Below are 43,306 nucleotides of genomic sequence, written 5' to 3' on the forward strand. Positions count from 1 at the left end.
GTGCGCGTGCTGTCTTTGTGGTACGGGTCGCCTGCCGGCAGGAAGACGACGAGGTCCAAACCGATTTCGTCGGCAAAGGCGCGGGCGATGTGGAGGTGGCCGTTGTGGATGGGGTCAAACGTGCCGCCGAATAATCCGATGTTTTTCATTTCGTGGTTGTGTCTGCGTTAGATGTTTTGGCCGTCTGAAGCGGGCAGGCTGCCGTCAACAATCAGGTTGAGCTTGCCTGTGGTCGGGTGGATGACCAGGCCGTGGATGGCGATGTTGTCGGGCATCAGCGGATGTTTGCGAATCAGCTCGACGGTATGGCGCACGCTGTCTTCGACGTTGTCAAAACCGGTCAGCCAGCCGTCCAAATCGATACCGGCATTGCGCAGGGTTTCGATGCGGTCGTCGGGGATATTGCTGTCGTGTACGCGTTGGAGGAACTCTTCGGCGTGTAATCCGCGCATACCGCAGTCATGGTGGGCAATGACCATAATTTCTTTGACTTTGAGTTCAAATACGGCCACCAACAAACTGCGCATTACCGAACCCCAAGGATGGGTTACCAGCGCGCCGGCGTTTTTGATGAGCTTGGCATCGCCGTTTTTCAAACCCAACGCATTGGGCAACAATTCGATAATGCGCGCGTCCATACAGGAGAGGATGGCCAGCTCGCGGCCGGGGTATTTGTTGGTGAAATATTTTTCGTACTCTCCCGATTCAACGAAACGTTGGTTGTAGGAAAGGATATCGGTCAATTCACTCATGATGATGTGCTCGTTTCGGATGATTTACTCTATTATAGCGGTTTTCGGGTAGTGCGGTTGTTTTGCAAATTCGCCGTAAACGGCTAAAATCGACGTATCTTTAGTTCTTTTGGAGGATGCGCCATGTCTCAGTCTTTCCGTTTTGAACAAGTATTCACACCCGATATCCACGACGCATTGTGGGATTGGGCGCAAACAAGCTATGGCGCATCCGACGATTGGTGCATTCTGTATCTCAACGGCCTGCCTTTAGGCCGTCTGAACCCGTTATGGCGCGAACGCCTCGGGCGCGATTGGACAGGCAGGCAGTCGACCCTTTCAGACGGCCTGAATTTGGAAACCGACAGCTGGGCGGAAATGGGCGACAGTTTGCAAACGCTGGCGCAACAATGGCGCGAGTGCGGTTGGCTCAAGGGTTGGCGCGGTGAAAAGTTCGACATCTGCGACCAGTCGGGCAAGCCTTTATGTGCACTCGAACGCGCCGCCTTCCGCCCGTTCGGCCTGATGAGTCAGGCAGTGCATTTGAACGGATTGGTCGAAACAGAAGACGGTTTGCGCTTTTGGATAGGCCGCCGCAGTCCGCACAAAGCCGTTGATCCGAACAAACTCGACAACCTGACCGGCGGCGGTATCAGCAGCGGCGAGAGGCCGTCTGAAGCCGTCTGCCGCGAGGGCGAAGAAGAAGCTGGTATTCCCGCTTCTCTGACACCCCATATCCGACCGACTGCCCAAATATATAGTTTGCGCCCCGTTAATCGCGGTGTCCACAACGAAATCCTGTATATTTTCGACATCGTCCTGCCCGAAGACTTCCAACCCGCCAACCAAGACGGCGAAGTTGCCGGTTTTGAACTGATGGACATCCCCACCCTGCTCGATGCCATGTTGTGCGGACACATGATGCACGATGCCCAGCTGGTCACGATCGAAGCCTGCCGTCGATACGGCCTGATCGACCCCAAACATCCGCTGTCCGCATGGCTCGACAGCATCCGTTGCCGACCCCATTTTTAAAGGCCGTCTGAAACCATGTTGCAACTCAAAAACATCAACAAACGCTTCGGCAGCAAAACCGTTGCCCAAGACATTAATCTAAACGTCGAAGCAGGCAAAATCCTCGCCGTACTCGGCCGATCCGGCTGCGGCAAATCCACCCTGCTCAAAACCATCGTCGGCCTGGTGCGTCCCGACAGCGGCGAAGTCTGGCTCAACGGCGACAACATCACTGACATGCCGTCTGAAAAGCGCAATATCTCGCTGATGTTTCAAGACTACGCCCTTTTGCCGCATTTAACCGCCCTCGACAACGTCGGCTTCGGCCTCAAAATGCGCCGCCTGCCCAAAGCCGAAATCGAAGAACAATCCATGCAAGCCTTGCGCGACATCGGTTTGGAACACGAAGCGCAACGCAAACCCGAAAGCCTCTCCGGCGGCGAACAGCAACGCCTCGCCCTCGCACGCGCCCTCATCACGCGCCCGTCACTGTTGCTCTTGGACGAAGCCTTCTCCAGCCTCGACACCCACCTGCGCCACCACCTGCGCACCCTGACCGCCGAACGCATCCGCAGTCAAAACATCCCCGCCATCCTCGTGACCCACTCCGCCGAGGAAGCCTGCACCATGGCCGACACCATCGCCATCATGCACGAAGGCCGCATCCTCCAACACGGCACGCCGGAAACCCTTATCCGCCGCCCCGTCAACGCCCAAGCCGCCCTGCTGCTCGGTTTGGCCAACACCGACGACACACGCTACATCCCCCAACACGCCATCCGATTCAACCCGAACGGCACAGCCGTCCGCATCAGCGAAGCCGTCCCCCTCGCCGAAGGCATACGCCTCACCCTCACCCATCCGCAATACGGCGATTTAATTTGGTATCCCCACGCCGACCACGATACGGACAAACCGCAAACCGGACAGGAAATCCGCATCAGCGTGGATGAAAGTCAGATTGTTTGGTTTAATTGAATCTAATGGATTGAGAAAAAGAAAAAGGCCGTCTGAAATTTAAGTTTCAGACGGCCTTTGTTATCTCAGCCATCAATCAGACAAACCCATCTGATCTACAAGCGCTTTTTACTTCACTTTCGTACATACATCACGGGCAGTCCCGTCTTCAGACACCAATTTGCCTGTTTTATCCAGTTGATACACATCATCTTTTCCGGGTTTGTCCATCTCCGCGACCAATCCGGTGTACATCATGCTTTCCAAGAGTCGTCCATCCTCCGACTTTTCCAACCACGCCAGCGTTTCGGGGCTGTGCTGTCGTGAAACTTCGCTATATTTGATTTGGCTTTCCGTCAAGGCATTGTTTTCAAAACGCCATTTCCCTGAGCCGACAACACGGTATGCCAAGACATTGCCGTCATCATCGATTTTGAGTATAGCATCGCCACGGAAACTGCCGTCCTGAAGATATTCGACTTTTGCATCACTGCGAATGTTTTCATCAGAACCCACGCAATGCCATGTACCGACAATCGGAGAAGCCAGAGCAGTTGTTGCGGATAAAAGCACCGGCAAAATAAAGAGTTTCATCTATTTCCTTTCTTAAAATAGGCCGTCTGAAAAAAACATTTTTCAGACGGCCTTGTCTATTCAATCAAAATCAGTCTTTCAACTTCGCCAACTGGGTTTGAACTTTTGCCATTTTGTCTTCCAATTCCGCCAAATCGGCTTTGTCTTTTTCCACCAAATGCGCCGGGGCTTTTTCGGTGTAGCCGGGTTTGGAGAGTTTGGCGTTGAGTTTGTCCAAGGCTTTTTGCAGCTTCTCGGCTTCTTTGCTCAAACGGGCGGTTTCGGCGGCTTTGTCGATTTCGACTTTCAGCATCAGGCGCGCGCCGTTGCAGACGGCGACAGGTGCGTCTTCCGCTTCGGGCAAGCTGTCCACCAGCTTGGCTTCGGTCAGTCGGGTCAGCGACGGCAGGTATTTGAGCAGGCCTTCGAGTTCTGCGTTGCCTTCGACAAAGAGCGGCGCTTTGACGTTTGGCGCGATACCCATTTCGCCGCGTAGTTTGCGCACTTCTTCCACCAAGTCTTTCAATGCGGCCATTTTATCGAAGGCCGTCTGAACGATTTTCTCTTTATCGGCTTGCGGATAGGCGGCCAACATGATGCTGTCGGCGGTTTTGGCATTCGCCAGAGGCGCAACGACCTGCCACAGCTCTTCGGTAATGAAAGGCATGATTGGGTGCAGCAGGCGCAGGATGGTTTCGAGTACGCGCACGAGGGTGCGGCGTGTGGTGCGCTGGGTTGTCGGGCAGCCGGTTTGGATTTGCACTTTTGCCAGCTCGATGTACCAGTCGCAATATTCGTTCCACACAAATTCGTACAGCGTTTGCGCGGCAAGGTCGAAGCGGTAGGTTTCAAAGGCTTCGGCAACGGCGGCTTCGGCCTGTTGCAGTTTGCCGATAATCCATTGGTCGGCAAAGGTAAACGCCAACGGCTGCATTTCGTCTTGACCGCAGTCTTTGTCTTCGGTGTTCATCAACACGAAGTTGGTGGCGTTCCACAATTTATTGCAGAAGTTGCGGTAGCCTTCGGCGCGTTTGAAGTCGAAGTTGACGCTGCGGCCGAGGCTGGCGTAGCTCGCCATGGTGAAGCGCAATGCGTCCGCGCCCATGCTCGGAATGCCTTCAGGGAAGAGTTTTTTGGTTGCTTCTTCCACTTTCGGCGCGGTTTCGGGTTTGCGCAGGCCGGTGGTACGTTTCACCAGCAGTTTTTCCAAGTCGATACCGTCGATCAAATCCACAGGGTCGATGACGTTGCCTTCGGATTTGGACATTTTTTTGCCTTCGTGGTCGCGCACGATGCCGTGGATATACACGTCTTTAAACGGCACTTTGCCGGTGAAGTGGGTGGTCATCATAATCATGCGCGCCACCCAGAAGAAGATGATTTCGTAGCCTGTAACCAAGACATTGGACGGTAGGAAGGCTTTAAGTTCGTCAGTTTCAGACGGCCAGCCCAATGTGGAGAATGGCACGAGCGCGGAGGAGAACCATGTATCCAATACATCTTCTTCGCGGGTCAAGCCTGTTTTGCCGGCTTGTTTTTCGGCTTCTTCCTGATTGCGGGCGACGTAAACATTGCCTTCGTTGTCGTACCATGCAGGGATTTGATGACCCCACCACAGTTGGCGTGAAATACACCAGTCTTGGATGTTGTTCATCCATTGGTTGTAGGTATTGACCCAGTTTTCAGGGATAAAGCGCACTGCGCCGCTATCAACGGCTTTTTTGGCTTTGTCGGCGAGGCTTAAGCCTTTGAATTCGCTGTCAGGCTCGCCGCCGTTTGGGGTGGCGGACATGGCGACAAACCATTGGCTGGTCAGCATCGGTTCAATCACTGAGCCGGTACGGTCGCCTTTCGGCGTCATCAGCGTGTGCGGTTTGATTTCGACCAAGAAACCTTGTTCCTGCAAATCGGCAACCATTTGTTTGCGCGCGGCAAAACGGTCTAAGCCTGCATATTTTTCAGGCAGGGCAAAGCCTTGTTGCGCTTCGCCTTTGAAGTTGAACACTTCGGCGTTTGCCAACACTTTGGCTTCCAAGTCGAACACATTAATCAGGCGCGTGTCGTGGCGTTTGCCGACTTCGTAGTCGTTGAAGTCGTGCGCAGGCGTGATTTTCACGCAGCCGGTACCAAAGTCTTTTTCAACGTATTCGTCGGCAATCACTGGAATGGTGCGGCCGGTCAGCGGCAGGATTAATTCCTTGCCAATCAAATGGGTATAACGTTCATCTTCAGGATTGACGGCAACGGCAACGTCGCCCAGCAGCGTTTCGGGACGGGTGGTCGCCACGATCACGGCTTCGGCGGGATTGTCGGCCAGCGGATAGCGGATGTGCCACATAGAGCCTTGTTCTTCCACGCTTTCCACTTCCAAATCAGACACTGCCGTACCCAATACCGGATCCCAGTTCACCAAGCGTTTGCCGCGGTAAATCAAGCCCTGTTCAAACAGGCGCACAAACACTTCGGTAACAGTTTCGGCACGCACGTCGTCCATCGTGAAATACTCACGCGTCCAGTCGGCAGAGCAACCCACGCGGCGCATTTGTTGGGTAATCGTACCGCCGGAAACTTCTTTCCATTCCCACACTTTTTCCAAGAATTTCTCGCGGCCCAAGTCATGACGGGACACGTTTTGCGCGGCAAGCTGACGCTCGACCACGATTTGCGTGGCGATGCCGGCGTGGTCGGTGCCGGGAATCCAGGCGGTGTTGCAGCCTTTCATGCGGTAGTAGCGGGTCAGGCCGTCCATAATGGTTTGGTTGAAGGCATGGCCCATGTGCAGCGTGCCGGTTACATTGGGCGGCGGCAGTTGGATGGAGAAAGACGGTTTCGTCAAATCCATATCAGGCTGGAAATAGCCCTGCTCTTCCCAGTTTTGATAATGTTTGGATTCGATTTCGGCTGGATTGTATTTGTCTAACATGATGGAACTTTGTGAAATTAAGGTTATTTTTGATGTGCGGATTATAACGCAAAAAGGCCGTCTGAATCATTTCAGACGGCCTTCGGCATACGGGTTTTAAAAATGGAACAATACCAGGCTGACGGCAATCACCGCCATGCCCGTTGTCAGGCCGTAAACGGTTTCGTGGCCGTCTGAATAGCGTTTGGCGGCCGGCAGCAGCTCGTCCAATGCCAAAAACACCATCACACCGGCTATCACGCCGAATACCGAACCGAACACGGCAGGCGACAAAAACGGCTGTAAAACCAAATAGCCCAAAGCCGCCCCCAAAGGCTCGGCCAAGCCGGATAACAGACACGCCCATACCGTTTTCTTACGGCTTCGGGTCGCAAAATAAACCGGCGCGGCAATGGAAATGCCCTCCGGAATATTATGGATGGCAATCGCCAAGGCCAAAGGCATCCCGACCGCCGGATTTTCCAAGGTGGCAAAAAATGTCGCCAAACCTTCGGGGAAATTGTGCGCCGTAATCGCAAACGCCGCCATCATGCCGACTCGCGCGATATGGCGGCGTTTGCTTTCTTGAAACGACGGGTCTTGCGCATCCAAGGTTTCATGCGGGTTCGGCACCAGGCGGTCAATCAGCGCAATGCCGCCCATCCCGGCCAAAAATGCCATGGTCGCCGCCGCAAACGCGTGGTCTTTATCATAAATTTCAGCGAACGCCTCACTGGATTTACTGAAAATCTCCGTCAGGGAGACATACACCATCGCACCGCCGGCAAATGCCAAACCAAACGACAACACGCGCGGATTAGGCGTTTTGGAAAACATCACCAAGCCGCTGCCTAATACGGTAAACAAACCGGCTGCCAACGTGATGGAAAAGGCAACGGCCAAATTGGACATCGAAAAATCGGGCATGAGAAAACCTGCGCTAAAAGCTGGGACAGGTTCAGACTAACACTTTTTAATGCGTATGATAATAGTTATTATTTATTTTACTAATTGGATACACGGATTTTGAAACAAAGGGCCGTCTGAAAAATGGTTTTCAGACGGCCTTTAAATTTGAAACGTCGCGAAACCTTATCGCTTTCCAGCTTAAGCCTGATAGCGCGACAGGCTCAAGTCGTCGCTGCGGATTTCGGTGTCTTTGCCGCTCACGATATCGGCAGTTAATTTTGCCGAACCCAGCGACATGGTCCAGCCCAAAGTGCCGTGGCCTGTATTCAGGAACAGGTTTTCAAAGCGGGTGCGCCCGATTAACGGTGTGCTGTCGGGCGTCATCGGTCTGAGTCCGCTCCAGAACAATGCTTGGCTCAAATCGCCACCTTCTGGGAACAAATCGTTGACGACCAAAGCCAAGGTTTCGCGGCGTTTTTCGGGCAGTTTGATTTCGTAGCCGGACAATTCCGCCATGCCGCCGACACGGATTCTGTTGTCAAAGCGCGTGATGGCGACTTTGTAGCTCTCATCTAAAACGGTGGACACCGGTGCGCCGTCTGAATTGGTGACCGGCAGGGTCAAGGAATAGCCTTTGACGGGATAAATGGGCAGATTGAGATCCAACTGCGCCAACACAGTCCTGCTGAAGCAGCCGAGCGCGCAGACGAAGGCATCTGCTTCAAACCGCCCTGTTTCGGTTTCAACGGCTTTGATGCGCAGCCCGTTGTGGTCGATGCGGCTGATGGTTTGGTTGAAATGAAACTGTACGCCCTTTTCCTGACACAATTTGTATAGGTTTTCAGTGAAGAGGTGGCAGTCGCCGGTTGCGTCCGCAGGCAGGTGCAGGCCGCCGGCAATTTTGGCGGTAACGCGTGCCAGCGCAGGCTCAAATTCTGCGCATTCTTCGGGTTTCAGACGGCGGTACGGCACGCCGTAGCGTTCCAAAACGGCAATGTCTTGTTCTGCCGCTTCGACTTCTTTGGTTTGGCGGAAAATCTGCAGCGTCCCTTTTTTGCGCCCTTCAAAATTCATGCCGGTTTGCGCTTCAAAACGGCGGAACATTTCACGGCTGTATTCGGAAATCCTGACCATGCGCTCTTTATTGATTTGATAGCGCGCTGCCGTGCAGTTTTGCAGCATTTGCCACAGCCATTCGATTTGATACAGGCTGCCGTCAGGGCGAAACAGCAAAGGCGGATGGCTTTTAAACAGCCATTTCAGCGCTTTGGTCGGGATACCGGGTGCCGCCCAAGGCGTGGTATAGCCGTAGGAAAGCTGGCCTGCGTTGGCAAAACTGGTTTCCATCGCCACGCCCTCGGCGCGGTCGATGACCGTTACTTCATATCCTGCTTCTGCCAGATACCACGCGGAAGATACGCCGGCAACACCAGCACCTAAAACAAGCACTTTCATTTTTCTCCTCCTCTGACTTTTTTCAAAACAAACTTAATATACATCGGGCCATCTGAATATTCAGATTCAGACGGCCTTGGGTATTAATGCGGCAATTCGCCGTTTTTGATTTTTTGTTTGAAGTCGCGCGTTTCATTGACGATGACTTTCGCCATCAACAAAAGCGCAATCAGGTTGGGCAATGCCATCAGGCCGTTGAATGTGTCCGAAGCCAGCCACACCAAATCAAGGCTCAACACGGTACCCAGCATGACAGAAGAGACGTAACCCACGCGGTACAAACCGGCAAACTTCTCGCCGAAGACATAAACCGCGCATTTCTCGCCGTAATAACACCAGCCGAGAATGGTTGAGTAGGCAAAGAAAATCAGGCCGATGGTGACAATCCAGCCGCCGATACCGGGCAGCATTTTTTGGAAAGTGACGGTTGTCAGCGCCGCGCCGCTCAATTCAGGTTTCACAAACTCGCCGCCTGCGCCGAGCAGACCCATGACCAACACGATACCGGTAATCGAGCAAACAACAATGGTGTCCAAAAACGTACCGGTCATGGAAACCAAAGCCTGACGGACGGGGTGGTCGGTTTTCGCGGCTGCGGCGGCAATCGGCGCAGAACCCATACCCGCCTCGTTGGAGAATACGCCGCGCGCCACGCCGTAGCGGATGACTGTACCGATAGCGCCGCCGGCCACGGCCTGTGCGCTAAACGCATCGGAAAAAATCAGTTTGACGGCGGGCATCAATACATCGGAATTAATCACGATAATGGCAATACCGCCTACTACATAAAACACTGCCATGGCAGGCACGATAAAGGATGCGGCTTTGGCAATGCCCTTAATGCCGCCCAAAAGCACGATGGCCGTTAATACGGTCAAGGCCACGCCGGTGTAGGCAGGTTCGACACCGAAGCTGGTTTGCACTGCCTGCGCAACCGAGTTGGACTGCACCGAGCTGCCGATACCGAATGAAGCGAATGTGCCGAACAGCGCAAACGCGACGGCCATCCATTTCCAGTTTTTGCCCAAGCCTTTTTCGATGTAATACATCGGGCCGCCGGACATTTCGCCTTTGGAATTGGTCACGCGGTATTTCACCGCCAACACACCTTCGCCGTATTTGGTGGCCATACCGAAAATGGCGGTCATCCACATCCAAAATACCGCGCCCGGGCCGCCGGTTACCACCGCAGTTGCCACACCGGCGATGTTACCCGTACCGATGGTAGCGGACAACGCGGTCATCAACGCCGCAAAATGGGAAATATCGCCTTCGTGCTCTTCGCCGTCTTCATGCTTCTTTGACGGCACAAACGCCTGTTTCAGCGCATAACCCAACATAGTGAACTGCAAGCCTTTCAGCAAAACGGTCAGCAAAATGCCCGTACCGACCAGCAGCATCAACATAATAGGTCCCCAGACCCAGCCGCTGATGGTTTCGAAAAAGGCTTTGAGATTGTCTAAAAACAATTGCATGGCTTTCTCCTTTGTCTGTTTTATTTTTTTATGCACTACTTTTTGTAGTGTCATGTAATTTCAGCACAGAATATTCAATAAGACAATATCTTTCTTTTTAAAAAGATTTTTGAGGTTTTACCCTAAAAAGATATCTATTTAGACCGGTCAGATTGTTTACAATCCGCTAAAAATAAAGGCTGCGGCCGAGATAAAATGCCAAATGAAAGTTAATCAACCATTAATTAAGACTGCATCAATTAAAATGACACAATCGACAAATGGCACATTATTGAAAAATACAAACACGCAAATCTTGTTTTAAAAAGCTTCAGGCCGTCTGAAAGATGGTTTTCAGACGGCCTGAGGCTTGTTAACTATATTGATTCAGGTTGATGAATGTTGCCCAAGTAACTGCGCCAACAGTCGGGCAAAGCGTTCTGTCGCGCCTTCGCTGGTGTGCAAATACAGGGCTGGCTCGATGAGTTCCAATTCATTGAGCAGGAAGGTATCGCCGACCAATGTACCGTCCACTCGGGCGTAAACCGGCATTTGCGGCAAAGCGGCCAGTACGTCTTGTGCGGCACTGATGGCAAACTCGGGTGGCTCAATACCGAACACCGACACACCATAGGCCGAGTTGGCGCGCCATTCGCCTTGCGGCGGCTGACGGCGCACGGCATGGCTGAATGCGCCGTTGAAAAACACCAGCGATGTTTCGCCTGCTGTTTCGATTTCGCGGATATAAGGTTGAACAATCATACCTTGCGGATAATCCGCCATGTTCACGTCCAATGCCTCCGCACAAACTTTAACCACGCCTTTGCCGCTCTGCCCGAATGCCGGCTTGATGACCGCTTCCGTCCAGCCCTGTTGGTTCAGGATGTCGGCCAATTCGGTTTTTTGCAGCGGAACGAACACGCTGGGAATCACTTGCGCGCCGCGCGCCGCCAAATCGCACAAATAAGTCTTTTCCATATTCCAAGCCATCAACTCGGGCGGATTGATAAAACACTGCCCCGCCTGCCCGGCATGCTCCAGCCATTGGCGGAAGGCTTCGGGTTCGGCGGCATAATCCCATGCGCACAAAGGCAGTAAAAACGGCACGGACGGATGGTTTTGCCACGCATCAAATACGGTTTTCACGCCCATGCTTTCCAAGCATGCCGCCAATGTTTTCAGGTTGTCTGATGGTTCGGGATAAGTTTGGCAGGTAATGAGTGCCAAAACGGTTTGCTCGGTCATGGTTGCCGCCTCATTGCTAAAACCAAAATTATATAGCGAAATCAAACCAAAAGATTTTTCAGACGGCCTGATACATGAGGCCGATTCTGATAAAATGGTTTCCCCTTTTTCGTCGGAACATGCTCATGAAATCTGCTCACGTCCTTGTCTGGTTCCGCCGCAACCTCCGCCTGCACGACAATGCCGCGCTTAATGCCGCCGTTGCAAGCGGTTTGCCCATCACCTGCGTCTGGGTCAGCCAAAGACCGTCTGAAAACCACAATCCGCGTCAAAGCCTGTTCCATTATCAAGCCGCACAAGAGCTGCATACCCGTCTGGCGGCGCACTATATTCCTTTATATGTCGTCGCTTCCGACGAAGACCTCCTCCCCTTGGCCGCTTCGCTCAATGCCCATACCGTCATCACAGACGAAGCCTACACCGAAGCCGAAATCCGCCAAGACAACCACCTCTGGCACAATCTCGACCGCACAGGCATTCCCCTGCAACACGCCACCGACCGCGGCATTTTGGCCAAATCCCCCCTCATGGATGCCAACGGCCTGCCCTACACCGATTTTGCCGCCTATAAACAAGCATGGTTGCAGGCTTATTCAGGACAAAGGCCGTCTGACACCGAATTGCCTGTTCAAACCGGACAAAACGTTCCACTGTTTCCAGCCCATACCGGAGCAATATTGCCTGCCTATCAGCAGGGCGGCGAAACCGCAGCCTTAACGCAATGGCACGCGTTCAAACAGAATTTGGTTCACTACCCGATTACCCAAAATTTTCCGGCACGAAAAAACACCAGCCTCCTCAATGCCTACCTGTCCGCAGGCTGCATTTCACCGCGTCTGCTGGCCGCCGAATGCTTGGCAAACCGACATTTCGAGTGGCTGGACAAGCTCATTTTCCGCGACTACTGCTACCAGCTCGCCTACCACCGCCGCCTGCCCGAAACAACCGATGCTGCTCCGGTACGCGAATACTGGCGACACGGCCAAACCGGCGTGCCCATCATCGACGCCGCCATCCGCGGCCTCGAAGCCACCGGCCACTTACACCCCGTTCTCCAGCAGCTGTGCGCCCACTATTTCTGCCATGCGCTCAACTTCGACCCCAACCAAGGCATCGCATGGACAGCTTCCGTCCAAACCGGCACCGACCCCGCGCTCAACCAAGCCAACTGGCACCTCACCGCACAAGACACGGCCACCGTCCGCTATGCCCACCGTTCGCACCAAATCGATCCCGACGGCAGCTACATCCGCAGTTACCTCCCCGAATTGGCGCACCTGCCATCCACCCTCATCCACACGCCGTGGGCCGCCGCCGATGACATCGACACACACGGCTACCCCTTCCCCAAGGCCGTCTGAAACCTACGTTCACACCAAAAAACCACACTAAATACAGCTGAAAAACGTTCAAACAAAATATTTTGGTTTCAGACGGCCAAACAGATTGAATAGCCAAGATTTACACGGTAAACTTACGTCATTAAAAAATTTTATTATTTCATTACAATGAAACCCGCATTCGACATAAAAACGTCACGTTTGGACGTCTTATCCATCCATCTGCACACCGCAGATCTAACCGAATTGGAAGAATTCCTGCGCCAACTGGCAGGCCAATCCCAAGACGAATTCGTTCCCTTCATTTTAGACGTACAAGATTTCGACCATCCCGAATCCATCGATTTGGGCGGCATGATTTCCCTGTTTGCCCGTTACGGTATGCAAATTTTAGGGCTGCACCACACCAGCGACACATGGGCGGCAGCGGCAGCGCGTTACCACTTGGTCTTCAAACAAGGCAACTCCAACCAGGCAGCCGACACACAGGCAGCACCTACTCCTCGCCAAGCACCGCAGCCGCAAGACGTACAAGCGACCGTTATCAACAATCCGACCGTATTGGTCAGCACGCCCGTGCGTACCGGCCAGCAGGTTTACGCTGAAAACGGCGACCTCATCGTTACCGGCATCGTCAGCCAAGGTGCGGAACTTATCGCCGACGGCAACATCCATATTTACGCCCCCATGCGCGGCAGAGCGTTGGCCGGTGCAAAAGGCAATACCAACGCACGCATCTTTATCCATTCCATGCAGGCCGAATTAGTCTCCGTTGCCGGCATCTACCGCAACTTCGAGCAAGACCTGCCCGAGCATCTGCACAAAAAACCCGTACAAGTATCATTGCAAGACAACCGACTGGTTATCAGCGCAATCGACGCCGAATAAACATCAGTACTTAAAAAGGAAATATCGTGTCCAAAATCATCGTAGTAACTTCAGGTAAAGGCGGCGTAGGCAAGACCACTACCAGCGCCAGCATCGCAACCGGCCTGGCCCTGCGCGGCCACAAAACTGCCGTGATCGACTTCGACGTCGGTTTGCGCAACCTTGACCTGATTATGGGTTGCGAACGCCGCGTCGTATACGACCTCATCAACGTCATCCACGGCGAAGCGACTCTCAACCAAGCCCTGATTAAAGACAAAAACTGCGAAAACCTCTACATCCTGCCTGCATCGCAAACCCGCGATAAAGACGCACTGACCCGCGAAGGCGTGGACAACGTGATGAAAGAGCTGGCCAGCAAAAAAATGGGCTTCGAATTCATCATCTGCGACTCCCCTGCCGGTATCGAACAAGGTGCACTGATGGCGCTCTACTTTGCCGACGAAGCCATCATTACCACTAACCCGGAAGTATCCAGCGTCCGCGACTCCGACCGTATCTTGGGCATTTTGCAAAGCAAATCACGCAAAGCCGAACAAGGCGGCACTGTTAAAGAGCACCTGCTGATTACCCGCTACTCCCCTGAGCGCGTGGCTAAAGGCGAAATGCTGTCTGTACAAGATATCTGCGACATCTTGCGTATTCCGTTGATCGGTGTGATTCCTGAATCACAAAACGTTCTGCAAGCTTCCAATGCCGGCGAACCTGTCATCCACCAAGACAATGCCGCAGCAGCAGAAGCCTACAAAGACGTTATCGCCCGCCTCTTGGGTGAAAACCGCGAAATGCGTTTCCTCGAAGCTGAGAAGAAAAGCTTCTTAAAACGACTGTTCGGAGGTTAATACATGTCACTGCTCGATATGCTGTTCGGCAGAAAGCCGAAAACCGCCACAGTCGCGCGCGACCGCCTGCAAATCATCATCGCGCAAGAACGCGCACAAGAAGGCCAAGCTCCGGACTATCTGCCGACCCTGCGTAAAGAGTTGTTGGAAGTCCTGTCCAAATACGTCAACGTATCATTGGACGACATCCGCATCTCCCAAGAGAAACAAGACGGCTTGGACGTTCTTGAGCTGAACATCACCCTGCCGGAACAAAAAAAGGCTTAACACATGACCTTGACCGAATTGCGTTACATCGTAGCCGTCGCACAAGAACGTCACTTCGGACGTGCCGCACGACGCTGCTTTGTCAGCCAGCCCACCCTCTCCATCGCCATCAAAAAGCTGGAGGAAGAGCTGTCGGTATCCCTGTTCGACCGTAGCAGCAACGACATCATCACGACCGAAGCGGGCGAGCGCATTGTCGCCCAAGCCCGCCGGGTTCTGGAAGAAGCGGAACTCATCAAGCACCTTGCTAATGAAGAGCAAAACGAATTGGAAGGCGCGTTCAAACTTGGCCTGATTTTCACCGTTGCCCCCTACCTTCTGCCCAAGCTCATTACCGCGCTGCGTGAAACCGCACCGAAAATGCCGCTGATGCTGGAAGAGAACTATACCCACATCCTGACCGAGTCGCTCAAACGTGGCGATGTCGATGCAATCGTCGTTGCCGAACCATTCCAAGAGCCGGGCATCGTGACCGAGCCTCTGTATGACGAACCTTTCTTCGTCATTGTTCCCAAAGGACATCACTTTGAAGAACTCGATGCCGTTACGCCTCAGCTTTTGGGCGAAGAACAAGTGTTGCTGCTGTCCGAAGGCAACTGTATGCGCGACCAAGTGTTGGCGAGCTGTTCCGAATTGGCTTCCAAACAGAAAATCCAAGGTTTGACCAATACCCTGCAAGGCAGCTCCATCAACACCATCCGCCACATGGTTGCCAGCGGTTTGGCCATCAGCGTCATGCCTGCTACCGCATTGACCGAAAACGACCATATGCTTTTCAGCATTATCCCGTTTGAAGGCACTGCACCGCACCGCCGTGTCGTTTTGGCCTATCGCCGCAACTTTGTCCGTCCCAAAGCACTGACTGCTTTGCGCACGGCTATTTTGCAATCGCAACTGACCGGTGTAACGTTCGTCAACGAATAAACCGTAAAACAAAAGGCCGTCTGAATATTCAGACGGCCTTTTTTATTTTTAACCGAATAAAGGATTAGTAGCGGGTATGAACCTGGCTGCCGATAACGCCACCCAAAGCCGCGCCACCCAAGGTAGAGCCGGTATCGCCACCAATCAAGTTACCTGCCACGCCACCCAATACCGCACCAGCAGCAGTGTTGCGTTGGGTTTGAGTCATATTGGCACATGCACCCAAAGAAGCGGCCAGCATGATCAAGGTCACAGTTTTTGCAAAAGTTTTCTTCATGGTTTGATTCTCCATCAGGGGGTTAAGCTGTATATGGAGCAGTATGGCACAACCTTTCATTAATATATTTTCTGATAAGTAAAGACAGATTAAACTAAGATAACGCCCTTGATGAACGGTTAACTTCAAAAACAAACGGAAATTCCAATAGAATATTTATAAAATTTAATATATTTGGCATAAAATTGCGCATACATCAACCGCATTCGGTAGTGATACAATGACGACTTGTCTGAATTACCGGAAACACTCGTCATGAGTATCTACGCACTGGCACACATCATCCACGTTTATTGCGCGATTGCCTTTGTCGGCGGCGTATTTTTCGAAATGCTGGTTCTCTCCGTTTTGCACACCGGCCGCGTTTCGCGCGAATCGCGCCGCGAAGTCGAACGTGCCATGTCCTATCGTGCCGTCCGCGTAATGCCGCCTGTCGTCATTACCTTGTTCATCAGCGGCATCGTGATGGTGTACAACCGCTACCTGCCGATACTGCACCACCCATTCGACAGCTCCTTCGGCATCATGCTGAGCATCAAAATCCTGTTGGCAATAAGCGTTTTGGTACATTTTGCCATCGCCGTCGTCAAAATGGCCCGACACACCCTCACCGTCGGCTGGTCGAAATACATACACGCCGTCGTATTCAGCCATATGCTGTTTATCGTCTTTTTTGCCAAGGCGATGTTCTACCTGTCTTGGTAAACCTTACCTATACCCCACACACAAGGATTGTTTATGACCCAATACCCGTCCGTCGGCTCGCCGATGTTTTACGGCATCTTCTTTATTGCCGTCTTAATCATGATCGCCATCGATATGGTATCGCTGAAAAAAAACGGCGCCCACAAAGTCAGCATCAAAGAAGCCCTCGCCTGGAGCGGCATTTGGGTGGCCGTATCCTGCACGTTTGCAGGCTGGCTCTATTTTGAACTGGCGGGCAACCCAACTTACGGGGCCATTGTCGCCAAAGAAAAAGTCCTCGAATTCTTCACCGGCTATGTGCTCGAAAAATCCCTCGCCGTCGATAACATCTTCGTTTTCCTGATGATTTTCGGCTACTTCAAAGTCGAACCCAAATTCCAACACCGCGTCTTGCTCTATGGCGTATTCGGCGCCATCGTCCTGCGCGCCATCATGATCTTCATCGGCGCAGCCTTGGTACAACAATTTGAATGGATTTTGTACCTCTTCGGCGCATTCCTCTTATACACCGGCATTCACATGATGAAGCCGGAAGCCGAAGCTGAAGAAGATCTTTCCCAAAACAAGATCCTGACCCTGCTCAAAAAAGTTATCCCGACCAGCCAACAGTTTGACGGTGAAAAATTCTTTACTATTGAAAACGGCAAACGCATCGCTACGCCGCTTTTGCTGGTATTGATTATGATCGAATTGAGCGACGTCATCTTCGCCGTAGACAGCATCCCCGCTATTTTTGCCGTAACCACCGACCCTTTCATCGTCCTCACCTCCAACATTTTTGCCATCTTGGGCCTGCGTGCCATGTACTTTTTACTGGCAGACTTTGCCGAACGCTTTATTTTCCTCAAATACGGCTTGGCTTTCGTGTTGAGCTTTATCGGTATCAAGATGCTGATTATGCACTGGGTACATATCCCGATTTCCATTTCCCTGTCTGTCGTCTTCGGCGCACTGGGTGCGTCCATCCTGACTTCTTTGGTATATACGCGTCAGCAAGAGAAAAAATAATCTGCCGATATAAAAAGGCCGTCTGAACATTTCAGACGGCCTTTTCAAATATCAAACACCAGCTTATTTAGCAGCGTCTTTCAATTTGTCGGCAGCTTCTTGAGTCGCATCGGCTGCTTTACCCATAGCGTCTTTAGCTGCATCTTTGGCAGCATCCTTAGCATCAGAAACAGCTTCTTTAGCTTCTTCAACCGCTTTACCGGCAGCATCTTTAGCGTCAGAAACTGCTTTATCCGCAGTTGCTTTAGCATCTGCAGCAGCGTCTTTAACATCAGAAACAGCTTGCTCAGCCGCACCTTTGGCTTCAGAAGCAGCAGCATCAACAGCAGAAGCTGCATTTTCAGCAGCAGCGTTTACATCGGAAGCAACAGCAGAAGCCGCCTCTTGGGTTTCTTTTTTCGCTTCTTGTGTACACGCAGCCAGACCGGCTACCATCATTGCAGCAATCAATAATTTTTTCATATTGTATATCCTTTGGTCTAAAAAATATCTGTCAAAACTGACAGACCCAAAAATCATAACATAATAAATGCTCAAAAAAGGAAGAATTAACGCCAAATAACAGCCAATTTACGTTTTTTGAAAAAAATTTCAAAAAAATAGTTGACGAAAAGAAACAAGTTCCCTATAATGCACAGCTTATCGGGTCGTTAGCTCAGTCGGTAGAGCAGCGGACTTTTAATCCGTTGGTCGAGCGTTCGAATCGCTCACGACCCACCAAATATGAAAACCTGCTTTGAAAAAAGCAGGTTTTTTTATATTCTCCATCAAGCCTTTCTTCACTTGATACCTTTCTCATCATCAAAATCAAGCAATATCCGAGCTTTGTCACAATGCTGTTATGGACTCAACTCAAGGCATCACACCAGCACCGACCTCTTATCCAACTCCCTCACCCATCATCTTTTTCTAAAAACTTCCAAATACCTACCATCAACCCACGCTAAATCCTCTTGTATGCCAGACAATTTAGGCATAGACTAAAACTACATCCAACTACAACAACAGGAGAAGGTTTGATGAAACAACTGTCTATGTATATCAACGGCCGCTTTGAAACCGACTTTAACGGCACATGGCGTGATGTATTGAATCCGGCAACCGAAGAAGTCATCGCGCGTGAGCCTAAAGGCGGAAAAGCCGATGTTGATCGTGCCGTTGCCGCGGCCAGAGATGCGCAAACTGCATGGGAGCGTTTGCCTGCCGTTGAGCGCGGCGCATACCTGCGCAAAATTGCCCAAGGCATCCGCGAACGCGCCGACGAGCTAACCGACACCATTGTCGCCGAAGGCGGCAAAACCAAAGATTTGGCACGCATAGAAGTTATGTTCACTGCCGATTATCTCGACTACCAAGCCGAATGGGCGCGCCGTTATGAAGGTGAAATCATCCAGAGCGACCGCCCGCGCGAAAATATTTTATTGTTCAAACGTCCTTTAGGCGTGATCGCCGGCATTTTGCCGTGGAACTTCCCATTCTTCCTGATCGCCCGCAAAATGGGCCCAGCTTTGGTAACAGGCAATACCATCGTCGTCAAACCCAGCAGCGTGACCCCGATCAACTGCCACATCTTTGCTGAAATCGTTCATGCTTCAGGCTTACCGGCCGGCGTATTCAACGTCGTCAACGGCCCTGGCGCAGAAATAGGCAATGCCTTGGCATCGCATCCGCAAGTCGATATGGTCAGCCTGACCGGTTCTGTCGATGCAGGCCGCCAAGTAATGGAAGCCGCCGCCACCAACATTACCAAAGTCTCACTGGAACTGGGCGGCAAAGCCCCTGCCATCGTTTTGAAAGACGCGGATTTGGACTTGGCAGTGAAATCCATCTTGGCTTCACGCGTGGGCAATACCGGCCAAATCTGCAACTGCGCCGAACGCGTGTATGTCCACAGCAGCCTGAAAGACGCATTTATTGAAAAAATGACCGCCGCCATGAAAGGCGTGCGCTACGGCAACCCGGCCGAAGCCGAACCCGGCGCACTGGAAATGGGCCCATTGATTGAAGAACGCGCCGTAAAATCCGTTGCCGAAAAAGTCGAACGCGCAGTTAGACAAGGCGCAACCTTGGTTTGCGGCGGCAAACGTGCCGACGGCAAAGGCTACTTCTTCGAACCTACCCTGCTGACCGATACCGACAACAGCATGGACATCATGAAAGAAGAAACCTTCGGCCCAGTCCTGCCGGTTGCCACTTTCGACACGCTTGACCAAGTCATCGCTTTGGCAAACGACAGCGAGTTCGGCCTGACCAGCTCCGTCTATACCACCAATCTGAATGAAGCGTTTTATGTAACCCGCCGCCTGCGTTTCGGCGAAACCTACATCAACCGCGAAAACTTTGAAGCTATGCAGGGCTTCCATGCCGGTTGGAAAAAATCAGGTATCGGCGGCGCCGACGGTAAACACGGTTTGGAAGAATATCTGCAGACCCAAGTTGTTTATTTAGAAACCGATATCTAACCGCCGATACTGCCCTTCATGAAACAAAAGGCCGTCTGAAACCGATTTTTCAGGTTTCAGACGGCCTTTCTGCCTTTATAGAAAAAAACACCGACATCGCGTAAAATAGAGCCAATTTTTCACTTTATTCAGGCCGTCTGAAAACTCTGGCAGCCTGACTCATTTTTCCGGAAAACACCATGAGCGAACAAAACAATCCGCAAATCGAGCCGCAGTTGGACGAAAACCAAATCATCGCCCTGCGCCGCGAGAAACTGCACAACATCCGCAAAGAACGCAACGCCTACCCTAACGATTTCAAACGCGACAGCTTTGCCGCCGACCTGCACACCCAATACGGTGAAATCAGCAAAGAAGAACTCGACCCGCAAGGCATTCCCGTCAAAGTGGCCGGCCGCATGATGCTCAAACGTCAAATGGGCAAAGCCAGCTTCGCCACCATTCAAGACGTTACCGGCCAAATCCAGCTTTATTTGAACAACAAAGGCGTGAGCCAAGAAGTTTTGGACGACTTCAACCACTGGGACTTGGGCGACATCGTCGGCGCGGAAGGTACTTTGTTCAAAACCAACCACGGCGAATTGACCGTGCGCGTGTCCAACATCCGTCTACTGTCCAAATCCCTGCGTCCGCTGCCGGACAAACACAAAGGCTTGAGCGATCAGGAAACCAAATACCGTCAACGCTACGTCGATTTGATTGCCAACGAAGAATCGCGCAATACCTTCATCAAACGCAGCCAAATCATCCAATCCGTGCGCAATTTCATGGTCAACGAGCATTATTTGGAAGTTGAAACCCCAATGATGCACCCGATTCCAGGCGGCGCAACAGCGAAACCTTTCGTTACCCACCACAACGCTTTGGATATTTCGCTCTACCTGCGCATTGCTCCCGAGCTGTATCTGAAACGCTTGGTTGTCGGCGGTTTGGAACGTGTGTTTGAAATCAACCGCAGCTTCCGTAACGAGGGCATGTCCGTGCGCCACAACCCTGAATTCACCATGATCGAATTCTACGAAGCCTTCTCCGACTACGAACGTATGATGCAAATGGCGGAAGACGTCATCCGCAACGCTTCCCGCGCGGTAAACGGTACGGCAAAAATCAGCTACAACGGCAAAGAAGTCGATTTGGAAAGTCCGTTTGAACGCCTGACCATTCTCGGTGCCATCAAGAAATACAATCCGCACTACACCGATGAGCAGTTGAACGATGAAGAATGGCTGAAAAAAGAAATCGTCAAACACGGCGAAAGCCTGCCTCCGTCTCCGGGTATCGGCAGCCTGCAACTTGCCCTGTTTGAAGGTTGCGCCGAGGGCAAACTGTGGAACCCGACTTTCATCATCGACTACCCTGTCGAAGTGTCGCCATTGGCACGCGCATCCGACAGCAAACCGGGTTTGACCGAGCGCTTCGAGCTTTTCGTTGTCGGCCGCGAACTGGCAAACGGTTACTCTGAGTTGAACGATCCGGAAGACCAAGCCGAACGCTTCAAAGCGCAAGTGGCGCAAAAAGACGCCGGCGACGATGAAGCCATGCACTATGATGCCGACTACATCCGCGCCATGGAATTCGGCCTGCCACCGACAGGCGGCTGCGGCATCGGTATCGACCGCTTGGTAATGTTGCTGACCGATTCGCAAACCATCCGCGACGTGATTCTGTTCCCACAAATGCGTCCCGAATAACGCATTGAAATAAAATCAAGGCCGTCTGAAAACAAGACTCTGTTTTCAGGCGGTCTTTTTGTTCAAATATGTAAAACGGAAGAGTTTAAATCGATAAATCCTTTACACCATAATAATAAAATTACATGATAATCAAAAAGATAATATAAAAAAGAATATGTAAACGTTTTTCAGTTTGTTGACAGTCTGCTAGAATACATCCAGTTACAGACAGCCTCCACACACAGGCCGTCTGAAAATGCAGAAACTCTGAAAGGTTTGTATGGATCAATTTTTCGAACAGCTTCACGGCTTGATAAACGCCATCAACGACCAAATGTGGTCGGGGTTGGTATATATGCTTTTAGGCGCAGGCCTCTTTTTCACCGTTACCACCGGTTTTGTACAATTCCGCCTCTTCGGCCGCAGTATTAAAGAAATGTTGGGCGGCCGCAAACAAGGTGATGATCCGCACGGAATCACACCGTTCCAAGCATTCGTTACCGGCTTGGCCAGCCGCGTAGGCGTGGGCAACATCGCCGGCGTGGCGATTGCCATCAAACTCGGCGGACCGGGCGCGGTGTTCTGGATGTGGGTAACCGCCTTAATCGGCATGAGTTCGGCGTTTGTCGAATCTTCACTGGCCCAACTCTTTAAAGTTCGGGACTACGACAACCACCACTTCCGCGGCGGCCCTGCCTACTACATCACTCAAGGCCTGGGACAAAAATGGCTGGGCGTTTTGTTCGCCCTGAGCCTGATTTTCTGTTTCGGCTTTGTATTTGAAGCTGTACAGACCAATACCATCGCCGATACCACCAAAGCGGCATGGGGCTGGGATCAACACTATGTCGGTGTCGCCCTGGTCATTCTGACTGCCCCTATTATCTTCGGCGGTATCCGTCGCGTATCTAAAGCCGCGGAAATCATCGTTCCGCTGATGGCGGTTTTATATCTCGTCATAGCACTCTTCATCATTGCTACCAATATTTCCCTGATTCCTGACGTGTTCGGTCAGATTTTCTCCAACGCGTTCAACTTCGATTCGGCTGCAGGCGGTTTCCTCGGCGGTCTGATTTCGACCACCATGATGCAGGGTATCAAACGCGGCCTGTATTCCAATGAGGCGGGTATGGGTTCCGCGCCGAATGCCGCCGCCGCTGCCGAAGTGAAACACCCCGTCTCCCAAGGCATGATTCAAATGCTGGGCGTTTTCGTCGATACCATCATCGTCTGCTCATGTACCGCCTTTATCGTCTTGACCTATCAGCAGCCTTACGGCGACCTGAGCGGTGCGGCGTTGACGCAGGCAGCGATTGTCAGCCAAGTGGGTCAATGGGGCGCGGGCTTCCTTGCCGTCATCCTGTTTATGTTTGCCTTTTCAACCGTTATCGGTAACTATGCCTATGCCGAGTCCAACGTCCAATTCATCAAGAGCCATTGGCTGGTTACCGCCGTTTTCCGTATGCTGGTTTTGGCATGGGTCTACTTCGGCGCAGTTGCCAACGTACCCTTGGTATGGGATATGGCAGACATGGCCATGGGCATCATGGCATGGATCAACCTCGTCGCCATCCTGCTCCTGTCCCCGCTTGCCTTCCTGCTGTTGAAAGACTACACAGCCAAGCTGAAAATGGGCAAAGACCCAGAGTTCAAACTCTCTGAACACCCGGGCTTGAAACGCAAAATCAAATCCGATATCTGGTAAAACCAAAGGCCGTCTGAAATTTCAGACGGCCTTTTTAATCCCTGCCATCTAGATAAAACGATGCCCCTTAAAGCAGAAGCCTTAAGGGGCAGAGCGTTGCGGCACATCTTTTCAGACGGCCTTATTGTAGCAACGTTTCTCATTTCGCAGTGCAACAATATGTTCAAATTCTAATTCCAAATCGGCACCCAGTCAAGCATTTCATTTGCATGGAAATACTTACTTAGGATATATTTATATTTACCAAACATCACATTACGGAGAAACTGATGGCTGCATTCAAACCCAACCCAATCAACTACATCCTCGGTCTCGATATCGGCATCGCATCCGTCGGCTGGGCGATGGTAGAAATTGACGAAAAAGAAAACCCCATCCGCCTGATTGATTTGGGCTTGCGCGTATTTGAGCGGGCCGAAGTACCAAAAACAGGCGACTCTCTCGCAGCGGCAAGACGCTTGGCACGCAGTGTTCGCCGCCTGACCCGCCGTCGCGCCCACCGCCTACTTCGAGCCCGTCGCCTATTGAAACGCGAGGGCGTATTACAAGCCGCCGATTTTGATGAAAACGGCTTGATTAAATCCTTACCGAATACACCATGGCAACTTCGCGCAGCCGCATTAGACCGCAAACTGACGCCTTTGGAGTGGTCGGCAGTCTTGTTGCATTTAATCAAACATCGCGGCTATTTGTCGCAAAGAAAAAACGAGGGCGAAACTGCCGATAAGGAGCTTGGGGCTTTGCGTGCAGGTATGAAGAGTAACACTCAAGCCTTAAAGACAGGCAATTTCCGCACTCCGGCCGAATTGGCTTTAAATAAATTTGAAAAAGAAAGCGGCCATATCCGCAACCAGCGCGGCGATTATTCGCATACGTTCAGCCGCGAAGATTTACAGGCGGAGCTGGTTTTGCTGTTTGAAAAACAAAAAGAATTCGGCAATCCGCATGTTTCAGACGGCCTTAAAGAAGGTATTGAAACCCTGCTGATGGCGCAACGCCCTGCTCTGTCCGGCGATGCCATTCAAAAAATGTTGGGGCATTGCACCTTCGAACCGACAGAGCCGAAAGCCGCTAAAAACACCTACACAGCCGAACGTTTCATCTGGCTGACCAAGCTGAACAACCTGCGTATTTTAGAGCAAGGCAGCGAGCGGCCATTGACCGATACCGAACGCACCATACTTATAAATCAGCCGTATAAAAAGAAACTGACTTACGCACAAGCCCGTAAGCTACTGGGTTTAGAAGATACCGCCTTTTTCAAAGGATTACACTATGGTAAAGACAATGCCGAAACCTCAACATTGATGGAAATGAAGGCCTACCATGCCATCAGCCGTGCGCTGGAAAAAGAAGGATTGAAAGACAAAAAGTCCCCATTAAACCTTTCTCCCGAATTACAAGACGAAATCGGCACGGTATTCTCCCTGTTCAAAACCGATGAAGATATTACAGGCCATCTGAAAGACCGTGTACAGCCCGAAATCTTAGAAGCGCTGTTGAAACACATCAGCTTCGATAAGTTCGTCCAAATTTCCTTGAAAGCGTTGCGCCGAATTGTGCCTCTAATGGAGCAAGGCAAACGTTACGATGAAGCCTGCGCTGAAATCTACGGAGACCATTACGGCAAGAAGAATACGGAAGAAAAGATTTATCTGCCGCCCATCCCTGCCGACGAAATCCGCAATCCAGTCGTCTTGCGCGCCTTATCTCAGGCTAGAAAAGTCATTAACGGCGTAGTTCGGCGTTACGGCTCCCCTGCACGTATCCATATTGAAACGGCAAGGGAAGTAGGAAAATCGTTTAAAGACCGCAAAGAAATCGAAAAACGCCAAGAAGAAAACCGTAAAGACCGGGAAAAAGCAGCCGCCAAATTCCGAGAGTATTTCCCCAATTTTGTCGGCGAACCCAAATCCAAAGATATTCTGAAACTGCGCCTGTACGAGCAACAACACGGCAAATGCCTGTATTCTGGCAAAGAAATCAACTTAGGCCGTCTGAACGAAAAAGGCTATGTCGAAATCGACCATGCCCTGCCGTTCTCGCGCACATGGGACGACAGTTTCAACAATAAAGTGCTGGTATTGGGCAGCGAAAACCAAAACAAAAGCAACCAAACCCCTTACGAATACTTCAACGGCAAAGACAACAACCGCGAATGGCAGGAATTTAAAGCGCGTGTCGAAACCAGCCGTTTCCCACGCAGTAAAAAACAACGGATTCTGCTGCAAAAATTCGATGAAGATGGCTTTAAAGAACGCAATCTGAACGATACGCGCTACGTCAACCGTTTCCTGTGCCAATTTGTTGCCGACCGTATGCGGCTGACAGGTAAAGGGAAAAGACGTGTCTTTGCCTCAAACGGACAAATTACCAATCTGTTGCGCGGCTTTTGGGGATTGCGCAAAGTGCGTGCGGAAAACGATCGCCATCACGCCTTGGACGCAGTCGTCGTTGCCTGCTCGACCGTTGCCATGCAGCAGAAAATTACCCGTTTTGTACGCTATAAAGAGATGAACGCGTTTGACGGCAAAACCATAGATAAAGAAACAGGAGAAGTGCTGCATCAAAAAACACACTTCCCACAACCTTGGGAATTTTTCGCACAAGAAGTCATGATTCGCGTCTTCGGCAAACCGGACGGCAAACCCGAATTTGAAGAAGCCGATACCCCCGAAAAACTGCGTACCCTGCTCGCAGAAAAATTATCTTCTCGCCCCGAAGCCATACACGAATACGTTACACCACTATTTGTTTCGCGCGCGCCTAATCGGAAGATGAGCGGGCAAGGCCATATGGAGACCGTCAAATCCGCCAAACGACTGAACGAAGGCATCAGCGTGTTGCGCGTACCGCTGACACAGTTAAAACTGAAAGACTTGGAAAAAATGGTCAATCGGGAGCGTGAACCTAAGCTATACGAAGCGCTGAAAGCACGGCTGAAAGCACATAAAGACGATCCTGCCAAAGCCTTTGCCGAGCCGTTTTACAAATACGATAAAGCAGGCAACCGCACTCAACAGGTAAAAGCCGTACGCATAGAGCAAGTACAGAAAACCGGCGTATGGGTGCGCAACCATAACGGTATTGCCGACAGCGCAACCATGGTGCGCGTAGATGTGTTTGAGAAAGGCGGCAAGTATTATCTGGTACCGATTTACAGTTGGCAGGTAGCGAAAGGGATTTTGCCGGATAGGGCTGTTGTTGCTTATGCAGATGAAGAGGACTGGACTGTAATAGATGAAAGCTTCAGATTTAAATTTGTACTTTATGCCAATGATTTGATTAAAGTTCAGCTTAAAAAAGATAGTTTTTTAGGTTATTTTTCAGGATTAGATCGAGCCACAGGAGCTATTTCTCTTAGAGAACATGATATGGAAAAATCGAAAGGTAAAGACGGTATATATAGAATCGGTGTCAAAACCGCCCTTTCATTCCAAAAATACCAAATTGATGAACTGGGCAAAGAAATCAGACCATGCCGTCTGAAAAAACGCCCACCTGTCCGTTAAATTAAACTATCCCTGTTTCAAACGGCCTGAAGCAGGGATTTTTTATATAAAAATAAGGGGGAAAATATGACTTGGCGCAGCCTGCTCATTCAAAACGGCGGCAAACTATCCTTGCAACGCCGACAACTGCTGATTCAACAAAACGGCGAGTCCCATACCGTACCATTAGAAGACATCACCGTTATCATCATCGAAAACCGAGAAACCCTGATTACTGCCCCACTCCTATCAGCCTTAGCCGAATATGGCGCAACCTTACTGACATGTGACGAACAGTTCCTGCCCTGCGGACAATGGCTGCCTTATGCCCAATATCACCGCCAACTTAAAATCCTCAAGCTGCAGCTGAATATAAGCGAACCCTTAAAAAAGCAAATCTGGCAACATATCGTCCGTCAAAAAATCCTGAATCAAGCATTTGTCGCAGACGAAACAGGCAATGATCTTGCAGCCAAACGGCTGCGCACTTTGGCATTCGAAGTCCGTTCAGGCGATACAGGAAACCGTGAAGCCCAAGCTGCCGTCCTCTACTTCCAAGCCCTCTTTGGAGAAAAGTTTACCCGTAATGACAACAACGCCGTCAATGCTGCATTGAACTACACCTACGCCGTACTCCGTGCAGCAGTAGCACGCGCCCTGACCTTATATGGTTGGTTGCCTGCATTAGGCTTGTTTCATAGGAGCGAACTAAATCCATTCAACCTCGCCGATGACTTTATCGAACCCTTACGCCCATTGGCCGACCTGGTCGTTATACATTTGCATGAACAAGGCCGTCTGAAAACTGATCTGACCCCTAACATCAAACAAAACCTTATCAAGACCCTTCACTGTCAAATCTGTATCGAACGACAACATTTCAGCACCTTGGCTGCCATAGACAAAATGATTTCCTCATTTCAAGCCAGCGTAACCGATAAAAACGCCAAACAGCTGAAACTGCCTGAAATCTTGCCATTGAAAGAATACCAATATGAGTGAGGCCAAATTTATGAGGATTATCGTCTTCTTCGACCTACCGGTCACCACAGCGGCAAAGCGCAAAGCCGCCAATCAATTCCGCCAGTTTCTATTAAAAGATGGATACCAAATGCTCCAACTTTCTGTATACAGCCGTATTGTCAAAGGTCGAGACTCGTTGCAAAAACACCACAATAGGCTATGTGCAAACCTACCGCAAGAAGGTTCAATCCGCTGTTTGGAAGTAACAGAAAAGCAATATGCCACCATGAAACTGCTGTTGGGAGAGCTGAAAACCCAAGAAAAAAGGGTAAATTCCGACCAACTATTATTATTTTAAGCTCATTTTATTAGACAAAATAAAACGGGAAACCCTTATAGAATAAGGATTTCCCATCGAAGTATTGTAGCACTGCGAAATGAGAAAGGGAGCTACAACTTTCGATGGCAACGCCTATACAGAAAAAGGATTGTAGCACTGCGAAATGAGAAAGGGAGCTACAACAAGAGGGAAGCCAGACGGCCTTTACCATTAATTGTAGCACTGCGAAATGAGAAAGGGAGCTACAACGCACAATCCAAAGCAATCAGGCATGAAAAAATTGTAGCACTGCGAAATGAGAAAGGGAGCTACAACGCGGTTTTCTTTCGGTTTTTCATTATCGATATTGTAGCACTGCGAAATGAGAAAGGGAGCTACAACTAATTATGTTCCCGCGCGCGCGCGTACTACATTGTAGCACTGCGAAATGAGAAAGGGAGCTACAACTCATCAAGAATGGCATATACTGAACTTTTAATTGTAGCACTGCGAAATGAGAAAGGGAGCTACAACGCCGGGAAATGTCACCATATCTTTCAACCAATTGTAGCACTGCGAAATGAGAAAGGGAGCTACAACCGCCGAAGTAGTAGCTCGCTTTATCTTCAGATTGTAGCACTGCGAAATGAGAAAGGGAGCTACAACTGTTGTAGGTCAGTTATATCTACCCCTCCCATTGTAGCACTGCGAAATGAGAAAGGGAGCTACAACAAATCGGCCAGTCATAGATATCGACAGGCGATTGTAGCACTGCGAAATGAGAAAGGGAGCTACAACCAGCAATGTTAGCTATCGATACTGGTGTAAATTGTAGCACTGCGAAATGAGAAAGGGAGCTACAACTCTATCATTAATTTTTTTGTTTAAGGGTTGATTGTAGCACTGCGAAATGAGAAAGGGAGCTACAACGCTAGGTAGTACACGGATAACTACAGTGTAATTGTAGCACTGCGAAATGAGAAAGGGAGCTACAACTGCCTCTTCTTTGGATATGCTACAAGTATCATTGTAGCACTGCGAAATGAGAAAGGGGCTATCCAAATAAAAAAGCACCACCTAAACAGGTAGTGCTTTCATATTAATTTGCTTATTCAGCAGAATCAGCTGCTTTATCAACCAATTCAACCAATGCCAAAGGAGCATTGTCGCCTTTACGGAAACCGTATTTCAGTACACGAACATAGCCGCCGTTACGAGCAGCAAAGCGTGGACCCAATTCGTCAAACAATTTAACTACAACATCACGATCGCGAGTGCGGTCAAAAGCCAAACGACGGTTTGCCAAAGAAGGTTTTTTACCCAAGGTAATCAAGGGCTCAACTACGCGGCGCAATTCTTTTGCTTTAGGCAAAGTTGTCACGATGGTTTCGTGAGTCAACAAGGAATTCGCCATATTGCGCAGCATCGCAGCACGGTGGCTGCTAGTACGGTTTAATTTGCGGTTGCCATTACGATGACGCATGTCATTATCCTTTAATCTTCAAACTTACGGCTTTTCTAAGCCTACAGGCGGCCAAGCTTCTAATTTGGAACCTAATGTCAGACCTTTAGAGGCCAACACTTCTTTGATCTCATTCAAAGATTTACGACCCAAATTAGGGGTCTTGAGAAGCTCGGTTTCAGTACGTTGAATCAAATCGCCAATATAGTAAATATCTTCAGCTTTCAGACAATTAGCTGAACGTACGGTTAATTCCAAATCATCTACAGGACGCAGCAAGATAGGATCGATAGGAGGAGCTTTTTCTTCAACCTCTTCAACCGGAGTACCTTGTAGATCTGCAAAAATAGACATTTGGTCAATTAAGATACGTGCGGCACTACGTACAGCCTCTTCTGGATCAATAGAACCATTGGTTTCAATATCCAAAACCAATTTATCCAAATCCGTGCGTTGCTCTACGCGTGCAGGTTCAACTTCAAAGCTAACACGACTGATGGGCGAAAAGCTCGCATCCAACTGAATCGCACCAATCTGTTTGTTCTCATCACGCAATACGCGACGGCCTGAAACAGACTGATAACCACGACCTTGCTCTACTTTAATTTCCATGTCGATTTGGCCATTGTCAGCCAAGTGGCAAATAACATGTTCAGGATTGATGATTTCCACATCGTGTGGCAAATCAATATCACCGGCTACAACTGCACCGGCACCTGTTTTCTTCAAAGTCAACTGAACTTGGTTACGACCGTGAAGCTTGAATACGATACCTTTAATGTTCAAGAGAACGTCAACAACATCCTCTTGAACACCATCAATAGTAGAGTATTCGTGCAATACACCGGAAATAACTACTTCAGTTGGGGCAAAGCCATTCATGGATGACAGTAAGATACGACGCAAAGCATTACCTAAAGTATGACCAAAACCACGTTCAAATGGCTGCATAGACACCTTGGCCCGAGTTGGAGACAAGGTATCTACATCGATTTGACGAGGTTTCAAAAATTCGGTTGTGCTATTTTGCATTTAACTGTCCCTCATTGAGCTAGCATTATTTAGAGTAGAACTCTACCACCAGCTGTTCATTAATATCGCCAGACAATTCTGAGCGATCCGGCATATTTTTGAATACGCCTTCCAATTTGTCGGCATCAACAGATACCCAGCTTGGCAAGCCAATTTGAGTGGCCAGGCTCAATGCTTCTTGGATACGTACTTGTTTCTTAGCTTTTTCACGAACAGCTACAACATCACCTGCTTTAACTTGGAAAGAAGGGATATTAACAACTTGACCGTTTACGACGATAGCTTTGTGAGAAACCAATTGACGTGCTTCGGCGCGAGTAGAGCCGAAACCCATACGGTAAACGACATTGTCCAAACGAGACTCCAGCAATTGCAGCAGCAATTCACCGGTAGAGCCTTTACGACGAGCTGCTTCCGCGAAGTAACGACGGAATTGACGCTCTAATACGCCATAAATACGACGGATTTTTTGTTTTTCACGTAATTGCAAACCGTAGTCTGACAAACGTGGTTTTTTCGCACCGTGTTGACCAGGTGCAGAATCCATTTTACATTTGGAATCCAAAGAGCGACGTGCACTCTTCAAAAACAGATCCGTACCTTCGCGACGTGCTAATTTACATTTAGGGCCAATATAACGTGCCATGTTTTAAATCACTCCAATATTAAATACGACGTTTTTTAGGCGGACGGCAACCGTTATGAGGCAACGGGGTAACGTCAGTAATGCTGGTAATCTTGAAACCAAGAGCGTTTAAAGCACGTACAGAAGATTCGCGACCAGGGCCAGGGCCTTTAATGCGAACTTCTAAATTTTTAACGCCATATTCTTGGGCAACTTTACCAGCTGCTTCTGCTGCAACTTGTGCTGCAAATGGTGTACTTTTACGAGAACCTTTAAAACCAGCGCCGCCAGAGGTAGCCCAAGACAATGCATTGCCTTGACGGTCAGTGATTGTAATGATGGTATTGTTGAAAGATGCATGAACGTGCACAATACCTTCGCTTACGGTTTTACGTACTTTTTTACGTACACGCGAAGCTGTGTTTGCTTTAGCCATTAATCAAATTCCTTAAAATTTATTTCTTACCGGCAATCGCTTTGCGCGGACCTTTACGGGTACGAGCATTTGTGCGAGTGCGTTGACCACGACAAGGCAAGCCACGACGATGACGGAAGCCACGATAGCAACCCATATCCATCAGTCGTTTAATGCTCATCGTTACTTCACGACGCAAATCGCCTTCAACTTCATATTTAGCAACTTGCTCACGCAAAGCGTCTAATTGAGCCTCGTCCAAATCTTTTGCTTTAGTAGTAGGAGCAATATTTGCTGCCTCACAAATCAATTTAGCACGAGTCGCACCAATACCATAAATAGCCTGAAGGCCAATTACGATATGGGCATTATTAGGGATATTTACCCCTGCAATACGAGCCATATTTTTTCCTTTTTAGGGCAAAGTATGTCACTATACCACAAAATCAATAGTTAAGAAAACTAGCTTCTTAACCTTGACGTTGTTTGTGACGTGGGTCAGTACAAATTACGCGAACTACACGATTACGACGAATAATCTTGCAATTGCGACAAATTTTCTTTACAGAAGGTTGTACACGCATTTTATTTCCTTTTATCGTTTATCTTGCTCGGAAAACAATCCGAGCACGGGTTAAATCATAAGGAGTTAATTCAACTGTTACCTTATCACCTGGAGAAATACGGATATAGTGCATCCGCATTTTGCCAGATATATGACCAAGTACTACATGATCATTTTCCAGTTTTACTTTAAATGTTGCATTGGGCAAAGTCTCAAGGATTTCGCCCTGCATCTGTATGGTATCTTCTTTAGCCATAAGCCTACTTACGTGACAAAGATTTCATATCTGGACGACTCATCAAGTCTTCATACTGACTACTCATTCGATATGAATTGATTTGTGTCCTAAAATCCATTGTAACGACAACCAAAATGAGCAGAGATGTTCCACCTAAATAGAAAGGAACCTTCAATGCCGTCGTTAAAAATTCAGGTATCAGACAGATTGTAGTAATGTACAAAGCACCAAACAATGTCAGTCTTAGTACCACTTTTTCCAAATATCTAGAGGTTTGCTCACCTGGGCGAATACCTGGCACAAATGCACCACTCTTCTTCAAATTTTCAGCCATCTCTTTAGGGCTAAATACTAAAGCAGTATAGAAATAGCAGAAGAAGATGATAGTTGTGGCAAATAATACAATATACAAAGGCTGTCCGTGTTGCAGCATTGCAGCAACCTTATGAAGAACAGAATTCGTACTATTTGAACCAAACCAACCTAAAAGTGTAGATGGAAATAAAATGATACTGGAAGCAAAAATAGGAGGAATAACACCTGCCATATTTAGCTTGAACGGCATATGAATGCTTTGTCCCGGCATCATTCCAGAGCCAAACTGTCTTTTAGCATAATGCACAGGAACTTTACGCTGAGCACTCTCAAAATAGACTACAGCATAGATCAACAGCAAAATACCAATCACAATTGATACCGCCATCAACATACTCATAGAGCCTTGTTCAGTCAAAGTTAGCATCCGAACAATACCGGATGGAATACCCGATACAATGCCTGCTGTAATAATTAAAGAAATACCATTACCAATACCACGCTCGGTAATTTGCTCCCCTAACCACATCAGAAACATAGTACCTGTAACCAAACAGACTACTGTAGAAATATGAAACTCAAGCGAACTCGTTACAACAACACCTTGTTGATAAACAAATGTTGCAACACCAAAGCTTTGCAATACAGCCAATAATACCGTCCCATACCTAGTATATTTCGTAATTATTTTTCTACCAGCCTCACCTTCCTTCTTCAAAGCTTTTAAAGAAGGAACAATTTCAGAAGCAAGCTGAACAATAATTGATGCCGAAATATAAGGCATGATACCAATTGCAAATATACTAAAGCGCTCCAACGAACCACCCGAGAACATATTTAACATTCCGAATATGCCGTTTGCAGCGCCTTCGTATAACTTAGCTAATGCAACAGCATCTACGCCCGGTACCGGTATATGAGCACCAATACGGAAAACGACTAAAGCACCTAAAAGGAACACCAGACGTTTTTTCAGATCACCAAATTTGGATAATCCTGATAAAGATTGTTGATTAGCCACTGTAGTGCAAGCCTTATTCTTCTACTTTACCACCGGCAGCTTCAATAGCAGCTTTAGCACCTTTAGTAGCTTTTACACCTTTCAAGGTAACTGCTTTTGAAATTTCACCAGAAGCAATAACTTTTACATTAGAAGCAGTTGCAGAAATCAGACCAGCTTGTTTAAGAACCAAGACATCAATCTCGTTCACAGCAATCAGATTTAATTCACTCAAACGAACTTCAGCATTAGCGGCTGCAGTCAAAGATTTGAAACCACGTTTTGGCAAACGACGTTGCAAAGGCATTTGACCGCCTTCAAAACCTACCTTGTGGAAGCCACCAGAACGGCTTTTTTGACCTTTATGACCACGACCACCTGTCTTACCCAAGCCGCTACCAATACCACGGCCTACACGACGACTAGCGTGAGTAGCACCCTCAGCAGGTTGAATAGTATTCAAAAACATATTAAGACTCCACTTTCAACAAGTAGCTGATCTTATTGATCATGCCACGGTTTTCAGGGGTATCCAAAACCTCCACAGTATGCTCACGGCGGCGTAAACCTAAACCACGAGCACATGCACGATGAGATTCAATTGTACCGATCAGGCTCTTAACCAATGTAACTTTAATCTTTTTTTGCTCAGTCATGGTTAGCTCCCAAAATATCTTCTACTGTCAAGCCACGTTTAGCAGCAATATCAGCAGGGGTATACAGTTTAGACAAACCGTCTAATGTAGCACGTACAATATTGTAAGGGTTAGTAGAACCATGTACTTTAGCTGAGATGTTATGGATACCCATAGCATCAAATACTAAACGCATTGGACCACCAGCTTTTACACCGCTACCTTCTTTAGCAGGTTGCATAAATACCTTAGTAGCACCATGACGACCAATAACTTCATGATGAATAGTACCGTTTTTCAAAGGCACTTTAATCATAGAGCGTCGAGCTTGATCCATTGCTTTTTGAACAGCAACTGGTACTTCTTTTGATTTACCTTTACCCATACCGATGCGACCATCACCATCACCAACAACAGTCAGTGCAGAGAAAGCCATAATACGGCCACCTTTAACTACTTTAGTCACGCGATTAACTGCGACCATCTTTTCAATCAGGCCGTCACCGCGTTCTTCAATTTCATGTTTTGCCATCTGAAAGTCTCCAAATATTAGAAGCTTAAACCATTTTCACGTGCAGCTTCAGCCAAAGCTTTCACACGACCGTGATATTGGAAACCTGAACGGTCAAAAGCAACTTTTTCAACACCCACTGCTTTAGCTTTTTCAGCAATACGCTTACCAACTACAGCTGCTGCTTCAACGTTGCCACCTGATTTCAGGCTACTACGTACTTCAGCTTCCAATGTAGAGGCTTGAGCCAATACTTTATCACCTTCAGCACTAATTACTTGAGCATAAATATGATTATTGCTGCGGAACACACATAATCTTACCATTTTCAAGTCCGCAATACGCGCACGGGTTTTGCGTGCACGACGGAGTCGGGTTGTATGTTTATCCATTAGTGAACCTCAATTATTTTTTCTTGGCTTCTTTCATCACTACTACTTCACCTACATAACGAACACCTTTACCTTTATAAGGCTCAGGAGAACGGAATGCACGAATTTCAGCAGCGACTTGGCCAACCACTTGTTTATCTGCACCAGTCAAAACGATTTCTGTTTGGCTAGGAGTTTGAACGGAAACACCTTCAGGCATTTCATATACGATTGGATGAGAGAAACCCAAAGACAGGTTCAAAACTTTACCTTGAGCTTGGGCACGATAACCCACACCAATCAATTGAAGTTTTTTCTCAAAACCTTCAGAAACTCCCTTAACCATGTTATTAACCAATGCACGAGCAGTACCAGACATAGCATTAGCCTGTTTACTGTCATTTTTTGCAGCAAAAGTCAATTTACCATCGTTCAGTTCAATAGCAACATCGGAATGCAAAGGAAAAGACAATTCACCGTTTTTACCTTTGATAACCAATGCATCTGTTCCGAATTTTACTTCTACACCAGCAGGAACAGTCACTGGGTTTTTTGCGACGCGTGACATTTACTTTTCTCCACTAGGCTACGATGCACAACAACTCACCACCCACACCCTCAGAACGGGCTTTGCGATCAGTCATTACACCTTTAGAAGTACTAACAATAGCGACACCCAGGCCATTCATTACGCTAGGGATCTCACTTGATGCTTTGTAAATACGCAAACCTGGACGTGAAACACGTTTAATTTGCTCAATCACAGGACGACCTGCATAGTATTTCAATTGAATTTCCAATACCGGTTTTGCATCAGCAGAAACCGCAAAATCCTCGATATAACCTTCTTCTTTCAGAACTTTTGCAATTGCACATTTCAGTTTAGAGGAAGGCATGGCAACTGCTGCTTTATTAGCACGTTGCGCATTGCGAATACGAGTCAACATATCGGAAATAGGATCATGCATACTCATTATTTATACTCCTATTACCAGCTAGCTTTAACAACACCAGGGATCTCGCCACGCATAGCGATTTCACGGATTTTAATACGGCCCAAACCAAATTTACGGAAAGTGCCACGAGGACGACCTGTTAAAGCACAACGACGACGTTGACGTACAGGTGCTGCATTACGAGGAATGGATTGAAATTTCAAACGTGCTTCAAAACGTTCTTCTTCAGTCGCATTAGCATCATTAATAACAGCGAAAATTGCCTCACGTTTAGCTGCAAACTTTTTCGCCAATGCTTGACGTTTCAGTTCACGATTAATAAGTGCTTTCTTAGCCATGATTATCCTTTAAACGGAAACTTGAACAGTGACAACAAAGCTTTCGCTTCTTCATCAGTTTTTGCAGTAGTTGTAATAGTAATATTCAAACCACGCAAAGCATCGATTTTATCGTATTCAATTTCCGGGAAAATAATTTGCTCGCGAACGCCCATATTGTAATTGCCACGACCATCAAATGATTTACCGCTTACACCACGGAAGTCACGTACGCGAGGCAATGCAATAGTAATCAAACGATCTAAAAATTCAAACATTTGATCACGACGCAATGTTACTTTGCAACCAACTGGATAGTTATCACGGATTTTAAAACCAGCGATAGATTTACGAGCAACAGTCACAACTGGTTTTTGACCAGCAATTTTCTCTAAATCAGAAACAGCGTGTTCCATAACTTTTTTATCAGCAACAGCTTCACCCACACCCATATTCAAGGTGATTTTTTCAATACGTGGAACTTCCATTACTGATTTGTAACCAAATTGTTTAACCAATTCAGGAACAACTGTATCTTTATAAAACTCTCTCAAACGAGCCATGTTATCTCCTTATGCTCCAATGATAGAGCCATTTGACTTGAAGAAACGAACGCGTTTAACTTTGCCTTCATTTTCAATCAGCTTAATACCAACACGGTCTGCTTTATTAGTTTCCGGATTCAGGATTGCAACATTAGAAATATCCAAAGGCATTTCTTTAGTAATAATACCACCCTCAATACCGCGCATTGGATTAGGTTTTTGATGGCGTTTTACAACATTAACACCCTCAACAACAACTTTATCACCCAACACTCGAACTACTTGACCTTGCTTACCTTTATCTTTACCGGTAATCACTACAACCTGATCGCCTTTAATGATTTTATTCATCGCGCTATTCCTTATAATACTTCAGGCGCCAATGAAACGATTTTCATAAATCGCTCAGTACGCAATTCACGGGTTACCGGACCAAAAATACGAGTACCCAGAGGTTCAAGTTTATTATTCAACAACACAGCAGCATTGTTATCGAATTTAATTAACGCACCATCAGGACGACGCACACCCTTAGCAGTACGAACAACTACCGCATTGTATACATCACCTTTTTTGACACGACCACGTGGGGCTGCATCTTTAACTGCAACTTTAATAATATCGCCAACAGAAGCGTAGCGACGCTTAGATCCGCCTAATACTTTGATGCACATTACGCGACGCGCACCAGAGTTATCAGCCACATCTAAGATGGTCTGCATTTGAATCATATTAGTACCTTTAAATTAACCAACTTAATTTACCACTTTCATATAACTTGCATCTTACTTTAAGCTGCTTATTAAATGAAACCATCACGGTTCTAGTAAACCAGTCTTGGATCCCGAAGGGAGAGAAACTTCCATAAGAAGCTGGAAGATAAGAAACGAAGTTTACACGCAAATTAACTTTGCTGCAAGACTTCGTTTCTTATTAAGCTACATTACTGTGTTTTAAGTCAAACAGTACGCGCTTTCTCAACCAATTCTTTTACAACCCAAGACTTGGTTTTTGACAAAGGACGAGATTCCTCGATTACCACTACATCACCAATGCCATATTGATTGTTTTCATCATGAGCATGGATTTTAGTTGATAAACGAATAATTTTACCGTACAGAGGATGTTTAACTTTACGCTCAACCAATACTGTAACAGTTTTGTCCATTTTGTCGCTTACCACTTTGCCTTGCAAAGTACGAACATTTTTAGCTTCGCTCATTACTTAGCACCTTTTTCAGTTAAAATGGTTTTAATACGAGCAATATCGCGACGTACACGTTTCAACTCGCTAGATTTACCCAACTGACCGGTTGCATTTTGCATGCGTAAGCCAAACTGAGCTTTCAACAAGTCCAACAAATCAGAGTTTAATTGCTCAATAGATTTGTCTTTCAATTCATTTGCTTTCATTATTGACCCACCTGTCTTACTACAAAGGTTGTAGGAATAGGCAATTTGGCAGCGGCCAATTCAAATGCTTCACGAGCCAAAGACTCAGGAACACCGTCCATTTCGTACAATACTTTGCCTGGTTTAACTTCAGCAATGTAATATTCCACATTACCTTTACCGCCACCCATACGAACTTGGATAGGTTTCTCAGTAATTGGTTTATCAGGGAATACACGAATCCAAATACGACCGCCACGTTTAATATGACGAGTCATAGTACGACGAGCAGCTTCGATTTGGCGGGCAGTCAAACGACCACGACCTACGGCTTTCAAACCGAACTCACCGAAACTTACTTTGTTACCGCGAGTAGCAATACCGGTATTACGACCTTTTTGTTGCTTGCGATATTTCAGTCTAGTTGGCTGCAGCATTACGTCCACCTGCCTTTCTTTGTTTCTTCTCATGCTCAGGTTTAGAAGATTTAATATTACCTTCTGTATAAACCCAAACTTTCAGACCCAGCACACCATAAGTGGTGTGTGCTTCGCTAGTTGCATAATCTACATTCGCACGCAAAGTATGCAAAGGCACACGACCTTCACGGTACCATTCGCTACGAGCGATATCTGCACCATTCAGACGGCCTGAAGTCATGATCTTGATGCCTTTAGCACCAGAACGCATTGCATTTTGCATTGCACGTTTCATAGCGCGACGGAATTGAACACGTTTTTCAAGCTGCTGGGCAATACCATCAGCAATGATTTGTGCATCCAATTCAGGACGACGAATCTCTTCAATATTTACATGAACAGGCACACCCATCAAAGCTTGCAAGTCACGCTTCAAGATTTCAATATCCTCACCTTTTTTACCAATAACCACACCTGGACGAGCAGAGTGAATGGTAATACGTGCAGATTTAGCAGGACGCTCGATCACTACGCGACCAACTGAAGCATTAGCCAGTTTTTTACGCAAGTAGTTACGAACATCAATATCTTGTTTCAAAACAGTAGAAAAGTCGGTGCTTTTAGCAAACCATTTTGAAGCCCAGTCTTTAGTTACCGCCAGGCGAAAGCCTGTAGGGTTAATCTTTTGTCCCATAGCTTTTCCTTAGTTGCCCACTGTCACATTAATATGACAAGTTTGTTTCTCGATGCGGTTACCGCGACCTTTGGCACGAGCTTGGAAACGTTTCAAGCTTGGGCCTTTGTCAACAAAGATAGTTACCACTTTCAGTTCGTCAATGTCAGCACCATTGTTGTGCTCGGCATTGGCGATTACTGATTCCAATACTTTTTTAATCAGCTCAGCACCTTTTTTAGGGCTGAATGCCAAGATATTCAAAGCTTGGGCAACGTCTTTACCACGAATCAAATCAGCCACCAAACGAGCTTTTTGAGCTGAAATACGGGCGTTTTTATGTTGTGCACTTACTCTCATGATTCACCTTATTTCTTTTTAGCCTTTTTATCAGCCAAGTGGCCTTTAAAGGTACGGGTCAATGAGAACTCACCTAATTTATGACCAACCATATTGTCGCTGATGAACACAGGCACGTGAGTGCGACCGTTGTGAACAGCGATAGTCAGACCGATAAAATCAGGCAAAATGGTAGAACGACGTGACCAAGTTTTAATTGGGCGTTTGTCGTTGCTTGCACGAGCAGCATCTACTTTTTTCAGCAAATGCAGGTCTACATATGGGCCTTTTTTTAATGAACGAGCCATACTAATTAACCTTTATTTGAGTAACGACGACGAACAATCATGTTATCCGTGCGTTTGTTATTACGAGTGCGGTAGCCCTTAGCAGGAGTACCCCATGGGCTAACCGGTTCGCGAGCCTCACCAGTACGGCCTTCACCACCACCATGTGGGTGATCAACAGGGTTCATTACAACACCACGAACGGTCGGACGAATACCACGCCAGCGGTTAGCACCAGCTTTACCGATTTTTTTCAGGCTTTGTTCTTCGTTACCAACTTCACCGATAGTTGCACGGCAATTTACGCTAATTTTGCGCACTTCACCAGAACGCAAACGAACTTGTGCGTAAGCACCTTCTTTTGCAAGCAATACCGCAGAAGCACCAGCAGAACGCGCAATTTGCGCGCCTTTACCTGGTTTCATTTCGATACAGTGAATAGTTGTACCAACAGGAATATTGCGGATCGGCAGAGTGTTACCTACTTTGATAGCAGCCTCAGCACCGGAAACCAATACTGCACCTGCTTGAATACCACGAGGAGCAATGATGTAGCGACGCTCACCATCTGCATAGCACAACAGTGCGATAAATGCAGTACGGTTAGGGTCATATTCGATACGCTCTACTTTTGCAGGGATACCGTCTTTGTTACGTTTAAAATCTACTACGCGGTAATGATGTTTATGGCCACCACCTTTATGACGGGTAGTAATATGACCATTGTTGTTACGACCGGCAGTAGAATTTTTCTTTTCGAGCAGAGGTGCATAAGGTGCACCTTTGTGCAAACCTTCTGTTACCACGCGAACCATGCCGCGACGGCCTGCAGAGGTCGGCTTCATTTTAACGATTGCCATTTTGTTTATTCCTTATCTGCAGCTGCAGCAGCGGCTTCCAAATCCAACTCTTGACCGGCAGCCAGACTTACATAAGCCTTTTTAACATCGCTGCGACGACCTAAAGTGCGACCAAAACGTTTAACTTTACCTTTAATGGTAACAGTAGTAACGTTTGCAACTTGAACGCCGAACAACAACTCAACGGCTGCTTTAATTTCAGGTTTGGTTGCATTTGCCAAAACTTTAAACGTCATTTGGTTACGTTTTTCAGCCAATACGTTGCTTTTTTCAGAAACGATAGGTGCCAAGATTACTTGAGTCAAACGTTGTTGATTCATACCCATTGCTCCTCTAATTGTGCAACTGCATCTTTAGTGATAACGACTTTTTTGTAACGCAGCAAGCTGTAAGGATCAACTTGTTGAGCTTCCAAAACCAATACGTTAGGCAAGTTGCGTGAAGCCAAGTAAACATTCTCGTCGAGCTGTTTAGTTACAAACAGAACTTGCTCCAAACCCAAATTTTTCACTTGTTCAGCAAAAACTTTGGTTTTAGGAGTTTCAGTAGTCAATGCTTCGATTGCAAACAAACGTTCATCACGAGCCAATTGGGACAAAATAGTCGCCATACCGGCACGGTACATTTTACGGTTCACTTTTTGAGTGAAGTTTTCATCTGGTTTGTTTGGGAATGCACGACCACCTTTACGCCACAGCGGAGAAGAAGTCATACCGGAACGAGCACGACCGGTACCTTTTTGGCGCCATGGTTTTTTAGTAGAGTGGTTTACTTCGGCACGAGTTTTTTGAGCACGATTACCAGAACGGGCATTTGCCAAGTAAGCAGTAACCAGTTGGTGAACCAGAGCTTCATTGTATTCACGAGCAAACAAAGCATCAGAAACAGCCAAGCTGCCAGATACTTGTCCTTTAGCGTCAATTACTTTCAATTCCATTACGCACCTACTTTCACGCTAGGACGAACCACGACGTCGCTGTTAACCGAACCCGGAACAGCACCTTTAACCAACAAGAGTTGGCGTTCAGCATCAACACGTACAACTTCCAATTTTTGAACAGTTGCTTTAGTGTTACCGTATTGACCTGCCATACGCTTACCAGGGAACACGCGACCAGGGTCTTGTGCCATACCGATAGAACCAGGAACACGGTGAGAACGGGAGTTACCGTGGGAAGTACGTTGAGCACCGAAGTTATGACGTTTAATCGTACCAGAGAAACCTTTACCTTTAGAGGTACCGGTTACATCTACCAATTGACCAACTTCAAACATAGAAACGGTAATTTCATCACCGGCTTTCAATTCAGCCAGTTTTTCTTCAGTCAAAGCAAACTCAACCAAACCGCGACCAACTTCAACACCTGCTTTAGCAAAGTGACCGGCTTCAGTTTTGTTGACACGATTAGCTTTTTTCTGACCAAAGGTAACTTGTACAGCAGTGTAGCCGTCAGTATCTTTGGATTTCACTTGTGTAACGCGGTTGGCAGACATATCCAAAACGGTTACCGGAACAGAAACACCCTGTTCATCGAACACGCGAGTCATACCAACTTTGCGTCCAACCAGACCTAAAGTCATGATTATTTTCCTTTTAAGTAAAGGGGCGGGCTACGATTGGCCTGCCTTTCAGACAAAGTTAAACTTGATACGGATGTACCAAGTCCGCCATTATAATTGACAAATCAAAGAAATATCAACAAAAATTTCAATTTTACTTCTTAAACCCATCATTTTTTTCGGATGAAGTGTTGCCAAATATCTGAAAATTTTCAGACGGCCTAAGAATTCTATAAAAAACCGAACAGCCAAGCTGTTCGGTTTTTTAGTTCTTATTGAACTTTAATTTCTACATCCACACCTGCTGGAAGATCCAGTTTCATCAGTGCATCAGTAGTTTTGTCAGTCCAATCCACGATGTCCATCAGACGCAAGTGGGTACGGATTTCCAATTGTTCACGAGAAGTTTTGTTCACGTGAGGAGAACGCAAGATGTTGAAACGTTCGATTTTAGTTGGCAAAGGAATCGGACCTTTAACAACAGCGCCAGTACGTTTGGCAGTTTCAACAATTTCTTGCGCAGAACGGTCAATCAGACTGTAATCATAAGCTTTCAGGCGGATACGGATTTTTTGGTTTGCCATTTATCAATATCCCTCAATTAAGCAATTACAGAAGAAACCACACCCGCACCTACGGTACGACCACCTTCGCGAATCGCAAAGCGCAGACCTTCTTCCATAGC

General features: G+C 48.0%; 54 protein-coding genes, 1 tRNA gene, 1 pseudogene and 1 CRISPR repeat array (1 of these 57 cut by a window edge). Of the genes and pseudogenes, 16 read left to right on the forward strand and 40 right to left on the reverse strand.

Features of this window, described 5'->3' with window-relative positions; translation table 11 throughout:
• On the reverse strand, positions 1-149 hold the start of the coding sequence (gene nadD / locus ACTHR7_RS07805) for a nicotinate-nucleotide adenylyltransferase (protein ID WP_003749340.1). 457 nt of this gene lie to the left of the window's left edge; the window shows 149 of its 606 coding nt (coding positions 1-149); its start codon is at positions 147-149; its stop codon lies off the left edge, out of view.
• An 18-nt stretch (positions 150-167) separates the two neighbouring features.
• Positions 168-752, reverse strand: a complete 585-nt coding sequence (locus ACTHR7_RS07810) for a beta-class carbonic anhydrase (protein WP_070461258.1) — start codon at positions 750-752, stop codon at positions 168-170.
• A 123-nt stretch (positions 753-875) separates the two neighbouring features.
• On the opposite strand from ACTHR7_RS07810, the gene ACTHR7_RS07815 reads away from it, so the two are divergent.
• Positions 876-1,766 carry an NUDIX hydrolase gene (locus tag ACTHR7_RS07815; RefSeq protein WP_296186394.1) on the forward strand — a complete coding sequence of 297 codons (891 nt, stop codon included), beginning with the start codon at positions 876-878 and terminating at the stop codon, positions 1,764-1,766.
• Between the two features lie 15 nt (positions 1,767-1,781).
• Positions 1,782-2,723 carry an ABC transporter ATP-binding protein gene (locus ACTHR7_RS07820; protein WP_296186396.1) on the forward strand — a complete coding sequence of 314 codons (942 nt, stop codon included), beginning with the start codon at positions 1,782-1,784 and terminating at the stop codon, positions 2,721-2,723.
• Positions 2,724-2,831: 108 nt separating this feature from the next.
• Here the strand turns inward: ACTHR7_RS07820 and ACTHR7_RS07825 are convergent, their stop codons facing one another.
• From ACTHR7_RS07825 to ACTHR7_RS07850, 6 genes are all read right to left on the reverse strand, one after another.
• Positions 2,832-3,296 (reverse strand): hypothetical protein, encoded by a 465-nt coding sequence (locus ACTHR7_RS07825; RefSeq protein WP_296186398.1) that lies wholly within the window; start codon positions 3,294-3,296, stop codon positions 2,832-2,834.
• Positions 3,297-3,366: 70 nt separating this feature from the next.
• Positions 3,367-6,198 carry a valine--tRNA ligase gene (locus tag ACTHR7_RS07830; RefSeq protein ID WP_440370623.1) on the reverse strand — a complete coding sequence of 944 codons (2,832 nt, stop codon included), beginning with the start codon at positions 6,196-6,198 and terminating at the stop codon, positions 3,367-3,369.
• Positions 6,199-6,294: 96 nt separating this feature from the next.
• A complete protein-coding gene (zupT, locus tag ACTHR7_RS07835; RefSeq protein ID WP_002224778.1) occupies positions 6,295-7,104 on the reverse strand; it encodes a zinc transporter ZupT in 810 nt (269 codons plus the stop codon).
• Positions 7,105-7,284: 180 nt separating this feature from the next.
• Positions 7,285-8,541: a D-amino acid dehydrogenase gene (locus ACTHR7_RS07840; RefSeq protein ID WP_440370624.1), complete on the reverse strand. Its 1,257-nt coding sequence runs from the start codon at positions 8,539-8,541 to the stop codon at positions 7,285-7,287.
• A gap of 83 nt (positions 8,542-8,624) precedes the next feature.
• Entirely contained in the window at positions 8,625-10,016 is a 1,392-nt protein-coding gene (locus ACTHR7_RS07845; protein ID WP_296185734.1) for an alanine/glycine:cation symporter family protein, read from the reverse strand.
• Between the two features lie 366 nt (positions 10,017-10,382).
• A complete protein-coding gene (locus ACTHR7_RS07850; RefSeq protein ID WP_440370625.1) occupies positions 10,383-11,240 on the reverse strand; it encodes an ATP-grasp domain-containing protein in 858 nt (285 codons plus the stop codon).
• A 125-nt stretch (positions 11,241-11,365) separates the two neighbouring features.
• Here ACTHR7_RS07850 and ACTHR7_RS07855 point away from each other — a divergent pair, with 125 nt between their 5' ends.
• The 5 genes from ACTHR7_RS07855 to ACTHR7_RS07875 all read left to right on the forward strand — a co-directional run bounded on the left by ACTHR7_RS07855 (position 11,366) and on the right by ACTHR7_RS07875 (position 15,501).
• Positions 11,366-12,601 carry an FAD-binding domain-containing protein gene (locus tag ACTHR7_RS07855; protein ID WP_440370626.1) on the forward strand — a complete coding sequence of 412 codons (1,236 nt, stop codon included), beginning with the start codon at positions 11,366-11,368 and terminating at the stop codon, positions 12,599-12,601.
• 147 nt (positions 12,602-12,748) lie between these two features.
• Entirely contained in the window at positions 12,749-13,468 is a 720-nt protein-coding gene (minC, locus tag ACTHR7_RS07860; protein WP_070461264.1) for a septum site-determining protein MinC, read from the forward strand.
• Positions 13,469-13,494: 26 nt separating this feature from the next.
• Positions 13,495-14,310, forward strand: a complete 816-nt coding sequence (gene minD, locus ACTHR7_RS07865) for a septum site-determining protein MinD (RefSeq protein WP_070645666.1) — start codon at positions 13,495-13,497, stop codon at positions 14,308-14,310.
• Positions 14,311-14,313: 3 nt separating this feature from the next.
• Positions 14,314-14,577, forward strand: coding sequence for a cell division topological specificity factor MinE (minE, locus tag ACTHR7_RS07870; protein ID WP_003680625.1), 264 nt, complete (start codon positions 14,314-14,316; stop codon positions 14,575-14,577).
• Positions 14,578-14,580: 3 nt separating this feature from the next.
• Positions 14,581-15,501, forward strand: a complete 921-nt coding sequence (locus tag ACTHR7_RS07875) for a hydrogen peroxide-inducible genes activator (RefSeq protein WP_049330768.1) — start codon at positions 14,581-14,583, stop codon at positions 15,499-15,501.
• Positions 15,502-15,565: 64 nt separating this feature from the next.
• On the opposite strand, the gene ACTHR7_RS07880 is transcribed toward ACTHR7_RS07875, so the two are convergent.
• Positions 15,566-15,778 (reverse strand): glycine zipper 2TM domain-containing protein, encoded by a 213-nt coding sequence (locus tag ACTHR7_RS07880; RefSeq protein ID WP_003684747.1) that lies wholly within the window; start codon positions 15,776-15,778, stop codon positions 15,566-15,568.
• 255 nt (positions 15,779-16,033) lie between these two features.
• Between ACTHR7_RS07880 and ACTHR7_RS07885 the strand changes: the two genes are divergently transcribed.
• Positions 16,034-16,483, forward strand: coding sequence for a CopD family copper resistance protein (locus ACTHR7_RS07885; RefSeq protein ID WP_049330770.1), 450 nt, complete (start codon positions 16,034-16,036; stop codon positions 16,481-16,483).
• 33 nt (positions 16,484-16,516) lie between these two features.
• Complete coding sequence (locus ACTHR7_RS07890; protein WP_440370627.1) at positions 16,517-17,491, forward strand: TerC family protein; 975 nt, start codon at positions 16,517-16,519, stop codon at positions 17,489-17,491.
• 63 nt (positions 17,492-17,554) lie between these two features.
• Here the strand turns inward: ACTHR7_RS07890 and ACTHR7_RS07895 are convergent, their stop codons facing one another.
• Complete coding sequence (locus ACTHR7_RS07895; protein ID WP_070645672.1) at positions 17,555-17,953, reverse strand: Ag473 family lipoprotein; 399 nt, start codon at positions 17,951-17,953, stop codon at positions 17,555-17,557.
• 182 nt (positions 17,954-18,135) lie between these two features.
• Between ACTHR7_RS07895 and ACTHR7_RS07900 the strand changes: the two genes are divergently transcribed.
• The 7 genes from ACTHR7_RS07900 to cas2 all read left to right on the forward strand — a co-directional run bounded on the left by ACTHR7_RS07900 (position 18,136) and on the right by cas2 (position 28,143).
• Positions 18,136-18,211, forward strand: a tRNA-Lys gene (locus ACTHR7_RS07900).
• 299 nt (positions 18,212-18,510) lie between these two features.
• Positions 18,511-19,953, forward strand: a complete 1,443-nt coding sequence (gene aldA / locus ACTHR7_RS07905; RefSeq protein ID WP_070814096.1) for an aldehyde dehydrogenase — start codon at positions 18,511-18,513, stop codon at positions 19,951-19,953.
• 179 nt (positions 19,954-20,132) lie between these two features.
• Positions 20,133-21,644, forward strand: a complete 1,512-nt coding sequence (lysS, locus tag ACTHR7_RS07910; RefSeq protein WP_440370628.1) for a lysine--tRNA ligase — start codon at positions 20,133-20,135, stop codon at positions 21,642-21,644.
• Positions 21,645-21,906: 262 nt separating this feature from the next.
• A complete protein-coding gene (locus ACTHR7_RS07915) occupies positions 21,907-23,331 on the forward strand; it encodes an alanine/glycine:cation symporter family protein (RefSeq protein WP_219089149.1) in 1,425 nt (474 codons plus the stop codon).
• Between the two features lie 269 nt (positions 23,332-23,600).
• A complete protein-coding gene (cas9, locus tag ACTHR7_RS07920; protein WP_440370629.1) occupies positions 23,601-26,843 on the forward strand; it encodes a type II CRISPR RNA-guided endonuclease Cas9 in 3,243 nt (1,080 codons plus the stop codon).
• Positions 26,844-26,909: 66 nt separating this feature from the next.
• Positions 26,910-27,824 (forward strand): type II CRISPR-associated endonuclease Cas1, encoded by a 915-nt coding sequence (gene cas1, locus ACTHR7_RS07925; protein WP_107867947.1) that lies wholly within the window; start codon positions 26,910-26,912, stop codon positions 27,822-27,824.
• The gene (cas2, locus tag ACTHR7_RS07930; protein WP_033912916.1) at positions 27,817-28,143 is read left to right on the forward strand and encodes a CRISPR-associated endonuclease Cas2; all 327 of its coding nucleotides are present in this window, start codon (positions 27,817-27,819) and stop codon (positions 28,141-28,143) included. The genes cas1 and cas2 overlap by 8 nt, the downstream gene beginning before the upstream one ends.
• A 63-nt stretch (positions 28,144-28,206) precedes the next feature.
• A CRISPR array of direct repeats spans positions 28,207-29,166; the repeat unit is 36 nt; unit sequence ATTGTAGCACTGCGAAATGAGAAAGGGAGCTACAAC.
• Between the two features lie 46 nt (positions 29,167-29,212).
• Here the strand turns inward: cas2 and rplQ are convergent.
• The 30 genes and pseudogenes from rplQ to ACTHR7_RS08080 all read right to left on the reverse strand — a co-directional run.
• Positions 29,213-29,587, reverse strand: coding sequence for a 50S ribosomal protein L17 (rplQ, locus tag ACTHR7_RS07935; RefSeq protein ID WP_003684792.1), 375 nt, complete (start codon positions 29,585-29,587; stop codon positions 29,213-29,215).
• A 24-nt stretch (positions 29,588-29,611) separates the two neighbouring features.
• Complete coding sequence (locus ACTHR7_RS07940) at positions 29,612-30,598, reverse strand: DNA-directed RNA polymerase subunit alpha (protein ID WP_107867948.1); 987 nt, start codon at positions 30,596-30,598, stop codon at positions 29,612-29,614.
• Positions 30,599-30,623: 25 nt separating this feature from the next.
• Entirely contained in the window at positions 30,624-31,244 is a 621-nt protein-coding gene (gene rpsD / locus ACTHR7_RS07945; protein WP_039863983.1) for a 30S ribosomal protein S4, read from the reverse strand.
• 19 nt (positions 31,245-31,263) lie between these two features.
• Positions 31,264-31,659 carry a 30S ribosomal protein S11 gene (gene rpsK / locus ACTHR7_RS07950; protein WP_002216249.1) on the reverse strand — a complete coding sequence of 132 codons (396 nt, stop codon included), beginning with the start codon at positions 31,657-31,659 and terminating at the stop codon, positions 31,264-31,266.
• Positions 31,660-31,678: 19 nt separating this feature from the next.
• Positions 31,679-32,041 (reverse strand): 30S ribosomal protein S13, encoded by a 363-nt coding sequence (gene rpsM / locus ACTHR7_RS07955; protein ID WP_003749295.1) that lies wholly within the window; start codon positions 32,039-32,041, stop codon positions 31,679-31,681.
• A gap of 67 nt (positions 32,042-32,108) precedes the next feature.
• Positions 32,109-32,222 carry a 50S ribosomal protein L36 gene (rpmJ, locus tag ACTHR7_RS07960; RefSeq protein WP_003697674.1) on the reverse strand — a complete coding sequence of 38 codons (114 nt, stop codon included), beginning with the start codon at positions 32,220-32,222 and terminating at the stop codon, positions 32,109-32,111.
• An 18-nt stretch (positions 32,223-32,240) separates the two neighbouring features.
• Positions 32,241-32,459, reverse strand: coding sequence for a translation initiation factor IF-1 (gene infA, locus ACTHR7_RS07965; protein ID WP_003684714.1), 219 nt, complete (start codon positions 32,457-32,459; stop codon positions 32,241-32,243).
• 4 nt (positions 32,460-32,463) lie between these two features.
• Positions 32,464-33,777 (reverse strand): preprotein translocase subunit SecY, encoded by a 1,314-nt coding sequence (gene secY, locus ACTHR7_RS07970; protein ID WP_070645680.1) that lies wholly within the window; start codon positions 33,775-33,777, stop codon positions 32,464-32,466.
• A 13-nt stretch (positions 33,778-33,790) separates the two neighbouring features.
• On the reverse strand, positions 33,791-34,225 hold the full coding sequence (rplO, locus tag ACTHR7_RS07975; RefSeq protein WP_070645682.1) for a 50S ribosomal protein L15: 435 nt from the start codon (positions 34,223-34,225) through the stop codon (positions 33,791-33,793).
• Between the two features lies 1 nt (position 34,226).
• The gene (gene rpmD / locus ACTHR7_RS07980; RefSeq protein ID WP_003684808.1) at positions 34,227-34,412 is read right to left on the reverse strand and encodes a 50S ribosomal protein L30; all 186 of its coding nucleotides are present in this window, start codon (positions 34,410-34,412) and stop codon (positions 34,227-34,229) included.
• Complete coding sequence (rpsE, locus tag ACTHR7_RS07985; RefSeq protein ID WP_003684704.1) at positions 34,405-34,923, reverse strand: 30S ribosomal protein S5; 519 nt, start codon at positions 34,921-34,923, stop codon at positions 34,405-34,407. The genes rpmD and rpsE overlap by 8 nt, the downstream gene beginning before the upstream one ends.
• A gap of 17 nt (positions 34,924-34,940) precedes the next feature.
• On the reverse strand, positions 34,941-35,294 hold the full coding sequence (rplR, locus tag ACTHR7_RS07990) for a 50S ribosomal protein L18 (RefSeq protein WP_070583498.1): 354 nt from the start codon (positions 35,292-35,294) through the stop codon (positions 34,941-34,943).
• A 13-nt stretch (positions 35,295-35,307) separates the two neighbouring features.
• Complete coding sequence (gene rplF, locus ACTHR7_RS07995) at positions 35,308-35,841, reverse strand: 50S ribosomal protein L6 (protein WP_004464590.1); 534 nt, start codon at positions 35,839-35,841, stop codon at positions 35,308-35,310.
• A 13-nt stretch (positions 35,842-35,854) separates the two neighbouring features.
• Positions 35,855-36,247, reverse strand: coding sequence for a 30S ribosomal protein S8 (gene rpsH, locus ACTHR7_RS08000; protein ID WP_003684738.1), 393 nt, complete (start codon positions 36,245-36,247; stop codon positions 35,855-35,857).
• A 14-nt stretch (positions 36,248-36,261) separates the two neighbouring features.
• Entirely contained in the window at positions 36,262-36,567 is a 306-nt protein-coding gene (rpsN, locus tag ACTHR7_RS08005) for a 30S ribosomal protein S14 (protein ID WP_003684736.1), read from the reverse strand.
• Between the two features lie 2 nt (positions 36,568-36,569).
• Complete coding sequence (gene rplE, locus ACTHR7_RS08010; protein ID WP_003684750.1) at positions 36,570-37,109, reverse strand: 50S ribosomal protein L5; 540 nt, start codon at positions 37,107-37,109, stop codon at positions 36,570-36,572.
• Between the two features lie 9 nt (positions 37,110-37,118).
• Positions 37,119-37,442: a 50S ribosomal protein L24 gene (gene rplX, locus ACTHR7_RS08015; protein WP_036493506.1), complete on the reverse strand. Its 324-nt coding sequence runs from the start codon at positions 37,440-37,442 to the stop codon at positions 37,119-37,121.
• Positions 37,443-37,453: 11 nt separating this feature from the next.
• Positions 37,454-37,822 (reverse strand): 50S ribosomal protein L14, encoded by a 369-nt coding sequence (rplN, locus tag ACTHR7_RS08020; protein ID WP_002215434.1) that lies wholly within the window; start codon positions 37,820-37,822, stop codon positions 37,454-37,456.
• Between the two features lie 227 nt (positions 37,823-38,049).
• Complete coding sequence (gene rpsQ, locus ACTHR7_RS08025; protein WP_003684766.1) at positions 38,050-38,313, reverse strand: 30S ribosomal protein S17; 264 nt, start codon at positions 38,311-38,313, stop codon at positions 38,050-38,052.
• Positions 38,313-38,504 carry a 50S ribosomal protein L29 gene (gene rpmC, locus ACTHR7_RS08030; protein ID WP_003684705.1) on the reverse strand — a complete coding sequence of 64 codons (192 nt, stop codon included), beginning with the start codon at positions 38,502-38,504 and terminating at the stop codon, positions 38,313-38,315. Before rpmC ends, rpsQ begins: the two co-directional genes overlap by 1 nt.
• Complete coding sequence (gene rplP, locus ACTHR7_RS08035) at positions 38,504-38,920, reverse strand: 50S ribosomal protein L16 (RefSeq protein ID WP_003684741.1); 417 nt, start codon at positions 38,918-38,920, stop codon at positions 38,504-38,506. Before rplP ends, rpmC begins: the two co-directional genes overlap by 1 nt.
• The gene (rpsC, locus tag ACTHR7_RS08040) at positions 38,904-39,596 is read right to left on the reverse strand and encodes a 30S ribosomal protein S3 (RefSeq protein WP_003684753.1); all 693 of its coding nucleotides are present in this window, start codon (positions 39,594-39,596) and stop codon (positions 38,904-38,906) included. Before rpsC ends, rplP begins: the two co-directional genes overlap by 17 nt.
• A 9-nt stretch (positions 39,597-39,605) precedes the next feature.
• Positions 39,606-39,935, reverse strand: coding sequence for a 50S ribosomal protein L22 (gene rplV / locus ACTHR7_RS08045; protein ID WP_440370630.1), 330 nt, complete (start codon positions 39,933-39,935; stop codon positions 39,606-39,608).
• Positions 39,936-39,943: 8 nt separating this feature from the next.
• A complete protein-coding gene (rpsS, locus tag ACTHR7_RS08050) occupies positions 39,944-40,222 on the reverse strand; it encodes a 30S ribosomal protein S19 (protein ID WP_002215422.1) in 279 nt (92 codons plus the stop codon).
• A 5-nt stretch (positions 40,223-40,227) separates the two neighbouring features.
• Positions 40,228-41,061 (reverse strand): 50S ribosomal protein L2, encoded by an 834-nt coding sequence (gene rplB, locus ACTHR7_RS08055; RefSeq protein ID WP_003684813.1) that lies wholly within the window; start codon positions 41,059-41,061, stop codon positions 40,228-40,230.
• A gap of 5 nt (positions 41,062-41,066) precedes the next feature.
• Positions 41,067-41,381 (reverse strand): 50S ribosomal protein L23, encoded by a 315-nt coding sequence (gene rplW, locus ACTHR7_RS08060; RefSeq protein WP_440362152.1) that lies wholly within the window; start codon positions 41,379-41,381, stop codon positions 41,067-41,069.
• Positions 41,378-41,998, reverse strand: coding sequence for a 50S ribosomal protein L4 (gene rplD, locus ACTHR7_RS08065; protein WP_440362151.1), 621 nt, complete (start codon positions 41,996-41,998; stop codon positions 41,378-41,380). The genes rplW and rplD overlap by 4 nt, the downstream gene beginning before the upstream one ends.
• Positions 41,998-42,642 carry a 50S ribosomal protein L3 gene (gene rplC / locus ACTHR7_RS08070; RefSeq protein ID WP_070695179.1) on the reverse strand — a complete coding sequence of 215 codons (645 nt, stop codon included), beginning with the start codon at positions 42,640-42,642 and terminating at the stop codon, positions 41,998-42,000. The genes rplD and rplC overlap by 1 nt, the downstream gene beginning before the upstream one ends.
• A 251-nt stretch (positions 42,643-42,893) precedes the next feature.
• Positions 42,894-43,205 (reverse strand): 30S ribosomal protein S10, encoded by a 312-nt coding sequence (gene rpsJ, locus ACTHR7_RS08075; protein ID WP_002642322.1) that lies wholly within the window; start codon positions 43,203-43,205, stop codon positions 42,894-42,896.
• A gap of 17 nt (positions 43,206-43,222) precedes the next feature.
• Positions 43,223-43,306 (reverse strand): annotated as a pseudogene (locus ACTHR7_RS08080) (hypothetical protein); the annotation flags it as partial.

The sequence above is a fragment of the Neisseria sp. P0007.S010 genome, assembly GCF_051962875.1.
Classification (GTDB): Bacteria; Pseudomonadota; Gammaproteobacteria; order Burkholderiales; family Neisseriaceae; genus Neisseria; species Neisseria subflava_A.

Bases quoted from the DNA above. Each gene is read 5' to 3' on its own strand.
- ACTHR7_RS07810 (WP_070461258.1), bottom strand. From the start codon at position 752: ATGAGTGAATTGACCGATATCCTTTCCTACAACCAACGTTTCGTTGAA.
- ACTHR7_RS07815 (WP_296186394.1), top strand. From the start codon at position 876: ATGTCTCAGTCTTTCCGTTTTGAACAAGTATTCACACCCGATATCCAC.
- ACTHR7_RS07820 (WP_296186396.1), top strand. From the start codon at position 1,782: ATGTTGCAACTCAAAAACATCAACAAACGCTTCGGCAGCAAAACCGTT.
- ACTHR7_RS07825 (WP_296186398.1), bottom strand. From the start codon at position 3,296: ATGAAACTCTTTATTTTGCCGGTGCTTTTATCCGCAACAACTGCTCTG.
- ACTHR7_RS07830 (WP_440370623.1), bottom strand. From the start codon at position 6,198: ATGTTAGACAAATACAATCCAGCCGAAATCGAATCCAAACATTATCAA.
- zupT (WP_002224778.1), bottom strand. From the start codon at position 7,104: ATGCCCGATTTTTCGATGTCCAATTTGGCCGTTGCCTTTTCCATCACG.
- ACTHR7_RS07840 (WP_440370624.1), bottom strand. From the start codon at position 8,541: ATGAAAGTGCTTGTTTTAGGTGCTGGTGTTGCCGGCGTATCTTCCGCG.
- ACTHR7_RS07845 (WP_296185734.1), bottom strand. From the start codon at position 10,016: ATGCAATTGTTTTTAGACAATCTCAAAGCCTTTTTCGAAACCATCAGC.
- ACTHR7_RS07850 (WP_440370625.1), bottom strand. From the start codon at position 11,240: ATGACCGAGCAAACCGTTTTGGCACTCATTACCTGCCAAACTTATCCC.
- ACTHR7_RS07855 (WP_440370626.1), top strand. From the start codon at position 11,366: ATGAAATCTGCTCACGTCCTTGTCTGGTTCCGCCGCAACCTCCGCCTG.
- minC (WP_070461264.1), top strand. From the start codon at position 12,749: ATGAAACCCGCATTCGACATAAAAACGTCACGTTTGGACGTCTTATCC.
- minE (WP_003680625.1), top strand. From the start codon at position 14,314: ATGTCACTGCTCGATATGCTGTTCGGCAGAAAGCCGAAAACCGCCACA.
- ACTHR7_RS07875 (WP_049330768.1), top strand. From the start codon at position 14,581: ATGACCTTGACCGAATTGCGTTACATCGTAGCCGTCGCACAAGAACGT.
- ACTHR7_RS07880 (WP_003684747.1), bottom strand. From the start codon at position 15,778: ATGAAGAAAACTTTTGCAAAAACTGTGACCTTGATCATGCTGGCCGCT.
- ACTHR7_RS07885 (WP_049330770.1), top strand. From the start codon at position 16,034: ATGAGTATCTACGCACTGGCACACATCATCCACGTTTATTGCGCGATT.
- ACTHR7_RS07890 (WP_440370627.1), top strand. From the start codon at position 16,517: ATGACCCAATACCCGTCCGTCGGCTCGCCGATGTTTTACGGCATCTTC.
- ACTHR7_RS07895 (WP_070645672.1), bottom strand. From the start codon at position 17,953: ATGAAAAAATTATTGATTGCTGCAATGATGGTAGCCGGTCTGGCTGCG.
- aldA (WP_070814096.1), top strand. From the start codon at position 18,511: ATGAAACAACTGTCTATGTATATCAACGGCCGCTTTGAAACCGACTTT.
- lysS (WP_440370628.1), top strand. From the start codon at position 20,133: ATGAGCGAACAAAACAATCCGCAAATCGAGCCGCAGTTGGACGAAAAC.
- ACTHR7_RS07915 (WP_219089149.1), top strand. From the start codon at position 21,907: ATGGATCAATTTTTCGAACAGCTTCACGGCTTGATAAACGCCATCAAC.
- cas9 (WP_440370629.1), top strand. From the start codon at position 23,601: ATGGCTGCATTCAAACCCAACCCAATCAACTACATCCTCGGTCTCGAT.
- cas1 (WP_107867947.1), top strand. From the start codon at position 26,910: ATGACTTGGCGCAGCCTGCTCATTCAAAACGGCGGCAAACTATCCTTG.
- cas2 (WP_033912916.1), top strand. From the start codon at position 27,817: ATGAGTGAGGCCAAATTTATGAGGATTATCGTCTTCTTCGACCTACCG.
- rplQ (WP_003684792.1), bottom strand. From the start codon at position 29,587: ATGCGTCATCGTAATGGCAACCGCAAATTAAACCGTACTAGCAGCCAC.
- ACTHR7_RS07940 (WP_107867948.1), bottom strand. From the start codon at position 30,598: ATGCAAAATAGCACAACCGAATTTTTGAAACCTCGTCAAATCGATGTA.
- rpsD (WP_039863983.1), bottom strand. From the start codon at position 31,244: ATGGCACGTTATATTGGCCCTAAATGTAAATTAGCACGTCGCGAAGGT.
- rpsK (WP_002216249.1), bottom strand. From the start codon at position 31,659: ATGGCTAAAGCAAACACAGCTTCGCGTGTACGTAAAAAAGTACGTAAA.
- rpsM (WP_003749295.1), bottom strand. From the start codon at position 32,041: ATGGCTCGTATTGCAGGGGTAAATATCCCTAATAATGCCCATATCGTA.
- rpmJ (WP_003697674.1), bottom strand. From the start codon at position 32,222: ATGCGTGTACAACCTTCTGTAAAGAAAATTTGTCGCAATTGCAAGATT.
- infA (WP_003684714.1), bottom strand. From the start codon at position 32,459: ATGGCTAAAGAAGATACCATACAGATGCAGGGCGAAATCCTTGAGACT.
- rplO (WP_070645682.1), bottom strand. From the start codon at position 34,225: ATGTTTTTGAATACTATTCAACCTGCTGAGGGTGCTACTCACGCTAGT.
- rpmD (WP_003684808.1), bottom strand. From the start codon at position 34,412: ATGACTGAGCAAAAAAAGATTAAAGTTACATTGGTTAAGAGCCTGATC.
- rpsE (WP_003684704.1), bottom strand. From the start codon at position 34,923: ATGGCAAAACATGAAATTGAAGAACGCGGTGACGGCCTGATTGAAAAG.
- rplR (WP_070583498.1), bottom strand. From the start codon at position 35,294: ATGGATAAACATACAACCCGACTCCGTCGTGCACGCAAAACCCGTGCG.
- rplF (WP_004464590.1), bottom strand. From the start codon at position 35,841: ATGTCACGCGTCGCAAAAAACCCAGTGACTGTTCCTGCTGGTGTAGAA.
- rpsH (WP_003684738.1), bottom strand. From the start codon at position 36,247: ATGAGTATGCATGATCCTATTTCCGATATGTTGACTCGTATTCGCAAT.
- rpsN (WP_003684736.1), bottom strand. From the start codon at position 36,567: ATGGCTAAGAAAGCACTTATTAATCGTGAACTGAAACGTCAAGCATTG.
- rplE (WP_003684750.1), bottom strand. From the start codon at position 37,109: ATGGCTCGTTTGAGAGAGTTTTATAAAGATACAGTTGTTCCTGAATTG.
- rplX (WP_036493506.1), bottom strand. From the start codon at position 37,442: ATGAATAAAATCATTAAAGGCGATCAGGTTGTAGTGATTACCGGTAAA.
- rplN (WP_002215434.1), bottom strand. From the start codon at position 37,822: ATGATTCAAATGCAGACCATCTTAGATGTGGCTGATAACTCTGGTGCG.
- rpsQ (WP_003684766.1), bottom strand. From the start codon at position 38,313: ATGAGCGAAGCTAAAAATGTTCGTACTTTGCAAGGCAAAGTGGTAAGC.
- rpmC (WP_003684705.1), bottom strand. From the start codon at position 38,504: ATGAAAGCAAATGAATTGAAAGACAAATCTATTGAGCAATTAAACTCT.
- rplP (WP_003684741.1), bottom strand. From the start codon at position 38,920: ATGCTGCAGCCAACTAGACTGAAATATCGCAAGCAACAAAAAGGTCGT.
- rpsC (WP_003684753.1), bottom strand. From the start codon at position 39,596: ATGGGACAAAAGATTAACCCTACAGGCTTTCGCCTGGCGGTAACTAAA.
- rplV (WP_440370630.1), bottom strand. From the start codon at position 39,935: ATGAGAGTAAGTGCACAACATAAAAACGCCCGTATTTCAGCTCAAAAA.
- rpsS (WP_002215422.1), bottom strand. From the start codon at position 40,222: ATGGCTCGTTCATTAAAAAAAGGCCCATATGTAGACCTGCATTTGCTG.
- rplB (WP_003684813.1), bottom strand. From the start codon at position 41,061: ATGGCAATCGTTAAAATGAAGCCGACCTCTGCAGGCCGTCGCGGCATG.
- rplW (WP_440362152.1), bottom strand. From the start codon at position 41,381: ATGAATCAACAACGTTTGACTCAAGTAATCTTGGCACCTATCGTTTCT.
- rplD (WP_440362151.1), bottom strand. From the start codon at position 41,998: ATGGAATTGAAAGTAATTGACGCTAAAGGACAAGTATCTGGCAGCTTG.
- rplC (WP_070695179.1), bottom strand. From the start codon at position 42,642: ATGACTTTAGGTCTGGTTGGACGCAAAGTTGGTATGACTCGCGTGTTC.
- rpsJ (WP_002642322.1), bottom strand. From the start codon at position 43,205: ATGGCAAACCAAAAAATCCGTATCCGCCTGAAAGCTTATGATTACAGT.